Raw genomic sequence first — 57,671 nt, forward strand, 5'->3', positions numbered from 1 at the left:
CGCGATCTTCGCGAGCGAGCCGCCGAACTTGCCTACCGCCGTACGCGCGGCCGATACGATCACTACGTCAGTCATTTCAGTTTCCTTTTGGCATCGAATGTTAATGCGGTTCAAACCGGCGCCATGCGCTCTCGCGCACGCTCACAGGCGCCGCTCAGAAGTCGCGTTCCAATACGTAACGGCCGGGTGCGGCCTCGATGACCGGGTGAGCCTTCGATCCCTGCGCGGCGCCCGCCTTGACCCGCTCGCCCGCGCTTTCGGCGAGCCACCTCGACCAGGTTGGCCACCAGCTTCCGGGATGCTCGGCCGCGGCCTCGAACCACGCATCGGGGTCCTCCGGCAGATGCTCGTCGTCGCTGTCGATCATCCAGAAGCTGCGCTTGTTCTTCGACGGCGGATTGATCACGCCCGCGATATGACCGGACGCGCCGAGCACGAACGTCTGCGGGCCGCGAAGAATCGGCGCGGATGCATAAGCCGATTTCCACGGCACGATATGGTCTTCCCGCGAACCGTAGATGAAGGTCGGCAGCGTGAGGCGCGACAGGTCGATCGGCTCGCCGCACACCGTCAGCGCGTTCGGCGTCCTCAGCTTGTTCTCGAGATACGTGTTGCGCAGATACCAGACGCACATCGGGCCCGGCAGGTTCGTCGAATCGCTGTTCCAGAAGAGCAGATCGAACGCTTGTGGCGTGCGGCCCTTGAGGTAGTTATCGACGACGTAATTCCAGACCAGGTCGTTCGGGCGCAGATACGAGAACGTGTTGGCGAACTCGATACCGCGCATGAGACCGGCAGGCGCGCCGCCCTTGCCGCCGATTGACTGCTCGCGCATCTGCACGTGCGCCTCGTCGACGAAGACGTCGAGCACGCCCGTATCGGAGAAATCGAGCATCGATGTGAGCAGCGTCATCGATGCGGCCGGCTCCTCGCCGCGGGCTGCCGCCACCGCGAGCGCGGTCGCGAGAATCGTCCCGCCGATGCAGAAACCGAGCGTATTGATCTTGTCCTCGCCGGTGATCTCCTGCACGACGCGGATCGTCTCGAGCGCGCCCTGTTCGACGTAGTCGTCCCACGTCTTGTGTGCGATCGACTGATCCGCATTGCGCCACGACAGGATGAACACCTGATGCCCTTCTTCGAGCGCGTAGCGCACGAGCGAGCTCTCCGGCGACAAGTCGAGGATGTAGAACTTGTTGATGCACGGCGGCACGATCAGGAGCGGCCGCGCATACACGGTCGGCGCGAGCGGCTTGTACTGGATCAGCTGCACGAGCTCGTTCTCGTAGACGACCGAGCCTTCCGTAGACGCGATGTTCTTGCCGACGAGAAAACGTGATTCGTCCGACTGCGAAATCTTGCCGCGCTGCATGTCGTTCAGCAGATTCAGCATGCCCTGGCGCAGGCTTTCGCCCTTGCTCTCGATGAGCGTCTTCTGCGCATCGGGATTGAACGCGAGGAAGTTGCTCGGCGCGGCCGCGGCTGCCCATTGCTGCACGGTAAAGCGGATGCGCTCGCGCGTCTTCGGATCGCTTTGCACCGCATCTGCGAGTTCCTGCAGATAGCGTGCATTCAGCAGATACCACGCCGCGGTGAACGCGTAGGCGGGCGTGGTTTGCCATGAGGTATCCGTGAAGCGCCGGTCCTTCAGCGCGGTCGGATCGATGCTCTGCGCGCCCGCCTGCTTGAGCAGTTCGGCGGCATCGCGCGAATAGCTGCTCTGTAACTGATGGAGGCGCTCGGGCGAAATCGCGGCGGTCGGAATCTTCGGCAGCGTGGGCAACCCTTGCATCGCGGAGCCGAAGCCCGGCATGCTGCTCGCGAGCTTCGCGAACTCCACCATGCCGTTCATTTTCGTGAAGTCGGGCATCTGCGGCATGGCGCCCGGCGACGGAAACGCCGCTGGAAATGCCCCGGACGGAAATCCGTTCGGCAACCCGTTGGCGAACGCGGCGAATGCAGCGAACGGCGATGCGGCCGCGTCAGTAGCGGTATTCGTCTGTTGAGTGAATTTCGACCATTGCGCGGGGTCGGCAATGCTGCGCCACGCGTTCAGCCATTGATCGAACGCCTGCTGTACGCCAGTCGTATCGGCAGATGATGCCTCGGCCGAGGTGCTGTCGGTACGGGAGCGGGAAGATGAGGAAGTAGTTTTGGAAGCCATACCCGCTATTGACCTGTGAGTCTCGCAAGACTTGGATTGCTAACGCAGGCATCGCCGGGCTTTCCTCGACCAGCGCGCAAGTTTTGGTGCGCCTTATGCGCGTGGCAAGTTTGAGCCTTGCTACGCCGTGCCCGGATTGAATGAATTCCAGGAACATTCTTGCTCCAGGATGTCAGGCATGTCAATGCTTCGTCCCGATTTTGCCGCAGTGCGATATTTTTTTAATTATCGTTTTCCCCCATCCGAAATATTGCATTTCGGCTGAAATATCGTCATGGCTGAAACGGGTCTCGGGTGCGTTCAAATACGAGCGCCAACCGTCAGTCGGATAGCCAGATCATCGCGGCCATTCGGCCGGTCACGCGATCCCGACGGTACGAATAAAAGCGCTCTTTTTCGGTGACGGTGCAATGCGTGCCGCCGTGGATTCGCGCGGCATCCATGCCGAGGTCGGCGAGACGCAGGCGCGCGAGCGCATAAATATCCGCGAAGTATTTGGCAGGCGTGCCGCCTGCGGGCCTGAATGCAGCTTTCGTCGCGTCACGGCGATGTGCCTGCGCCGCCGCGACGAAAGCATCGAGCACGTCCTCGCCCACTTCGAACGCTTCGGGCCCGATGGCCGGCCCGAGAAACACATTGAGCCTCGATGCGCAGACACCCGCCAGCGTCGCGACGCGCTCACCCGTTTTCTCGACGATGCCGCCGGCGAGACCGCGCCAGCCCGCGTGCGCTGCGCCGACGGCGCGACCGTCGTCGTCGCAAAAGAGGACCGGGAGGCAATCGGCCGTCATCACGACGCACACGACGCCCGCGCGATCCGTCACGCTCGCATCGGCGCGCGTGCGCTCGCCACACGCCAGGCGTTCGATGACCGCGTGCGCATCCTCGACCTGCGTGCCGTGGATCTGTTCGAGCCAGGCGGCGTTGCGCAAGCCCGTCGATGCGAGCGCGCGACGGCGGTTTTCCTTCACCGCCTCGGGCGCGTCGCCCGATGAGAAGCCGAGATTGAGACCGCCCGCGCCGGACGTGCCGCCATCGTAGGGCGCCTCGCTCACGCCGCCTGCGCGCGTCGTGACGAAGGCGCGCACGCGCGGCGATACGCGCCATTGCGGCAACACGCAGTCTTTCGTTTGCAGTTCGGCGGCGTCATTGGTCATGCTTCGTCGTCCTCGCTCTCTTCGTCGTCCCAGTCGTCTTCGTCGCCCTCACCCATCTCGTAGACTTCGACGAACTCCTCGTCCTCATCGAACTCGATTTCCTCGTCCTGTCCGAAGCCGAGCTCTGCCGCGAGCGCGGCGATATCCTCGGGTACGTCCGCGCGCCAATGCACCTCTTTGCCCGTCGCCGGATGAATCAGGCCGAGCCGCCACGCGTGCAATGCCTGACGCGCGAAATCGTGAGGCAGCGGTCTCACGGAACGCTTGCCGCGCGCGTGTCCGTACACCGGGTCGCCGAGCAGCGGATGCTGGACATGCGCGCAATGCACCCGAATCTGGTGCGTGCGACCCGTTTCCAGATCGCAGTGGATCGCGCTGACGGGCTGACCGTGCCACGTCGTCCGGTCGATGGTGCGGAAATGTGTACGTGCGGGCTTGCCAGAGGCAGTCTTCACGACCGCCATGCGCGTGCGCTCGCGCGGATCGCGGCCGATCGGCGCGTCGATCGTGCCTTCGTCGGGCATGTTGCCCCACACGAACGCAACATAGCGGCGCTTGACCGTGCGCGCCTGCAACTGGCGCACCAGGTCGGTCTGCGCCTCGAGCGTGCGGGCGACGACCATCAACCCGGACGTTTCCTTGTCCAGCCGATGCACGATGCCCGCGCGCGGCAGGCCGGCGGCGGCATCGCCGTAACGATGCAGCAGGCCATTGAGCAGCGTGCCGCTCCAGTTGCCCGCGGCCGGATGAACCACCATGCCCGCGGGCTTGTTGATGACGACGAGTGTTTCGTCCTCGTACACGATATGCAGCGGCACCGGCTCCGGCGCGAATGCGAGCTGCTCCGGCAAGAGGTCGGGCACAAGCGTGATCGTCGCGCCGAGCGGCACCGGCTGACGCACCTTCGCGCCCGCGCCGTCGATGCGCACGCGCCCGTCCTCGATCCAGCCCTGCATCCGGCTGCGCGAGAACTCGGGAAAAATTTTCGCGAGCACCTTGTCGAGCCGTTCGCCCGCAAGTTCATCGGGCACACGCGCCTCACGCGGCGCTTCGCGGGCCGCGCCGCCCATCGAATCGGCCGAGGCCGAGTCGTCGCCAGTGGCGCATGGGCTATAATCTTTGAGTTGGTCTTTGGTACGACGAGTACTTGAGCGGGTCATTTGAACGAGATTCGGCGGCGTGAATCGGAAGCCGCGCCGGAAACACAGCTAGTACAGCGAGAATCAGCCAGGAACAGCAAGCACTGATGCGAGCCTTCAACACCATTCATCACTCGATGCTTCAATCGATCAAGTATCTGGCCCTGGCCGCGAGCGTCGCCATCGTAACGGCCTGTCACGGCCTGCCCGAGAAGACCGACGAAACGGCAACGTGGAACAACAACAAATTATATACGGAGGCTCAGGACGCGCTATCCGGCAGCGACTGGGGCAAGTGCGCGAAGTATTTCGAAGCGCTCGAAGGCCGTGATCCGTTCGGCCATTTCGCGCAGCAGGCGCAGATCAACGTCGCGTACTGCAACTGGAAGGATAGTGAGACCGCCAACGCCGATCAGGCCATCGACCGTTTCATCAAGCTGCACCCGGATCATCCCGAGATCGCGTACGCGTACTATCTCAAGGGCATGATCCACTTCAACGACGACCTCGGTCTCTTCGGCCGCTTCTCCGGTCAGGACATGAGCGAGCGCGATCCGAAGTCGCTGCGCGAGTCCTATGACGCATTCAAGGTCGTCGTCGACAAGTATCCGCAAAGCAAGTACGCGCCCGACGCCGCGCAGCGCATGCGCTATATCGTGAACGCGCTCGCATCGCACGAAGTGCACGCCGCCGATTATTACTATCGCCGTGGCGCGTATGTGGCCGCGATCAACCGTGCGCAACTCGCGATTCGCGAATACAGGAATGCGCCGGCGACGGAAGACGCGCTGCACATCATGATGCTGTCGTACCAGAAGCTCGATCAGCCGCAACTCGCCGACGACACCAAGCGCGTGCTCGCCGCGACGTTCCCGGACAGCCCGTATGTGACAGGCAAACGCCGCGCGGGCACCGACAAGCCCTGGTACCAGATCTGGTAAGGCAGGCAACAAAAACACGGCCGGTTGATAACCGGCCGTTTTTTTACGTCGATGGAAAATGAGGATTCCGACAGTTACTCCGCCAGCTCCGTTTTCCACTTCGCCGCATCGCTGAAGAATTCCCGCACCACGTCGAGTTCGCGCGTGCGCTTGAACGGCGGCAGGCTTTGCCAGATGCGTCGGCCATAAGGCTTGTCGACGAGGCGCGTATCGCAGATCATCAGCACGCCGCGATCCGTCTCCGCGCGAATCAGGCGCCCCGCGCCCTGCTTCAACGTGATGACTGCCTGCGGCAACTGATGCACGGCGAACGGGCTCAGGCCTTTCTTCGTCAGCGCGTCGAGACGCGCGGCGAGCACCGGATCGTCGGGCGGCGCGAACGGCAGCTTGTCGATGACGACGAGCGACAGCGCATCGCCACGCACATCGACGCCTTCCCAGAAACTCTGACTGCCCACGAGAATCGCGTTGCCGTAGGCGCGGAACCGGTCGAGCAGTTCCGTGCGGCTCGCGTCGCCCTGAACAAGCAGCGGATTCTCCCAGCCACGCCGTTCGATGATGTCGCGCAGGCGCGTCGCAATGCGATCCACCGCGCGTAGCGTCGTGCACAGTACGAAGACGCCGCCGCCCGCCGCCTCGATCACGGGCAGCGCCGCCTCGAAGACGGCATCGGTGAATTGCGGCGACGAAGGCTGCGGCAAATTGCGCGGCACGTACAACAAACCTTGCGACGGGTAATCGAACGGGCTCGGCAAGGTCATCGAGCGGCGCGCGTTCAGGCCCATCTGCGCCGCGTAATGCGTGAAGTCGCCGCGCACCGACAGCGTCGCGGACGTGAAAATCCACGCGCGCGGCACGCCCGCACGCTGCTTCGCGAAGATCGGCGCGACCGACAGCGGCGTCTCGTGCAATTGCACCGTGTGCGAGAACACTTCGATCCAGCGCACCATCTCGTTCGGCTCTTCCCTCGCCGCCGTTTTAGCCGTGTCCTCGTCCGCGACGACTGCGCGTTCGAGCGATGTCGGCGGCGTCGTCCAGCCCGCGAGCAGATCCTGCAACTCGCGCGCGCGGCGCACCAGCGCCTGCAGCGATTCTGCCCGCTCGGCATGCGACGACAACATCGCGGCGAGCGCCGAAAGATGCGTTTCCAGGGTGTCGAGCGCTTCGAAGATCGGATGGCCGTCAGGCAACTGGCCGAGCGACAGGCGCACCGAATCCTCCTTGAACGCAAGCCGCACATCGCGCGCCGCACGCTCGAGCGCCGCGCCGAGCTTGGTCCAGTCGGCCGCATCGCGCGCGTGCGAGAGCCCTTCGGCGACGCTATCGCGTGCGAGTTCGAGCAACTGCGTCGTCGAGAGCGTTTCGCCGAAAAAGAGGGTCGCCGTCTCGGGCAACTGATGCGCCTCGTCGAAGATGATGGTGTTCGCCGTCGGCAGCAGCTCGGCCATGCCGGTGTCGCGCAGCATCACATCGGCGAAGAACAGATGGTGATTCACCACGACGATGTCCGCCTGCTGCGCTTCCTTGCGCGCCTGCATCACGAAGCATTCCTTGTAATGCGGGCACTCCTGGCCGAGGCAGTTGTCGCGCGTGGAGGTGACCATCGGCCAGACGGGCGAATTCTCCGGCACGCTTGCAAGCTCGGCCTTGTCGCCGGTGCGCGTGATCTTCGCGAAACGAATGATTTCCTGCAGATGCGAGGTGTCCTGGCGCGACGGCAGGCGGCCGTTGTCGGCGGTGCGCTCGAGGTAGTAATGGCACAGGTAGTTCGCGCGGCCCTTCAACATCGCGACGGACACCGGTACCGCGAGCGCGTCGCGCACGGTCGGGATGTCGCGCTGGAAGAGCTGATCCTGCAGATGCTTCGTACCCGTCGACACGATGACCTTGCCGCCCCACAGCATGGCCGGAACGAGGTACGCATAGGTCTTGCCGGTGCCCGTGCCCGCCTCGACGATGAGCGTGTTCTCGCCGCCGTCGATCGCCGTTTTCGCCGTCGCAATGCCGATGTCGTCGGCCGGATGCTCGTTGGGCGCGTAAGGTTTGTCGGAGGGTCCGAGCTTGCGCGCAGGGCGGCGCTGCGCCTCGAACATCGCGGGTTCGGGCATGGCGCGGCCAGATGCTTCCATCGCAGCCGCGACCGAGCGCGCCATTTCGATCTGCGACGCGCGCGGCCGATAACCGTCGATCGCGCGCGCGAGCAGGCCCTGCGCGGAAAAGATGGCGTCGAGCTCGACGCCGCGCTTGTCGGTCAACGCGAGCGGCGCGCCGGCGTCGTCACTGGATTGTGCGGGTGAGTTCAAGGCGTGCTAAATCCTGCGGGTTTCGGCGCGGCCGCGCACGCGAGGCGCCGACGCCAGCACGAGCCCGCGGCCGGCGCGTTGAGTTCAGTGCGCGTCCGAGTCCAGCTGCAATTGCAGCAGGAGAATGGTGTCCTTCACCTTGAGCTTGCGCTTTTTCAGGCGCCTCAACTCCAGGTCGTCGGTGCCGGACATCTTGTCGATCAGCGTGTCCAGGCTGTGATGCTCTTCCTGCAATTGCGCGATGCGATCGCGCAGCACAGCGGCATCCATGGCGGGTTGTCGGGGTGCGCGCGTGGATTCACTCAAACGCTGCTGCATGCTCACCTCCTTTCATCCTCTTTGCGCGGGCCCGCACGGCGAGCCCGACTGCCCTATTTACCTTGCTGCTGTTGTTGCTGCTGCAGTTTCAGTTGTTCCTGGCGCTCCTGCTCCTGCTGCTGCGCCTTTTCCTGCGCCTTCCTGGCGGCTTCCTTCTGACGCGCTTCGACTTCCGCGCGATGCTGCGCGGCTTCCTGCTGCTTCTGCTCGTAGCGCTGCGCCTTCTGCTCGCGCTCCTGCGCGTCCTGCACGCCGCGAGCGCGCGCGTCCTCGAGCTGCTTCTGGTAATCCGCCTGCTTGCGATCGTACGCCGCCTGGTTGGCCGCGCGCTGCGGCGCCTCGGCGTTGCGCTGCGCGGCGGCCAGCGCGTTTTGACGCTGCTTGTCCTCGTAGGCCTGCTGGCTCGCCTTCTCGTTCGCCGCGCGCTGCGGCGCTTCCGCCTCGTATTGCGCCCGCTTGATGGCCGTCTGCTGGTCGCGTTGCTTCGCCCGCTCGGCGCGCTGCTCGTCGTCGAGCGCGAGTTGTTCCTGGCGGATCTGCTGACGCGTTTCGCGCATTTCGTTGCGCGCGTTGTCGATGCAGTGATTCACGAAGAACTTGCTGTAGCAGTCGTGCTGCTTGACGCCGTAGCGGTAGTTGTTTTCTTCGGTGCGATGGTCGAGCACCTTCTGGCGCTGTGCGAACTCGGCTCTCAGCGCGTCGTCGGCAGTTTGTGCAGCCGGCGCGCCCGACGGCGCAGCATCGAGCACGCGCGCGCTCACGGACGTGCCGGAATCGATCGGCTTCGCGGCCTGGGCAAGCGCATGCTGCGACGCGAATGCGCCTGCCGCGCAAAGCAGCGATACCGCCGCGGCGGCCGGCACGTTGGAAAGGCGGAAGTTGGGCAAATGGATGAACGGCAACGTGATAAAGAATCAGGCGCGAAACGGCTTGTGCGATGCCCAAATTCTATCACCGCGGGCCGGAGCGCTCCGCCATTTATGGCAAAATGCCCCGCTCCAGCAACCCGGTCCGAACCTGGCTCGTTGCACGGTCGCCCGCCCGCGGCGCCTCGCTCACGCGAGCCTGGCGACGCGGCGCGGAGTTCGCCGGCGAGCCGCAGACAGCGCAGAAACATGACGGAAACCGTAGCACTCAAGATCGTACAGCGCATTGCCTCCGAACTCACCGTGCAGCCGCGCCAGGTCGCCGCCGCCGTGGAGCTTCTCGACGAAGGCTCGACTGTCCCGTTCATCGCCCGGTATCGCAAGGAAGTCACCGGCAATCTCGACGACACACAGTTGCGCACGCTCGAAGAGCGCCTGCTGTATCTGCGCGAACTCGAAGACCGCCGCGCGACGATCCTGCAAAGCATCGACGAGCAAGGCAAGCTCACCGCCGAGTTGCGCGGGGCGATCGAGGGCGCGGACAGCAAGCAGGTGCTCGAAGACCTCTACCTGCCCTACAAGCCCAAGCGCCGCACGCGTGCGCAGATCGCCCGCGAAGCCGGTCTCGAGCCGCTCGCGCAGGCGCTCTTCGCCGATCCCACGCTCGATCCTCAAGCCGAAGCAGCAAAGTTCGTCGATGCGGACAAAGGCGTCGCCGACACCAAAGCCGCCCTCGACGGCGCGCGCGACATTCTCTCCGAGCAGTTCGGGGAAACCGCCGAAATCCTCGGCAAGCTGCGTGACCATCTGTTCAACCAGGGGCTCGTCACGTCGAGCGTGGTGGACGGCAAGCAAGGCGAGGAAGGCGAAAAATTCCGTGACTACTACGACTACAGCGAGACGATCCGCACCGTACCGTCGCACCGCGCGCTCGCGCTGTTCCGTGGACGCAATGCGGGCGTTCTGAGCGTCAAGCTCGGTCTGGGCGAAGAACTCGACGCGCAGATTCCGCATCCGTGCGAAGCGATGATCGCGCAGCACTTCGGCATCGCCAATCGTGGCCGTGCCGGCGACAAATGGCTCTCCGACGTGTGCCGCTGGTGCTGGCGCGTGAAGGTGCAGCCGCATATCGAAACCGAACTGCTCACGCAATTGCGAGAAGAAGCCGAGCATGAAGCCATTCGCGTGTTCGCGCGCAATCTGAAGGACCTGCTGCTCGCGGCGCCCGCTGGCCCGAAGGCCGTGATCGGTCTCGATCCGGGCTTGCGGACCGGCGTGAAGGTCGCGGTCGTGGATCGCACCGGCAAGCTCCTTGCAACCGACACCATCTATCCGCACGAACCGCGCCGCGACTGGGACGGCTCCATTGCGAAGCTCGCCCGCATCGCGCACGCGACGCAGGCCGAACTCGTGTCTATCGGCAACGGCACCGCATCGCGCGAAACCGACAAGCTCGCGAGCGAGCTCATTGCGAAGCATCCGGATCTGAAGCTCCAGAAGATCGTCGTGTCCGAGGCGGGCGCGTCGGTGTACTCGGCATCGGAGCTCGCCGCGAAGGAGTTTCCGGAGCTCGACGTGTCGCTGCGCGGCGCGGTGTCGATCGCGCGGCGGCTGCAAGACCCGCTCGCCGAGCTCGTGAAGATCGAGCCGAAGGCGATCGGCGTCGGCCAGTATCAGCACGACGTCAATCAGCGCGAACTCGCGCGCTCGCTCGATGCGGTCGTCGAGGATTGCGTGAACGCCGTCGGTGTCGATGCCAATACGGCGTCGGTCGCGCTGCTCGCGCGCGTGTCGGGGCTGAACGCGACGCTCGCGCGCAACATCGTCGACTATCGCGATGCCAACGGGCCGTTCCCGTCGCGCGCGCATCTGAAGAAGGTGCCGCGCCTCGGCGACAAGACTTTCGAGCAGGCGGCCGGCTTCCTGCGCATCAACAACGGCGAGAATCCGCTCGATCGCTCGTCGGTGCACCCGGAGGCGTATCCGGTCGTCGAACGCATTCTCGCGAAGATCAAGAAGCATATCGGCGATGTGCTCGGCAAGCGCGAAGCGTTGACGGGCCTCTCGCCCACTGAATTCGTCGACGATCGTTTCGGCCTTCCGACCGTGCGCGACATTCTCGCCGAGCTCGAAAAACCGGGCCGCGATCCACGCCCCGAGTTCAAGACGGCGACGTTCCGGGAAGGCATCGAGAAAATCTCGGATCTCGTGCCGGGCATGATCCTCGAAGGCGTCGTGACGAACGTCGCGGCGTTCGGCGCGTTCGTCGATATCGGCGTGCATCAGGACGGTCTCGTGCACGTTTCGGCCATGTCCACGAAGTTCATCAAGGATCCGCACGAAGTCGTGAAGGCCGGTCAGGTCGTCAAGGTGAAGGTGATCGAGACCGATGTGAAGCGCCAGCGCATTTCGCTCACGATGCGTCTGGACGACGACTCCGCCGCCTCTTCCGCGAGTGGCAGCGCGGCCGGGGCGCAATCGCGTGGTTCGCAGGATCGTCGTTCGGCCCAGCGTCCGCAGCAGCGCCGCGAACCGGAACCGGCCGGCGCGATGGCCGCGGCGTTCGCAAAACTGAAACGCTGACGCTTCACGCTGCCAACAAAAAACCCCACGTTCTGCGACGTGGGGTTTTCTTTTTGCGCTTCCGAAAAACGAAGCGTCAGATTTCGATCTTAGTTCCCAGCTCGACGACGCGATTTGCGGGAATGCTGAAGAAATCGGTCGGTTTCGCCGCGTTCTGATGCATCCACGCGAACACGCGCTCGCGCCACACGGACATGCCCGGCAACTCCGTCGGCACGACCGTCTCGCGCGCCATGAAGAACGACGTGTCCATCAGCTCGAAGGTCATCGCGTGCGTGCGCGTGATCTGTTCGAGCACGGCCTTCACGTCCGGTGTCTCGTTGAAGCCGTATGCCGCCTTCACGAGGAACAGACCGCCGCCGATGTCCTTCACTTCGAGACGATGCGCATCGTCGACATAAGGAATGTCGCGCGTCTTGAAGTTCATGAAGATGGTGCGCTCGTGCAGCACCTTGTTGTGCTTCAGGTTGTGCAGAAGGCTCACGGGCACGAGCGAATCGCTGCCGGTGAGATAGATCGCCGTACCCGACACGCGATGCGGCGGATGCGCAAGCAAGCCCTGGAGGAACGGCATCAACGGGATACCGTCCGCGGCCGTGCGATCCTTCACGATCATGCGGCCTTTGTACCAGGTCATCAAAAGGAAGAAGAGCGCCCCGCCGATGCACAGCGGCAGCCAGCCGCCCTGCTCGATCTTGAGCAGGCTCGCGCCGAAGAAACCGATGTCGATCATCAGGAACACGGCGATCATGCCGCCGACGAGAAAGCGGTTCCAGCCCCACAGATTCACCATCACGACCGACACGAGGATAGTGGTCGTGAGCATGGTCGCGGTGACGGCGAGACCGTAAGCGGCGGCGAGATTTTCGGAACTCTTGAAGCCGATGACGATGCACAAAATGATGAAAAGCAGCATCCAGTTGACGAGCGGAATATAAATCTGGCCGATAGCCAGCTCGGACGTATGCATGATCTTCATGCGCGGCACGTAGCCGAGCTGGATCGCCTGGCTCGTCAGCGAATACGCGCCCGAAATGACCGCCTGCGACGCGATCACGGTCGCGACCGTCGACAGAATCACGAGCGGCAGCAAGGCCCAGTCGGGCGCAAGCAGGAAGAATGGGTTCTCGATGGCCTGCGGCGAGTGCATCAGCAACGCGCCCTGACCAAAATAGTTCAGCAACAGCGAGGGCATCACGAAGCCGTACCAGCCGTAGCGAATCGGCTTCACGCCGAAGTGACCCATGTCCGCGTACAGCGCTTCCGCCCCGGTCAGCACGAGCACGACCGAGCCCAGCACGATATACGCCTGCAGGACGTGCTGCGCCATGAAAGAAAAGGCGTAATAGGGATTGAGCGCGACGATGATGCGCGGCTCCATGACGATATGCGCGGCGCCGAGCACCGCGAGCGTGGCGAACCACACGACCATGATCGGGCCGAAGAGCTTGCCGACCACCGCCGTGCCGTGGCGCTGAATCCAGAACAGCGCGATCAGAATGACGATCGTGATCGGCAGCACGTACGGAGTTAGCTTGGGCGCGGCGATCTCGAGACCTTCGACCGCCGAGAGCACCGACATCGCCGGCGTGATGACCGCATCGCCGTAGAACATGCACGCGCCGAAGATGCCGAGCATCATCAGCACGCCCGAAACCTTGCCGGACTCCTTCACGCTGCGCAGCGCGAGCGTCGTCATGGCGAACACGCCGCCCTCGCCGTTGTTGTCGGCGCGCATGACGAAGAGCACGTATTTGACGGCGACCACCATGACGATCGCCCAGAAGAGCAAGGAGATGACGCCGAGAATCGACGCCTCTGACAAGCCGATGCCATGCGACGGGCTAAAGGCTTCCTTCAACGAGTAAAGTGGACTCGTGCCGATGTCGCCGAAAACGACGCCAATGGCGGCGAGCGCAAGCGAGTGCAATGGCTGTTTATGCTCGTGCGCGTGAGTCGTGTTAGTCATAAAAGCGATATATCCGTCCAGAGCGGAAAAAAACGAACGCCATTCTATCTAACGTTGCACGCGAAGACGCCTTCTCGCGTGTTGCTCGAGCGCCACGAGAGACGCGTGTGAGAGTGTAGCATCGCGCCCCGCGTGCGTCGGCGGGCGCGCTCGTCGCGATTTCATGCAGGTCAGTCCGCCTTCTCGCAAAAACAAAAAACGCCGTTGCGCCCGGCTTCGTGCCAGGCGAACGGCGTATGTCGCGCGAAACGATCAGGCGTCGATCAAGCGCCCCGTCCGTTTTGCGTGCCGCGCTTGATCCACGCGCCCAGGTTGTGCGGTCGCACCGTGTCCCACTCCTCGAAAGGCTGATGAATCCACGGATTCGTTTCAAGATGCTGAACGTGATAGTCGGGCTTGACCTTGGAGCACGCCTTGTACCAGAGCACCGCCGAGCGCACCGATGTGATCCCCGGATAACGCTCCTTCAGATGCTCCTGCACGCGCGCGAGCGTGACGCCCGAATCGACCAGATCATCGACGAGCAGCACGTTGCCGGACAGATCGCCGCGCGTCATCGTGATGTACTGCGCGATGTCGAGATCGCCCTGCTCCGTGCCCGCTGCTTCGCGGTATGAGCTCGTCGCGAGAATGGCGAGCGGCAGGTCATAAATGCGCGACAGCTGATCGCCCACGCGCAGGCCGCCGCGCGCGAGGCACAGGATCTTGTCGAACTTCCAGCCCGACTCGTGCACCTTCAGTGCGAGGAGTTCGATCAGCCGGTGATATTCATCCCAGCCGACCCAGAGATTCTTGTCGTCGTTGCGCGGGTCCGTCATCGCGATCATGGTGAGGCTCTTTCAAATGCTTAGGTTATATACGAAATGTGGCCGCAGGAGGCGGCCACATTCTTTACAGCGTCCGGTTCTGGTCGAGGCTCTTTAAGCGCTCAGACCTTGAACGGATGGCGAAGCAGGATGGTTTCGTCACGGTCCGGACCGGTCGACACCATGTCGATCGGCACGCCCGCCACTTCCTGCACGCGCGTCAAATACTTGCGCGCGTTTTCCGGCAGCCCGTCCCATTGCGTAATGCCGATGGTGCTTTCCTTCCAGCCGCCGAAGGTTTCATACACAGGCTCGCAGCGCGCCACTTCCGATGCGCCGCGCGGCAGGATGTCAACGAGCTTGCCGTCGAGCGTGTAGCCCGTGCAGAGCTTCACTTCGTCGAGACCGTCGAGCACGTCGAGCTTGGTCATGCACAGGCCCGAGATACCGTTGATCTGGATCGAACGGCGCAGCGCGGCGGCGTCGAGCCATCCAGTGCGGCGCGGCCGGCCGGTGACCGAGCCGAATTCCTTGCCGACAGTCGCGAGGTTCAGGCCCACCTGATCCTGACGCTGGGCGTTATCCGCGTCATACAGCTCGCTCGGGAACGGGCCCGAACCGACGCGCGTGCAATACGCCTTGGTGATGCCGAGAATATAGTTCAGACGCTGAGGCCCGATGCCGGCGCCGGAGGTCGCCGCGCCCGCGACGCAGTTGCTCGACGTGACATACGGATACGTGCCGTGGTCGATGTCGAGCAGCGTGCCTTGCGCGCCTTCGAACAGCAGATTGCGGCCGGCGTGATTTTCGTCGTAGAGACGGCGGGAGACGTCCGTGACCATCGGCGCGAGACGGTCGGCGTAGCCGAGCATCGTGTCGAGCGTTTCCTGGAAGTCGACAGCCTTCGCGCCGAGGTACTGAGTCAGGACGAAGTTATGGAAGTCGAGCGCCTCGCGCAGACGTTCCTCGAACACTGCACGATCGAACAGATCCTGCACGCGCAGGCCGCGACGGGCCACCTTGTCCTCGTACGCCGGGCCGATGCCGCGGCCGGTCGTGCCGATCTTGCCGGCGCCGCGCTTGGCTTCGCGCGCCTGGTCGATGGCGACGTGATACGGCAGAACGAGCGTGGCGGCTTCAGAAATGAACAGGCGCTTGCGGACATCGACGCCAGCCGCTTCCAGTTCGTCGATTTCCTTGAACAGCGCTTCCGGCGACAACACGACGCCATTGCCGATGTAGCAGGCTGTGCCCGCGCGCATGATGCCCGAGGGAATGAGGCGCAGAATGGTCTTCTTGCCGCCGATGATGAGCGTATGGCCGGCGTTATGACCGCCCTGGAAGCGCACGACGCCCTGGGCGTGGTCCGTCAGCCAGTCGACGATCTTGCCTTTGCCCTCATCACCCCACTGGGTGCCCACCACGACGACGTTGCGCCCCGGGTTCACATTCACTGCACTGGCAGACATGTTGATTCGTTAGCTGGTTAAAAACGTATTTTACCTATGTTCGCGAAAGGTTCCGAGTTTTTCGGGACGTGTTTCGCGATTTCGTCACGGTCGCGTGATTGGAATGGGCTAAGCAAATTCCCTTATCGATCAAGCGACTGTATTCATCGTCCCGCTTCAGGCGCGCGTTTCGACCGTCCATTTGCCGTCACGCTCGACGAGCACACGGTCGAACGCGAATTCGTCCAGATCGTGGTCGTGGCCGGGCAGCGCCTGGATGACCACTTCGCCCGCGTCGCGCAGTGCGAGAATCGCCGCGCGCAGCGGCTCATCGTGTTTCCACGGCGCGAGGATCGCGCTGCCGCGTGCGTCGACGGGCGAGATGCGCGCCACTTCGCGCAGATCGAGAGAAAAGCCCGTCGCGGGTCGCGCACGGCCGTAGGCAAGACCGACATCGTCATAGCGGCCGCCGCGCGCGACCGCGTTCGGCACGCCATCGACATAGGCTGAGAACATCACGCCGCTGTGATACGCATAGCCGCGCAAGTCCGCGAGGTCGATCATCAGTTCCGCGCCTTCGACCTGGCCCGCGAGGAACGCGAGATCGTCGAGCGCGCGCGCGATCACGGGCAGATTCGGCAAACGGCCACGGGCGATCTGCAGCACCGAAGCGTCGCCATAGAGCGACGGCAATGCCCGCAGCGCCTCGCGCGGCACCTGCCCGAGGTGCGCGGTCAATTCATGCAGGCGCGGCACGTCTTTGCTCGCAAGCGCGTCGTAAAGCGCTTCGCCGAGCGATGCCGCCGCCGGCTCGAGTTCCAGCAGCGCGGCAAGCACGCCCGCGTGACACAGATCGAGACGCACTTTCGTCAGACCTGCGAGATGCAGCGAGTCGAGCATCAGTTGCTGGATCTCAAGATCCGCTTCGAGCCCCGCGTGCCCATAAATTTCCGCGCCGATCTGAATCTGCTCGCGTGTCGCATGCAACCCGCGCGGGCGCGTGTGCAGCACGACGCCCGCGTAGCACAGCCGCGTCACGCCCTGCCGGTTCAGCAGATGCGCGTCGATACGTGAAACCTGCGGCGTGATGTCCGCGCGCAGGCCGAGCGTGCGTCCGGACAATTGATCGACGAGCTTGAACGTGCGCAAGTTCAGGTCGCTTCCGCCGCTCGTCAGAAGCGATTCGAGATACTCGAGCATCGGCGGCATCACGAGTTCGTAGCCGTACGAACGGAAACGGTCGAGCAGGCGTCGGCGCAGCTCTTCGATCTTGCGGGCTTCCGACGGCAACACGTCGGCGATATTCTCGGGAAGTAACCAGGTGGACATCGATACGTTTCCTACGGGACGAGAAGGCTTGGCGCTGGTCGCGCGGCGCTCACGGACTTGAACGGTCAGGGACGAATGAATAAGGACAAGATAGGCGAAATGGCGGCGGCCTGCCGGACGAGGTTCACGTCGCGATCAGCAGCAGAATCAGGCCGAGCACCATGGCGATCAGTCCGCCGATGCGGATATGGTGCAAGGGCCGCTCCGCGATGCGGCGAAAGGTATCGCGCCACGCGGTCGGAAAAACGAAGGGAAACATGCCTTCGATAATCAGCATCAACGCAAGAGCCAGCAGGAACGTCTCGGCCATGTCCAAGGTTTTTTTGATGCCGCGCGACCGGCAAGACGCGGTGCGCGGCGCGGACGGGAATCAGCGCTTCGCCGTCGCCGGGGCCGACGTGTCCGCCGCGCCGCCGGTCGGGCTCTTCATGAAGCGGAAGAAATCGCTGCTCGGGTCGACGACGATCACGTCGCCTGGCTTGAACGTCTTCTTGTACGCTTCGAGGCTCTGATAGAACTGGTAGAACTGCGGATCGCGTCCGTACGCATCGGCCGCTATGGCCGCCGCCTTGCTGTCTCCTTCGCCCTTGATCGACTGCGCCTGGCTATAGGCGTCCGCGACGATGGCCTGCTGCGTGCGCTCCGCATCGGCCTTGATCTTGTCCGCGTCCGCCGTGCCCTTCGCGCGCTCGTTCGCCGCGGCTTGCTGTCGCGCCGCGATCATGCGCTTGTAGACCGAATCGGCGACCGCCGACGGAAAGTCGATGCGCGTCATCTGCAAGTCGACGAGCTGCACGCCAAATGCCGCGGCCGCGCCTTCCACGCTCTTTTGCGCGTCGGCTTCGATTGCCTGCTGATTGCCTAGCGCGTCAGTGAGCGGGCGCTTCGCAAAACTGCTCGCAAGCGCCGCGCGCGCGAGCGCGGTGATGCGCTCCTCGGCCGTCTGCGTGTTCTTCTCGTTGCTTTCGAAGAGTTTCAGGGGATCGGCGACACGATACTTGATCACCGCGTTGACCAGCACTTCGTTCTTGTCCGCGGTCGAGAAACGGTCGGCGCCCGATTCGTCGATGGTGAGCGTGCGTGTGTCGATGAGCGTGAGTGTCTGGAACGGCGGCGGCAGCTTGAAGTGCAGACCGGGGCCTTCGAGACGCGGATTGCCTTCGCCATGCGCGGCGACGACGGCGGCATGTCTTTCGTCGACTGTGAAGATCATCGACGAACCGATGAACAACACGATGACGACGGCGACGACGAGCGCAAAGATTCGATTCATGTTCGCGCTCCTTATTGCAGGTCTTCCGACCGGCTGCGGGAGCGGAACGCATCGCGCGAGCGCAGCGGATCGCCGCCGGCATTCGCGCTTGCGCCGCTGGCGGAGCTTGCCGCGCTGGCGGGTGCGACCGCAGCCGGCGCCGATGCGCTCGCCGTGCCCTGCGCGCGCGCCTGAGGCCCGTCAGTCGCGGCGGCCGCGCCCGACGCAGCTGCGCCGCTCGCGCCTTCGGCCGCGTCCTTCGCCTGCTGCCTGTTGGCTTCGACGAGCTTGTCGAGCGGCAGATAGACGACGTTATTGCCGCCCTTGCTATCGACGAAAACCTTCGTGGTGCGCGAGTAGATCTGCTGCATCGTGTCCAGGTACATGCGTTGACGAATGACCGCGGGCGCCTTCGAGTATTCCGCGTAGACCTCCTTGAAGCGCTCCGCATCTCCCTGCGAGCGCGTGACCTCGCGGTTGCTATAGGCGCGGGCCTCGTCGATCAACTTCGCCGCGTCGGCTTTCGCGCGCGGCAGCAACTGATCCGCATAGGCTTGCGCGGAATCGCGGGCGCGCTCGTTGTCCTGACGCACGCGCGCCGCTTCCTCGAACGCCGACTGCACCTGTTGCGGCACCTGCACGCTTTGCACCGCCACGCCCGTCACCTGAAGACCGGTGCGATAAGTGTCGAGCGAACGCTGAATCGTCTCGATCAGGCGCGCGCGCAGCGCTTCGCGATCCTTGTAGAGCATGTCGTCCGTCGTGAGGCCGCCAGCAATTTCGCGGATCGCCGACTGCGCGGCCTGCGTCACGCTGTCGTCCGCATTGACGCTGCGAAACAGGAAATCGGTCGGCGACTTGATCTGATACTGCACGGCAAAGCGCACGTCGACGATATCCGCGTCGTTCGTCAGAAGCGACGCGTCGCGCACGTTGCCTTGCGACAGCGCGGTGCCGCGCCCGACTTCGACGGAACGAATCTGCGACGTATCGACGATCTCGCTCGACTGGAACGGATACGGCAAACGCCAGTGAATGCCTTGCGAGACCGTCTGACGATACTTGCCGAACTGGGAGACGACGCCGACATGCCCGTCCTGCACGACGAACACGCCGCTGCCCAGATAGATGGCGATCAACACGCCGATGACGATGCCGAGGCCGATCTTCGTGCCACGGCCGTTCTCGCGCGGCGCGCCGTTGCCAGGTTTGCGGCCGAACACCCCGGCGAGGCGGCGATTGAACTCACGCCACATCTCGTCGAGATCGGGCGGGCCTTCGTCCTTGCCGTTGGGGCGCTTGCCGTCTTGCGGGCGCTTGGAGTCGTTTTTCACGCCATTGCCGTCGCCCCGCCCCCAGCGCGGATCGTTGATCGAAAAGACGGCATGCTCAACTTGCCGGATAGTCCGCTCTTTGTAGTCGTTCACTCGGTGATTCACCATTAGACAGCCGGGGTCGATGCCGGGTCGATGCAATTCCGAAGCAACTTAATGTCCGTGCTCGGGGACCTTGTGATCGTCACGTTCGACGGCCTGCCGGTGGTCGTCCGGCTGCGCGTTCGTGTCGTGTATGGCGTTTGACTCGGACTGCGTGGATTGCGTTGCTTCGGACGCCTCGTGCGGCTCCGGAAATTCGGCGAGCACGCTGGGTAGGCCCGCATCGATTTCACCGGTTTCCGCCGTGGCGATTTCGGCGATGGCAGCGCGCAGCGCATCGAGCCCCTGACCCGTGCGTGCACTCAAGAAAACGCGCGAAATATTACCATACTCGTCCCTTTCAACCGCCTCGTCGCGGGCCGCGAGCTCGGGCACCGCATCGATCTTGTTGAAGACGAGAATCTGGCGAATGTTGTCCGCGCCGATGCCGCGCAACACCTCGTTCACCTGATCGATCTGATCGAGGCGCACCGCACTCGACGCATCGACGACATGCAGCAGCACGTCCGCGTGAATGGTTTCTTCGAGCGTGGCGCGAAATGCGGCGACGAGCTGGTGCGGCAATTCGCGGATGAACCCGACCGTGTCCGACACGACAACATGCCCCGCTTCCTCGCCGAGGAACACCCGGCGCGAAGTGGTATCGAGCGTGGCAAAGAGTTGGTCGGCCGCGTACGCCTGCGCCTTGGTGAGCGCGTTGAACAGCGTGGACTTGCCCGCGTTCGTATAGCCGACGAGCGACACCGACATCGTGCGATTGCGCACGCGCTGACGCCGTTGCGTGCCGTGCTGACGGCGCAGTCGTTCGAGCCGCGACTTGAGGGCCTTGATGCGCTCGCCGATCAATCGGCGGTCGGTTTCAAGCTGCGTTTCGCCCGGGCCGCGCAAGCCGATGCCGCCCTTCTGGCGTTCGAGGTGAGTCCACGCGCGAATCAGGCGCGTCGACAGATATTGCAGTTGCGCGAGTTCGACCTGCAGCTTGCCTTCGTGGCTGCGGGCGCGCTGCGCGAAGATATCGAGAATGAGGCTCGTGCGATCGACCACTCGGCGATTCAGCGCGACCTCGAGATTGCGCTGCTGCGCGGGCGCGAGCGCGTGATTGAAAATGACGAGTTCGACGTCATTCGCTTCGCACTGCAGGCGCAGTTCTTCGACCTTGCCGCTGCCGATGAACATTTTGGCATCGGGGCTCGAGCGGCGGCCGGTGAGCGTGACGGCGGGATGAGCGCCCGCACTTTGTGCGAGCAGACTAAGTTCTTCCAGACTGGCTTCGAAATCGATCTTGCCGAAGTCGATGCCGACGAGCGCTGCGTTAATCAAATTGATGTGTTCACGTTTTTGAAGCGACCGGCGAGTTGCTTAATGTTCGCTTTAGAATGGGCAGTTTCGCGCCGGCCGCGACGAGGTTTAGGACGATTCAGCGTCCGGGTGGAAATTCACCGGGCGGGCAGGCACGACCGTGGAAATGGCGTGCTTATAGACCATCTGGGTGACCGTATTTCGGAGCAACACGACGTACTGGTCGAAAGATTCGATGTTTCCTTGAAGCTTGATGCCGTTGACCAAATAGATCGAGACGGGCACGTGCTCTTTACGCAGTGCGTTCAAAAACGGGTCTTGTAACAATTGCCCTTTGTTGCTCATAGCAAACTCCGTGTTTTTTTGCAGGTTGGATATATTGTGGACGAAGAAAAAGAGATCCGCCGACAATCGCTACACTATAGCCGATTTTCGCTGTTTTACGTTTTCCGCACCCCTCGGCCAAATGGCTGACGGCGCCGAAACGTAAGGCTTCACGCGGCTCTCACTCCTTGTCCGCGTAAGGGTTTCGGCTCGACCGAAACTCTATGCGAAGTGGAGTGCCGGCGAGTCCAAAAGTTTCGCGAAAACGCCCTTCCAGATAACGCTTGTATGTCTCCGTCACCGCGTCGAGCGCGTTGCCGTGCACCACGATGATCGGCGGATTTTGCCCGCCCTGATGCGCGTAACGCAGTTTCGGCCGCACCGGACCGCGGCGACGCGGCTGCTGAAATTCCACGGCATCGATCAGCGCGCGCGTGAGCTTCGGCGTCGGCAGCTTGGCCATCGCGGCGGCGTAGGCATCGTCGACCGATTTCATCAACGCGCCGATGCCCGTTTTCTCGAGGGCGGAAACGTAGTGGAATTTAGCAAAGTCCAGAAACTTGAGCTTGCGCGTCAGGTCCGCCTTCGTGCGCTCACGCACATGCGAGTCCAGACCGTCCCACTTGTTCACGCCGACGACGAGCGCGCGGCCCTGCTCGACCACGAAGCCCGCGATGTGCGCGTCCTGCTCAGAGATATCCTGCTGTGCATCGAGCAGAAGGATCACGACGTTGGCATCCGCGATCGACTGCAGCGTCTTCACGACCGAAAACTTCTCGATCGCTTCGAACACCTTGCCGCGGCGGCGCAGGCCGGCCGTGTCGATCAGAGTGTACTTGCGGCCTTGTCGCTCGAAATCAACATAAATCGAGTCGCGCGTGGTTCCCGGCATGTCGAACGCGATCACGCGCTCCTCGCCAATCAGCGTGTTCACAAGCGTCGACTTGCCGACGTTCGGACGCCCGACGATCGCGATCTTGATGCCGTGCTGCGCCTTCTCCTCTTCCGTTTCCTCCGGCTGATCCTTGTACGCGATGTCGAGTGCGTCGTTGATCATCTCGACGACGCCGTCGCCATGCGCGGCTGAGATCGCGCGCGGATCGCCGAGACCGAGCTCGTAAAAGTCCGATGCGACCGCCGAGTACTTCATGCCCTCGGCCTTGTTCACGACCAGGAAGAGCGGCCGGCCGGTCTTGCGCAGATAGTCGGCGATCGACTTGTCCTGCGGCGCAAGTCCGTTGCGGCCATCGACGATGAACACGACGATATCGGCCTCTTCGACCGCCTGACGCGTCTGCCGCGCCATTTCGTGCAGGATGCCGTCCTTCGCCACGGGCTCGAACCCGCCCGTGTCCACGACGAGATACGGGCGTTCACCGCCCACGCGACCTTCGCCGTAGTGACGGTCACGAGTGAGGCCCGGCAAGTCGGCGACGAGCGCGTCGCGCGAGCGCGTCAGCCGGTTGAAAAGCGTCGATTTCCCAACATTGGGGCGCCCGACGAGCGCGATCACGGGTTTCATCTGATTTTGTTCAAGGTTGAACGCAAGGCGAACGCGGAACGGGCGGTGGAAACGTCTCGTTGCGTTCCGCTACGCCGCGCAATGGCTGCGCTTGTCGAAAATTAGCATGGATTCGGCTTGCCGCACGCGAGGCGTGTCGATCGGCCGGATCGTCGGCGGTCGTGCGCCGGTCTTGCCTCGTTGGAGGCTCATCTTGCGCGGCACCTTCGCGCGCCGCGCTCATTCTTCTACCCTGCTTTTGCAGGCGGGTTTTATCGCGATGCGCGCGTGGCGCAACGCTTCTTTCTCGTGCGGTTCGTCGTGGGTGGCGAACCTGCCGCACCGCCGGACCTCGACGGCGCGCTTGCTGCTGACGGCCGCAAGAGCATGTCACGCGCTCCGCGGCCTGCATTCACTCAGTTGCCCGGTCGGAAACCATAAAGGTCGCCGTCATGCGTCTGAACGACGAGCGTGCTGCCCGCCAGCACAGGCGCCGCGGTGATCGCGCTGCCGTCGGTCGGTGCGCGGCCGACGAGCTGGCCGTTTTCGGTGTTCAGGAAATGCACGAAGCCCTGATAATCGCCCACGACGACCGTACGGCCCAGAATGTACGGCACGCTGACACTCCGGTTCTTCAACGCATCCGTCTTCCAGACCTGCGAGCCGTCCGCCGCGCGGAACGCGTTGACGACCGACCAGTCGTCGCCCGCCGCGACGATCTGCTCGTCTTGTGCGAGGCCGCTGTCGCTCGAGAAGCTCTTTTCCCACACCGGCTGGCCCGAGTTGGCATCGAAGCAACCGATGCGGCCCTGGAACGTCACCGCGCAGGTCTGCGCACCGACGAGCCCCGGCGCGCCGGTCACGTCGTTGATGCGCTCGACTTCGGTCACACCCTTCGGATACGACACCGGCGCCTGCCAGTAGGCGTCGCCCGTCTGCAGGTTGATCGCCGCGAACGTCCCGCCGGGGAAGCCCGCGAGCACCGCCTGATTGCCGGCGAACGTCATGCCGGCCGCGACCCGCAGGTTCAGCGGCACCGCGCGCAACTGGAAGATCCACTTCTGCTCGCCCGTCTGCGCGCTGAACGCGATGACCTTGCCGTCGATGGTACGCACGATCACGAGATCGTTGCCGACGAGCGGCGGCGAGACGATCTCGCCGGGCGCCGTGGCCGTCCACAACAGCTTGCCGTCGGCACCGAGCACGTCGACCTGGCCCTTCAGGCCGCCCACTGCCGTGAGATTGCCATCGCTGCCGACACCCGCGGACAAATCGTCCTTGAGCTTGGTGCGCCAGACGTCCTGACCGGTCTTCGCGTCGATCTTGGCGACGGTGCCGTTCGTGCCCGCGGCGAAGACGTAATCGCCGACCGCGACCGGCGAGAACAGATAGCGGCCCGCCTTGCCGACGCTCGCCTTCCACGTCTGATTGACGTTCAACACCGGCTTGAAGTCCGCGAGCGGTGTCGGCACGCGGCGTTCATCCTTGGTCGACGAGCAAGCGGCCAACAAGACGGTCGTCGCGCAGGCGAGCGGCACGGCGTAGCGTTTCAAAAAAGTCATCGGTGGACGCAACATGAATTGGTGAATTGGGTTGATCGGCGCCGACCGACGCGCCGCTGCATGGCGACGCTGTGGCGGGCGGCTTGATGGACTGATGTGCTAAATCGATCGAAACCGATTGGAACGATGCGGATCAGCCGCCGAGCGCATCGAGCTTGAACTGAACCAGTTGACGCGCGGACGTGTCGTTCTCGGGCAGCGTCTCGAGGGCAACCTTGTAGGCTGCGCGCGCATCGTCGCGTTTGCCTTGTGCCGCGAGCAGGTCCCCGCGACGATCCGCGATCACGCCCTTGAACGCATCGAGCGGTTGATCCGCGAGCAGCTTCAGGCCCGCGTCGTAGTTCTTCTCGTCGAGCAGGACGAGCGCGAGACGCAGCTTCGCGATCTGCTTGTACTCGTCATCCTTCGCGTGATCGATGGCCCATTGCAGTTGCGCCTTCGCACCTGCCGTGTTGCCCGCCATGTAAAGCGACTTTGCGGCCGCGAGCGCGGTCATCTGCGCGTAGCCCGTGCCGCCGAACTTGTCTTCCATGTCCGTCGCCACGCGCGTGACCAGCGCCTGATCGTTGGCGTTTACCGCCTGCTGAAGATGGTCGTAGAGCACCGACGCTTCGGCCGCCTGACGGCGCTGCCAGAAATTCCATCCGTTGTACCCGGCCCCAATGATGAGCGCCACGAGCACAATCCACGTCGTGGTGTTACCCCATTTGGCCCACCAGGCCTTTACGCTTTCAAGTGATTCTTGTTCGTCGTGATAGCTCATCGTCCAGCTATTCCTTCCTGCGTTTCAGTTCCCTCAACGAGCGCCGCGCGCGATCCCGGATCAGTTCGATCCGGCACGCGACGCACGGCAATGTGCCTGTACTCAGGCACCCTCGTCATCGGCGGTTGCAACCATCGCATTGATTAGGTATTCGGTCAAGTCTTCCGCCGGAACGTTCACTTGCTCGTTCTTTTGGCCGTCGGATGTTTCGTCGCCCGAACGACGCAGCGGTTTGACGCCGATCATGCCTTGTGCGAGCTCGTCCTCGCCCAGCACGACCGCGAAGGCCGCGCCGCTCGCGTCGGCCTTTTTCATCTGCGACTTGAAGCTCGCGGACGCGCCGTCCGGGCTGCAATGCAGGATGACGTCTAGACCCGTATCGCGCAGACGCTCGGCGACGATGAACGCGTGCTCCGCCGCTTTTTCGCCCTGATGCACGACATACACATCCGTGCCTTCGGCTTCGGGCACGAGTTGTTCCTCCTTCAGCAACTCGAGGATGCGCTCGACGCCCATCGCCCAGCCGCACGCGGCCGTCGGCTTGCCGCCGAGCTGCTCGATGAGGGGATCGTAGCGACCGCCGCCCGCGACCGTGCCCTGCGCGCCGAGCTTGTCGGTGACCCACTCGAACACGGTGAGGTTGTAATAGTCGAGACCGCGCACGAGGCGAGGATTGATCGTGAACGGAATGTTGTTCGCTTTGAGCAGACGCTGCACGCCTTCGAAGTGCTTGCGCGACGCGTCGCCGAGAAAATCGACGAGCTTCGGCGCATTCTGCGCGATCTCCTGCAGCGCGGGATTCTTCGTGTCGAGCACGCGAAGCGGGTTCGTATAGAGACGGCGTTTCGCTTCTTCATCGAGCGAATCGACATGCTTCTCCAGATACGCGATCAGTTCCTTGCGATGCGCCGCCCGCTCCTCCGCCTGACCGAGCGAATTGAGTTCGAGGCGGATGCCGGTGAGGCCGAGGTCGTCCCAGAGACGCTGGCACATCATGATGATCTCGGCGTCCGTATCCGGGCCCGCGAAGCCGAGCGCTTCCACGCCGACCTGATGGAACTGGCGATAACGCCCGCGCTGCGGACGTTCGTGACGGAACATCGGGCCGACGTACCAGAGGCGCTTCGGGCCGTCGTAAAGCAGGTTGTGCTCGATGACCGCGCGCACGACCGCCGCGGTGTTCTCCGGCCGCATCGTCAGATGCTCGCCGTTGAGCGCATCCGTGAAGCTGTACATCTCTTTCTCGACGATATCGGTCACTTCGCCGATACCGCGTGTGAACAACTGCGTATGCTCGACGATCGGCGTGCGGATGTTCTGATAGCCGTATGCGCGCAGCATCGACTTGACGGTGGTTTCGAAGAAATCCCACAACGCGGCATCCTGCGGGAGGATGTCGTTCATGCCCTTCACACCGCTCAGTTTCTCGAGCCGTTTCTTCTGTTCAGTCATCTGTCTTCAAAGGGTTGCGGTGGACGTCTCTTCACGCTTGCCTGCTTCTTGCCCGTAGGTGCGCTCGACATAATCGCTGACGATTTGCTGGAACTCCTCGGCGATGCGTTCGCCGCGCAGCGTCTTCACCTTCACGCCGTCGATGAACACCGGTGCCGCCGGATTTTCGCCCGAACCCGGCAAGCTGATGCCGATGTTCGCGTGCTTGGACTCGCCCGGTCCGTTGACGATGCAGCCCATCACCGCGACGTGCATCTTTTCCACGCCCGGGTACTGGTCGCGCCAGGTCGGCATCGAGCTGCGCAGGTAAGTCTGAATCTGCGAGGCGAGCTCCTGGAACAGCGTGCTCGTCGTGCGGCCGCAGCCGGGGCACGCGATGACCATCGGCGTGAAGGAACGCAGGCCCATCGTCTGCAGGATTTCCTGGCCGACGACGACTTCGCCGGTGCGCGCGCCGCCCGGTTCGGGCGTGAGCGAGATGCGGATGGTGTCGCCGATGCCCTCCTGCAGCAGCACCGAAAGCGCCGCCGTCGACGCGACGATACCCTTCGAGCCCATGCCCGCTTCGGTCAGGCCGAGGTGCAACGCGAAGCTGCAGCGCTTTGCGAGTTCGCGGTACACGGCGATCAGATCCTGCACGCCGCTGACCTTGCACGACAGGATGATCTTGTCGCGGCCGAGACCGAGTTCGACGGCGCGTTCCGCGGAGCCGATCGCCGATTGAATCAGCGCCTCGTACATGACGCTCTGCAGTTCCCACGGCGTCGAACGCGCCGCGTTCTCGTCCATCATGCGCGCGAGCAAATCCTGATCGAGACTGCCCCAGTTCACGCCGATGCGCACCGGCTTGTCATATTTGATCGCGGCTTCGATCATTTGCGCGAACTGCGTGTCGCGCTTCGCGCCCTGGCCGACGTTGCCCGGATTGATGCGGTACTTCGACAGCGCTTCGGCGCACGCGGGATAGTCGCGCAGCAACAGATGGCCGTTGTAATGAAAGTCGCCGACGAGCGGCACGGTCACGCCCATGCGATCGAGCTGCTCACGGATATGCGGCACAGCGGCGGCCGCTTCGGGCGTGTTCACCGTGATGCGCACGAGCTCGGAGCCGGCTTGCGCCAGTTCCTTGATCTGGATGGCGGTGCCGATCGCGTCGGCGGTGTCGGTGTTGGTCATCGACTGGACGCGCACAGGCGCGTCGCCGCCGATCGTCACGAGCTGTCCGCCCCAGCGCACATCGACCGCGTGCGATGCGCGGCGCGTCAATGGACCGCCGAAGACCGGCTCGGTCGAACAAATCTTGCTGCTGATCAGGGATTGAGCTTCGGATTGCATCGAAAGACCCTTTGGCAACCTTGGCGCCGATGCGGCGCCGGGTGGCGTGGATGAAACCTCAAACGGGCGTCACGGCTTGCACCGTGACGCCCCTGACTTGTCCGGCGCGCACTGAACCGATCGACCTCGCCGACTCAAGGCAGCGAGAGGCGCGCGACGTTTCCGCGTGCGGATGAATAGCGCTTGGCATCGACGGGTTCGTCGTCGACCGACAACGATTCGACGCCCTTCACGTTGCCCACGGTCACCTTGAACGGCGCCTCGCCCTGCACGCGCTGTGTGCTGCCCGCGTGAACGAGACCGGAAAAGAGTTCCTTGCCGTCCTTGCCGCGCACGCTGAACCAGCTATCTTCCTTCACTTTCAATTCGATTGCGCTCGAGCCGCCGCCCGAGACGGCCGGCGCGGACGCCACCGCTACCGCCGGCGCGGTTTTCGCTGCCGATGCGGCCGGCGCGCTCGCGCCCTGCACCGCGGACAGCGTCGACGACGAAGCCGGCAGCGCGTTCGTGCCGAGCGGACGCGGCATCGGCTGCTCGCCGGGCGCCGCCGCCACTTCGGGCAGCGACGCTTCGCCCGTGTTCGCTGCGGCTGCCTCGTCCGGGGTCGGCGCAGACGGTGCGCCCGCAGAGTCGTTCGATGTCGCCGGCGACGTCGACGACAAGCCCATGCCCGTCGTCGCTTTCAGGCGTGCAAGCCAGTTGCTCGATTCACCGCCGGTATGCCACATGACGAGCGCCACCAGGACGGCGATGATGGCCAGTACGCCCCACATCCACGAGCGCTTGCGACCCGACGAATTACCGAGCGGCACCGACACGCGCCCGCGCGGCAGACCCGTGCCTGCCGACGCCGGCACTTTCAGATTGTGCTCGATGTCACCGCTATCGCGCCGGAACGCCTGCGTGAAGAGCGCCGGATCGGCACCCAGAATTTTCGCGTAACTGCGCACGATGCCCGCGGCAAACGTGCGGTCAGGCAACTGACTGATATCGCCCGCTTCGAGCGCGAGCAATTTCGGCGGCGACACCTTGAGGCGCGCGGAGACGTCGTCGATCGACCATGCTTTCGCCTGGCGAAGCTGCGCGAGACGCGCGCCAACCGCCGGTATCGAGTCCAGAGGCCCAGCCTGGCTCGCATTCGACGCCGCCCCTTCCGCGCCAGCCTGACCGTCGTACTGACCGCCGGACCGGTTGCCGGAATGACTGCCGAAAGGCGTCGGGTGCTGCGGCTCACTCATGCCAAATTCCTCGCATCGTTTCTTTCATATAGCGCTGTTGCGTTCTTCGGTTCAAAAACCACGTGAACGATACAACTCCAGCGCCATTGCAGACCGCTTTATAACAAAATGTTCGGCTTTTAGTACCGCATCCAGGCGCTCATTTCGCCTTTTCGCTGCGGCTTGTTCAGTTTTGACACACCGTCAGATCGCCCGCACCTCGATCGTTTTGCTGCCCGCACGGCTCATGCGTTCGGCAAGACGCGTGCGGTCCTGCACCGCACCCGCGAGCTGCCCGCAGGCGGCGTCGATATCGTCCCCGCGCGTCTTGCGCACGGTGGTGACGACACCCGCATCGATCAGAACCTGCGCGAATCGCTTGATCTGCTCGTTCTTGGAGCGCGTCAGGCCCGATTCCGGGAACGGATTGAACGGAATGAGGTTGAACTTGCACGGCACGTCGCGCGTCACGGCGAGCAGTTCGCGCGCGTGCGCTTCGGTGTCGTTGACGCCGTCGAGCATGCAATATTCGAACGTGATGAAGTCGCGCGGCGCGACCTTCAGATAACGCTGACACGCGGCCATCAATTCGCGCAACGGGTACTTCTTGTTCAGCGGCACGAGCATGTCGCGCAGCGGATCATTCGGCGCATGCAGCGACACCGCGAGCGCCACGGGCAAATCGGCGGCGAGACGGTCCATCATCGGCACGACGCCGGAGGTGGACAGCGTCACGCGGCGGCGCGACAGGCCGTAGGCGTTGTCGTCGAGCATCAGGCGCATGGCCGGCACGACGGCGTCGTAGTTGAGCATCGGCTCGCCCATGCCCATCATCACCACGTTCGTGACGACGCGCTCGCCCTTGCCCGGACCGCCGACCTCGCGCCCGAGCGACTTGCGCAACGCGAACTCCGCCATGCGCAACTGGCCGATGATTTCGCCCGTCGTCAGATTGCGGGAGAAGCCCTGCTTGCCGGTGGAACAGAAACGGCAGTTCACCGCGCAACCCGCCTGCGACGAAACGCACAGCGTCCCGCGCGTTTCTTCGGGGATGAACACGGTTTCGACCGCGTTGCCATTGCCGACGTCGATCAGCCACTTGCGTGTACCGTCGGTGGAAACATGGTCGCTGATGATATCGGGCATCGCCATATTGGCGCGGCCCTTGAGTTTCTCGCGCAGCGATTTCGCGAGATCCGTCATGCCGTCGAAGTCGTCGGCACCGTATTGATGGATCCAGCGCTGCAATTGCTTGGCGCGAAACGGCTTTTCGCCCAGGCTCGCGCAGTACGCGGTGAGCCCGGCGGCGTCCAGATCGAGAAGATTGACGGTGGTGCTGCTCGTCATGTCGAGTTCTGCCATTTCAGATTGCGAAGCCCGGCCTGTGTCGCCCGGGACCGTTCGCGCCAATTTCTGCTGCTTTCTTACTGCTATTTTTGCGTCGAGGCGCGATGCGCGCGACGGCCAACAGACCGGCGCGCGGTACAACGCGAAAATTAACGCGAGTAGACGTTCACTTCCGGGAAGAAGAACGAGACTTCCTGGCGCGCCGTTTCCGGAGCGTCCGAACCGTGCACGGCGTTAGCGTCGATGCTGTCGGCGAAGTCGGCGCGGATCGTGCCCTTGTCCGCCTTCTTCGGGTCGGTCGCGCCCATCAGGTCGCGATGCTTGGCAATCGCGTTTTCGCCTTCCAGCACCTGAATCACGACCGGGCCGGAAATCATGAACTCCACGAGGTCCTTGAAGAACGGACGCGCAGCGTGCACGGCATAAAACTTTTCCGCGTCGGCGCGCGACAGATGAACCATGCGCGACGCAATGATCTTCAAACCTGCGTTCTCGAAACGGCTGTAGATCTGGCCGATAACGTTCTTTGCTACCGCGTCCGGCTTAATAATCGACAGGGTGCGCTCGATCGCCATGAAAAACTCCAAATAATGAACGGTTTACGGATTAAAACGAATCGACAATTGTAGCACGAAGCAAGGTATGATTGCGATTGAAACCTTACGACGCCGTAAGGATCAAATCCAGCGAGGACTTAACCGTTCGAACGGCCGAATCAGCCTTTGGAACTATTGAATTCGGCGCGTGCCGGGGCCATATTGGAGCCGAACGTTGCGTTGCGACGGGAACCCCGCCTTCCGGCGTACGCACCAAAGTGATCCTCATACTGGCTTAAGTCCGCGCACCTTATCATTCGTGTGTGACGAATGTCGCGGGAAGACCGAACGACAGACAATTGGAGCAAGGAGAAACCATGAACGAATCACCCTACAGCTTTGGCCGTAATGGCAGCGTCACCTCGGTCGAGGTGCGCAACCGCGTGCTGCGCAACACCTACTGGCTGCTCGCGCTCTCGATGGTGCCGACGGTGCTCGGCGCATGGGTCGGCGTCGCGACGGGCTTCTCGCTGTTCGCGGCCACCAGCCCGGCGATGAGCTTCATCGCATTCCTCGCGATCGCATTCGGCTTCATGTTCGCGATCGAGAAAACGAAGGACAGCGGCATGGGCGTGGTCGTCCTGCTCGGCTTTACGTTCTTCATGGGCTTGATGCTCTCGCGCCTTCTGAGCTTCATTCTCGGCTTTTCGAACGGGCCACAGCTCATCATGATGGCTTTCGGCGGCACCGGCGTGATCTTCGCCGCAATGGCGACCATCGCCACCGTCAGCAAGCGTGATTTCTCGGGCCTCGGCAAGTTCCTGTTCATGGGCGTGATCGTCATTCTGCTCGCCGCGTTCGCGAACATCTTCCTGCAGTTGCCGGCCCTGATGATGACGATCTCCGTACTGGCCATCGTGATCTTCTCGGCATACATGCTGTTCGACGTTCAGCGCGTGGTGAACGGCGGCGAGACGAACTACATCAGCGCGACGCTCGCTATCTACCTCGACCTGTACAACGTGTTCACGAACCTGTTGGCGCTGCTCGGCATCTTCGGCGGCAACCGCAACTGATCGGCGGTTTCGAACCGTAGCAACGAAAAACCGGCCTGCGGGCCGGTTTTTTTGTGTCTGAAGCCTCAGCGGCCCGCTCAGTCGCGCTCGAATAACGCGATTGACTCGACGTGCGACGTGTGCGGAAACATGTTCACCACGCCGGCGCCCTTCATCCGGTAACCCGCTTCGTGAACGAGCAGGCCGGCGTCGCGAGCGAGTGTGGCCGGGTTGCACGACACATAGACGATGCGTTCCGGCAACGGGCCGTCGCCGGACTGAGCGATGTCCGCGAGCGCCTTCGAAACGGCGAGCGCGCCTTCGCGCGGCGGATCGATGAGGAATTTGTCGAAGCGGCCGAGCGCGCGCAGATCGTCCGCGGTGACTTCGAACAGATTGCGGCACGCGAACGACGTGTGCCCGTCGACGCCGTTCGCCTTCGCGTTTTCCAGCGCGCGCGCTGTCAGCGCCTCGCTGCCTTCGATTCCGACGACTTCGCGCGACACGCGTGCGAGCGGCAGCGTGAAGTTGCCGATGCCACAGAACAGATCCAGCACGCGATCCGACTTTCTCGCCGCGAGCAGGCTGAGCGCCCGGCTCACCAGCACGCGATTGATCTGGTGATTGACCTGCGTGAAATCGGTCGGCTTGAACGGCATGCGGATATTGAATTCCGGCAGCGTGTAAGCCAGTTCGCGATCGAGCGGATAGAACGGATAGACGGTGTCCGGCCCCTTCGGCTGGAGCCACCATTGAACGTCGTGTTCGTCGGCGAAGACGCGCAACAGCGCTTCGTCGGCTTCGGTCAGCGGCTCCAGGATGCGCAGCACGAGCGCCGTCACGTCCGAGCCGACCGCGAGTTCGATCTGCGGCATGCGGTCACGGATCGACAAGCCCGCCACCAGATGACGCAGCGGCACGAGCATCGCGGAAACGTGCGGCGGCAGCACTTCGCAACTCGTCATATCGGCGACATAGCTGCTCTTGCGCTCGTGAAAGCCGACCAGCACGCCGCCCTTCTTCTCGACGTGCCGCACGGTCAGGCGCGCGCGATAACGATAGCCCCACGACGGCCCGTGAATTGGGCGGAACATGGTTTCCGCACGCAGTTTCGACAGATGTTGAAGGTTGTCTTCGAGCACACGCTGCTTCACGGCGATCTGCGCGCGCACGTCGAGATGCTGCATCGAGCAGCCGCCGCAGGTGCCGAAAAACTGGCACTTCGGCGTCGCGCGGATCACGCTCTCGCGCAGCACGCTCACTACCTGCGCCTGCTCGAAGCTCGGCTTCCTGCGATAGCTCGAATAGCTCACTCGTTCGCCGGGCAGCGCACCTTCGACGAAGATGACCTTGCCCGGCTCGCCGTTCTCGTTGACCGTGCGGCCGACGCCGCGCGCTTCCATGTCGAGCGACTCGATTTCGAGTTCGGGCGCGACGAAGTCGGGATCGGGGGTAACGAACTTCGCCGGCGCGGCGCGGCGGCGATTCTGGGATTTTCGAGCGGCTTCAGACACCTGCGTACTTCCTGGCTAACGAATGGGCAAAGGCGAGATTGTAGACGAACGTCACCACGCCGCCGTGGCTACTTCCCGAATGCCGCGAGATATTCGCCCCAATGCGGCGACGATTCCTGCGCGAGCGCGTTCTTCACGAAGTTGATTTCATCGGTGTATTCGTCGGGCGTGAAGCCGCCGCGCATCATCTGAAAACGACAGTACATCAGATACGTGTTGACGACATCGGTCTCGCAATAGTTGCGGATTTCGTCGATCTGGCCGTCGCAATACGCGTCCCAGACCTTGCCGCCGTCCATGCCGAGCTTGCCGGGAAAGCCGCACAGCTTTGCGAGCGCATCGAGCGGCGCGTTGGCGCGCGCCTGATACATCGCGAGCACGTCCATCAGGTCGATGTGCCGCATGTGATAGCGGCTGATGTAGTTGTTGAACTTGAATTCGCGGTCGTCCTGACCGAGATCCCAGTAGCGCGGCGCCGCAATGCCGTGCACCAGCGCGCGGTAGTGGAGCACGGGCAGATCGAAGCCGCCGCCGTTCCATGACACGAGTTGCGGCGTGTACTTCTCGATCACGCGATAGAACGACTGGATCAGCGCGGCCTCGCCGTCGGCGGTGGTGCCGAGCGAGCGCACGCGAAAGCCGCTGTTGTCGCGAAACACGCAGGAAATCGCCGCGACGCGCTGCAGATGATGCGGCAGAAAGTCGTTGCCGACGCGCTCGCGCCGCGCTTCGAACGCATGTTCGGCCACCTCGCGGTCGGAAAGATCGTCTGGCAAATCTTCGAGACGGCGAATGCCGTCGACATCGGGGATCGTTTCGATGTCGAAAACGAGAATCGGAGTCATTGAATCCTGGAGCGCGACGCCCTGCCGGGCGTCGCCAAAGCGTTAAAGCACGGCGTCCTTGCGAACACCGTTGGATGCAAAAAAGCGCTTGAGCCGCACGAGCGCCTCTTGCTGGATCTGGCGCACACGCTCGCGCGTGAGGCCCATTTCGTCGGCGAGCTCTTCGAGCGTCGCAGGCTCGATGTGGTTCAAGCCGAAGCGCCGCTCGATCACATGCCGATGTTTGTCGGACAGGCGCGACAGCCACAGGCGCGTCAGCGATTCGAGCTCGCGATGCTGCACTTCCGCGTCCGGCGACTGGCTCTGGTCGTCGGAGAGAAGGTCGAGCAGGCTGCTGCCCGGGTCGAGGTCGAGCGGCGCGTCGAGCGAAGCCGTGTGCTCGTTGAGCGCGAGGATATCGGTGACTTCCTCCGGCGTCTTGCCAGTGAGATACGCGATATCGTCGATGCTCGCGTCGCGCCGTTCGGGCGCAACGCTGTCGTTCGAATTGGCGGAATTTTTTTCCAGATGGCGCTTCGCGCGCAGCACCTGATTGAGTTCGCGGATCACGTGCACTGGCAGCCGCACCGTGCGCGCCTGATTCATGATCGCGCGCTCGATGCTCTGCCGGATCCACCAGGTGGCGTAGGTCGAAAACCGGAAGCCGCGCGTCGGATCGAATTTCTCGATGGCGTGCATGAGGCCCAGGTTGCCTTCCTCGATCAGATCGAGCAACGGCACGCCGCGGTTGAGATAACCCTTCGCGATGCTGACGACGAGCCGCAGATTACGCTCGATCATCACCTGCCGCGCCTCGAATTCTCCCGCCTTCGCCAGCCGTGAGTAACGCTGCTCTTCCTCGACGGTGAGCAGCGGCTTCACGCTGATTCGATTCAGGTAGTGCTGAATAGTGTCGGCCGTGAGTTCGGCCTGCAGAAGCGAGCGGAAATCGTCGGCGTCCGGTGCGGAATCGTTTGCGCCTTCACCCGGCTCGTCGCTGCTCTTCCCGCGACTGCCGCCTTCTTCCTCGGAGTCGACATCGACATCGACGTTATCGATGTCGTCATCATGAGTCGAAGCACCGTCCTCCACCGACACTTGCAAAGGTCGGCTGATCGTCTCAGTCTCGGCTTGCGGCAGGCGGCGCTTCGTTTTTGGCATGATGGTTTCGCTTTATTGCGGCGGCAAATACTTCAGTGGGTCAACAGGTTTTCCCTGCCGGCGAACTTCGAAATGCAACATCACGCGGTCCGAATCGCTGTTCCCCATCTCAGCGATCTTCTGCCCTTTAGTTACCGCGTCCCCTTCTTTTACCATCAAAGCGCGATTATGTGCGTACGCGGTGAGAAAAGTCGCGTCATGTTTGATGATAATGAGATTGCCATAGCCGCGCAGCCCATTTCCGGAGTAAACCACTCGGCCGTCCGCCGATGCGTTGACCGTATCTCCCACCGCACCGCCAATATTCAAACCCTTGTTCTTCGCGTCATCGAACGTGCCGAGAATCGGTCCTCGCGCAGGCCAGATAAACGCCGGCTGGCCCGTGGGCGCCGTCGCGTTCGCATCCGCGCCGGGCACGCCGGGCGCCGCTGCCGCGCCCGTCGCCGCACCGGGAGCGCCAGGCGTGGCGCCCATGCCCGAATTCGCACCGTAGTACGGCGGCTGCGCGGTCGCGCCCGGCTGCGGCGTCGCGTACCCGTTCGCGCCGTTGAGCGGCTGCGTCTGCACGCCGCCGCCTACGATCGGCGCGGTGGCCACGCCGGGCGTCGCCGCCGCGACATTCGCACCCGGAGGCGCCACGCGCATCAGCTGGCCGACTTCAATCTGATTCGGGTTGGTCAGGTTATTCCACGTCGCGATGTCGTGATAATTCTGACCGTTTTCCAGTGCGATCCGATATAGGGTGTCGCCCGGTTTCACACGGTAATAGCCCGGCGGCGGCGGACCGTTGTCCGGGGTCTGGGCCGCCGTCGTGCTGATGGGCGCGCCCGTTCTGTCGACGACCGGCGCCATGTCCATGCGCGTAGAACACGCCGCCAACGCGGACAACGCCAGCACACACACGCCGCGCTGCGCCGCGCTCAGGCGTTGGCCTGCACTTCCCTCTTGCAAAGCACGCAGGATACTCATCGGGTCAAATCACTCCGGATTTTAAGGGTACAAAAAAGACGCGATCGAGCTGCGCTTCCCGCCATTGCGTCGCCGACACGCGCGTGACGAGCGTCAGCACCTGCGATTGCGCGGCCTGCGATCCGACCGGCGCGACAAGCTTGCCGCCCACGGCCAGTTGATCGAGCAGAGCCTGCGGCACGTCGAGGCCCGCGCAGGCGATCACGATGGCGTCGAAGGGCGCGGCGGCGGGCAAGCCCAGGCGGCCGTCGCCGTAATGCAGCCTGATGTTCGGCACGCGCAGCGGCCGAAGGTTGAGCTTCGCGCGCTCCGACAACGGTCGCACGCGCTCGATCGAATAAACCTCATCGGCTACCTGCGACAGCACCGCCGCCTGATAGCCGCAACCGGTGCCGATCTCCAGCACCTTGTTCAATGCGCGCCCCGTCGCGACCAGCTCGATCATGCGCGCCACGACGGACGGCTTCGAGATGGTCTGGTGATGGCCGATCGGCAGCGCGGCATCTTCGTAAGCCTGCGCCGCAAGCCCCGGATCGACGAACATGTGGCGCGGCACCACCGACATGGCGTTGAGCACGCGCGGATCGGTCACGCCGTTCGATCGCAGCCGTTCGACCATGCGCTCGCGCACCCGTTCCGATGTGAGCGTCTGCGTGCTCGCCAGCGCGACATTGGGCGCGCCCTTTTTCGGCGCGGTCGCGGCGGCGCTCAGGTCACGCTCGGCGGGACGCGCCGCCGGACGCAATGCGTTCGCGCGCGGTGCGTGAGATACATGATGCGTCGTCGCGCCCTTGCTTGCGGACGGAACCGGTTTCGCTGCGCCAATTGCGGGCTTCGCGGCAGAGCGCACCGGAAAAACGGAGGTGGCCGGTTTCGCGGACGCAGCTGCGGTCGCGGGATTCTTCATCGGCGCGTTCGCCGCGCGCGTTGCCCCCGGCTTCGCCGGTTGCGCGGGCGCCGGCTTCGGTGCCGAAGCGGCGGCTTGCCTGGCGCGAGAATCCTGCGGACGGTTCGCGGGCTTGCGCGGCTCGCGAACCAGATCCGCAAGCGCCAGCGGAAAGCGCTTGGCGCGCTCGTCGCTCATGTGCGACCGCTCCCGGCTCGCGCCCATTCGCGCGTTTCGGTCATGAGCTTCGTATGCGTCAGATCGAGTTGCAGCGGCGTGATCGAGACCAGGCCGTTCGCGACGGCGTGGAAATCTGTGCCTTCGCTCGCGTCGAGTGCGTCGCCCGATGGGCCGATCCAGTAGATCGGGTTGCCGCGCGGATCGCTCTGGCGAATCACCGGCTGCGACGGATGACGCTTGCCGAGACGCGTCACGGTCCACGGGCCGAGCTGATCGTACGGCAGGCTCGGGATATTCACGTTCAGCAACGGATGGCCCGGCATCGGATGCTCGAGAAAATGCGCGACGATCTCGGCAGCAACGCGCGCCGCGTCTTCGAGATGAAGCCAGTCGCGGCCGACGAGCGAAAACGCGATCGCCGGAATGCCGAACATAAAGCCTTCGGTCGCGGCCGCGACCGTGCCCGAGTACAGCGTGTCCTCGCCGACGTTCTGCCCGTTGTTGATGCCCGACACCACGAGATCAGGCCGATGTTCGAGCATGCCGGTGAGCGCAATGTGCACGGAATCGGTCGGCGTCCCGTTCACGAAGTTGAAACCGTTCGGCGCCTGATGCACGCTCAGGGGCCGCGACAGCGTAAGTGAGTTGGACGAGCCGCTGCAGTTTTGCTCGGGCGCCATCACCGTCACTTCGCCGAGCGGCTGCAGGACCTCGTGCAGCACATTGATGCCGCGCGCCAGATAACCGTCGTCGTTGCTGAGTAGGATTCGCATCCGACGATTGTAACCGAGGAAAGTGGCGCGACGACGACTCACAGGCTCGCTCCCGACGTCGTCCCTGCCCTACACTGAGCCGGTTTCAACGCTTTGCACGAGACCCCGCCAAGGAGACGATATGCGCGCCGTACGATGCAACGAACACGGATTACCCGACACCCTTTCGATCGAGACGCTACCCGACCTGCATCCGGAAGCAGGCGAAGTCGTCATCGACGTGAAAGCGGCGAGTGTGAACTTCCCCGACGTGCTCATCATCCAGAACAAATATCAGTTCAAGCCGCCTCTGCCGTTCACGCCCGGTGCGGAGTTCGCGGGCATTGTGCGCGAAGTGGGCGCCGGCGTCACGCGCCTGTCGCCCGGCATGCGCGTGGCCGCCTACACCGCGCAGGGCGCGTTCGCCGAACAGGCGCGCGCGAAGGAAGCGGATTGCATCGCCTTGCCCGCTGATGTCGATCTCGCCGACGCCGCCGCTTTCACGCTCGCTTACGGCACCTCGTATCACGCGCTCGTCGATCGCGGCCAGCTCAAGGCCGGCGACACGCTGCTCGTACTGGGAGCGGCGGGCGGCGTCGGCATTGCGGCGATTCAGATCGGCAAGATTATCGGCGCGCGCGTGATCGCTGCGGCGTCGAGCGCGGAGAAGCTCGCGTTCTGCCGCGAGCAGGGCGCGGACGACGTCGTCGATTACGCGAAAGAGGATCTGCGCGAGCGCATCAAGGCGCTCTCCGGCGGCAACGGGCCGGATGTCATCTTCGATCCTGTGGGCGGCGTGTATGCGGAGCCCGCGTTTCGAAGCATCGGCTGGCGCGGGCGGTATCTGGTTGTCGGCTTCGCGAATGGCGAGATTCCGAAGTTGCCGCTCAACCTCGCGCTGCTGAAAGGCGCGAGTATCGTGGGCGTGTTCTGGGGCGGTCACATGCAGCGCGAGCACGCGCTCGCCGATCAGGAATTCGCGACGATGGTCGATTGGATCAAGACAGGCAAGCTACGCCCGGTCGTCACGAAGCGCTACTCACTCGACGACACGCCACGCGCCCTCGACGACATGATGAACCGGCGCGTGACGGGCAAGATCGTGATCGAGCCGTAACGCGCCTAGACGCGGCGCGATCGCGCGCCGGGCAGCAGGCCGACGCGGGTCGCCGGGGGTTTCTGGGCATCGCTGAAATCGGCCGCCGAATAGTGGTGCATCGCGCGCGCATGCTTGCCGTGCAGTCTCAGGAACGCGGACATCACACGCCGCACGGTAAGCAGGCGTTGCCACAACCGCTCGCGAAGGCCGCCGAAGGGCAGAAAGGAAGGCGCCAGCACGACCGCGCCCGGCCCCCAGCCGGGACGCCACGAGCGCGCGAGCCCCTGGCGCATGAAAAGCGAAAGCGTGGGCACGCCGATGCACGACGCGAGATGGCCAAGACCCGAATCATTGCCGATGAACCACGACGACTCGGCGATCCATGCCGCAACCTCGCTCAACTGCGGCAGCGCGTTGACTTCGCATCCTTCGTCGGCGATTTCGCCCCGGGCATCCATCTCCGACGGTGCGACGAGAAAGCTCGGCTGGAATTTGCGGCGCACGAGCACACGCGACAGCGCAATGAACTTCTCGCGGCGCCACATCTTTTCGGGATGGCTACCGGTCGGGTGGATGACGACACGATTGGAGAAGCGCCCTCGCATGACGCCAGCCGGCACGACGAGGCCATTCGAGCGCGTCACATCGGCGAGTCCCAGCACGTTCGTCGCGATATCGACGATGCGGTCCAACATGTGCTTCGAGCCGCCGTATTCCGGCAGCGTGGCGAGACAGATCGTCTTGCCCGAACGGCTCAGCGCCGATGCATAGTCGGTCGGCCGAAGCTCGATCACCGTGTCGAACACGCCCTGCCAGGCGTCGCGCCGCCCGACGGTCACTTGCGGAAACCATTCTGCGAGCTGCTCCGCGACCCAGCCGAACACGACGGGCCGATATCCGTTGCGGATGAGATTATCGACGAGGACGAGCCCGATGAGGCTGTCACCGATCGGCGATGGCAATACCACCGCAATCGAACTGTCAGTTCGCAGTTTCATTCTTGTTCTCGCGGGATCGCGCGGATGAGCGCCGCGCTGATACCGCGCAACGGCGCCCGACTACGGAGTGTCGCCCGGCTTGCGTTACGACTTGATGTGCGCTGGCGCTTATTCACCCGGAATCATGGCGAATCTCTTGCGACCCGCCGTACGACGCCTGGTCAGCGGAGCATCATAGCGAGATCGGCAGTGTCCTGCCATAACGGAACGCCTGAACACGGTCCGCCGCGTGTTACCGCGTATTCACGATCGAACGCGTCACGGCGCTTCAGAGCTTCTCGGTCTCGCCGCTCTTCGGCTGCCACTTCATGAGCCGTCGCTCGACGAGCGCGACGAGGCCGTCGAGCACGAGCGCGAACGCGGTCAGCACGAGTATTCCGGCGAACACCGTGTTGATGTCGAACGTGCCTTCGGCCTGAAGGATCAGATAGCCGACGCCGCGCGCCGAGCCGAGATACTCACCCACGACCGAGCCGACGAAGGCGAGCCCCACCGACGTATGCAGGCTCGAAAACACCCAGCTAGTCGCACTCGGCAAATAGACATACCGCAACAGTTGCTTGCGATTCGCGCCGAGCATGCGCGCATTGGCGAGCACGACCGGGCTGACTTCCTTCACGCCCTGATAGACGTTGAAGAACACGATGAAAAACACGAGCGTCACGCCGAGCGCGACCTTCGACCAGATGCCCAGTCCGAACCACACCGCGAAGATCGGCGCGAGAATCACGCGCGGCATCGAGTTGGCGGCCTTGATGTAGGGATCGAGAAGCGCGCTCGTCGTGGGCGCGAGCGCGAGCCACAGACCCACGCCCAGCCCGAATACGGTGCCGATCACGAACGCAAGCACCGTCTCGATCAGCGTCACCCACAAGTGGATGTAGATTTCGCCGCCCGTGAACCATTCCCATATGCGCACGAGCACCTTCTGCGGCTCGCCGAAGAAGAATGCGGCCTTGTTGGCGTCGTCGAAATAGAAAGGCGGCAGGAGCGTCGGGCTCGTCAGCGCGTACCACAGCACGAAGCACGCGAGCAGCAACAGCCATTGCCACACGATGAGATTTGCTCGATTCGGGCGCAGCTTGTTCCACATGATCGTATTGTCTTATTCGGCGGCCGGCTTCAGCTGCTGCTGATAGCCCTTCAACACTTCCTCGCGCAGCACGCCCCAGATTTGCGCATGCAGTTCGACGAAGCGAGGATGCGAGCGGATCTCGGCGACATCGCGCGGGCGCGGCAGGTCGATCGCGAATTCGCCGATCGGATGCGTGCCCGGCCCTGCCGCCAGCACGACGACGCGGTCGGACATCGAAATCGCCTCGTCGAGATCGTGCGTGATGAAGAGCACGGCCTTGCGCTTTGCGGCCCACAGGTCGAGCAGTTCGTTTTCCATCAACTGACGTGTTTGAATGTCCAGTGCGGAGAACGGCTCGTCCATCAGGATGATGTCGGGATCGAGGATGAGCGTCTGCGCCATCGCGACGCGCTTTCTCATGCCGCCCGAAAGCTGGTGCGGATAGCGATCGCCGAAGCCGCCAAGACCCACACGCTTGAGCCACGCCTCGCCGCGCGCGTCGGCCTCGGCTTTCGTCACGCCCCGGAACACGAGGCCGGCTGTCACGTTGTCGAGCGCCGAGCGCCAGGGCATCAGGGCATCGGCCTGAAACATATAGCCCGCGCGCCGGTTGATGCCCGCAAGCGTCTCGCCGAACACGCTCACCGTGCCCGACGAAGGCTCGAGCAGCCCCGCCGACACGTTGAGCAGCGTGGACTTGCCGCAGCCGGTCGGCCCGACGACGGACACGAACTCACCCGGCGCGATCGCAAGACTCGTATTGCGGACGGCCGTATAGCGATCCTTGCGATTCTCGCGCGACGAGAACGTGCAGGTGACATCCTCCAGCGCGAGCGCGTGTTTAGAAGTCGACGACATCGGTCAGACCTTGACGGCGGCGAGCGCCTTCTTGACGAAGTCGTTGGTCCAGGTCTTCGACAAGTCGATCGGCTTGCCCTTCACCGTTTCGTCGAAGGCTTGCAGCGTCTTGAGCGATGTCGCGGGACCGTCCGCGGGCATCAGGCCGTCCGGGGACAGCGCCTCCTTCACGTGTTGCCACGCGTCGAGATAGAGCGCGCGATCGCCGAGCAGATAGCTTTCCGGCACGGTCGAAATCAGATCCTTGCCCGATGCCGTTTGCAGCCATTTCAGCGCGCGCACCATCGCGTTCGTGAGCGCCTGCGTCGTGTTCGGATTCTTTGTGATGAAACTCTGCGATGCATACAGGCATCCGGCCGGCATGTTGCCGCCGAACACTTTCACGGTATCGGCGAGCGTGCGCGTGTCGGAGACGATGCGGATATCGCCCGCGCGATCGAGCTTGGTCATCACCGGATCGAGGTTGGCGATGGCATCGATCTGCCCGGACTGCAGCGCGGCGATCGCGCCCGCCCCCGCGCCCACGCCGATGAACGACACATCGGTCGCCTTCAGTCCGGCCTGCGCGAGCACGAAGCTCGCCATGATCGACGTCGACGAGCCTGGCGCCGTCACGCCGATCTTCTTGCCCTTCAGATCCGCGACCGATTTGTAGTTCGGCATCGCCTTCTTCGACACCGCAAGCACGATCTGTGGCGCGCGTCCCTGCAACACGAACTCACGGAAGTACTGATTCTTCGCCTGCAGCAAGAGCGTGTGCTCGAACGCGCCGGACACCACGTCCGCGCTGCCGCCGACCGCCGCCTGCAGCGCCTTCGCACCGCCCGCGAAATCGGCGATTTCGACGTCGAGCCCTTCGTCCTTGAAGTAGTTGCGGCGCTCCGCGATCGTGAGCGGCAGATAGTAGAAGAGATTCTTGCCGCCGACCGCGACCGATACCTTGGCCTGCTCCGGCTTTGCCTGGGCAAACGCGAGCGGCATGGCCGTCCACGCCCCACCCGCGAGCGCGGCGCCGCTCGCGATGAACGTTCTGCGTTTCATCGTTTTTTGTCTCCTGGTTTTATCGTTGTCAGCGCTGTTACGGCCGTTGTCTTCTGATCGAAGCTCAGATCACCTTGGCCGCCCGCAGCCGCGCAATATCGTCGGCATCATACCCGAGCGTTTGAAGTACTTCATCCGTGTGTTCACCGAGTTGCGGACCGAGCCAGCGCGTTTCACCCGGTGTCTCCGAGAGCTTCGGCGTCACGTTCGGCAGCGTGATGTCCTTGCCGTCCTGCCACGGAAAGCGTTGCAGCATCTGGCGCGCGATGTATTGCGGATCGGTGAACATGTCGGCGACGCTGTAGATGCGCCCGGCCGGCACGTCGGCGGCGTTGAGCACGGCGAGCGCCTCGTCGATGCTGCGCGTCGCGAGCCACGCGCCGATGGCGTCGTCGATTTCCTGCGTGCGCGGCACGCGGCCGTCGTTCGATGCGAGCGCGGGATCGTCCGCGAGGTCCGCGCGATCGATCGCGTTCATGAGGCGCTTGAAGATCGGATCGCTATTGCCACCAATCACGATGCTGCCGTCGCGGCACGGATAGGTGTTCGACGGCACGATGCCGGGCAGCGACGCGCCGGTGCGCTCGCGCACCAGTCCGTACACGCCGTACTCGGGGACCACGCTCTCCATCATGTTGAAGACGGCTTCGTACAGCGCGACATCGACGACCTGCCCCTTGCCGCCGTTCACCTGCCGATGATGCAGCGCCATCAGCGCGCCGATCACGCCATGGAGCGCTGCGATCGAATCGCCGATGGAAATGCCGATGCGCGGCGGCGGCAGCTCCGGATAGCCAGTGATATGCCGCAATCCGCCCATCGATTCGGCGATCGCGCCGAAGCCCGGCCGGTCGCGGTACGGGCCGGTCTGGCCATATCCGGAAAGTCGCACCATCACGAGACCCGGATTCTCGGCGGACAGCACGTCATAGCCGAGCCCGAGCTTTTCGAGCAAACCGGGCCGGAAGTTTTCGACGACGATATCGGCTTCCTTCGCGAGCCGCCGCACGATCTCCTTGCCTTCCTCGGCCTTGAGATTGACCGTCACCGATTTCTTGTTGCGAGCCTGCACCGCCCACCAGAGCGAGGTCCCGCCCACCTCGGGATAGAGCTTGCGCCACTTGCGCAGCGGGTCGCCGCCGTTCGGGTCTTCAATCTTGATGACGTCGGCGCCGAATTCGCCCATGAAGCGCGCGGCGAACGGACCGGCGATGAGCGTACCCAGTTCCAGCACCTTGACGCCCGCGAGTGGTCCCGTCGTTGCGCTCATGGTTGCGTCTCCTTTTTTTGCTAGTTCTTTTACAGCGGAATGTCGAGCGGTTTGAAACGTGGCGTGCCGTCGGCGAGCGTCTCGTTGAACATCTGCGCCGGACGCACCCACAAGCCGCGTTCGTGCGGCCACAGATGTTCGTAGACGATCATGGCTTCCTCGGTCTCCGAGTGCCGCGCGACGCCGATCACGCGATAAAGACCGCCCTTGTAGTGACGGTGGGTCGCAAGCGCGAGAGCTTCGGTTTCTGTCATCGGTAGTGTCCTGCTGATGGTCGTGTTCAGACCGAGCGGCGATCGAGCATCGCGCGCGCGATCGTCCCTGCATCGACATATTCGAGCTCGCCGCCGACGGGCACGCCGCGCGCGAGCCGCGTCACCTTCAGCCCTTTCGACTTGAGCGTCTGCGCGAGATAGTGCGCGGTCGCCTCGCCTTCGTTCGTGAAGTTGGTGGCGAGCACCACTTCCTGCACCACGCCGTCGAGCGCGCGATTGATCAGGCGCTCGAAATGGATTTCCTTCGGCCCGATGCCGTCGAGCGGACTGAGCCGCCCCATCAGCACGAAATAGAGCCCGCGATACGTGAGCGTCTGCTCGAGCATGATCTGATCAGCGGGCGTTTCGACGACGCACAGCAAGGCCGGGTCGCGTTCCTCGTCGCCGCAGACTTCGCAGATTTCAGCTTCGGTGAAGGTGTTGCACTTCTCACAGTGCCTGAGATGCTCGGTCGCGAACAGGAGCGAAGCGCCGAGCTTCTCGGCGCCCGCGCGGTCGTGCTGCATCAGGTGATACGCCATGCGCTGCGCCGACTTCGGTCCGACGCCGGGTAGCGCGCGCAGCGCCTCGACGAGCGCCGACAGGGCGGAAGGTTGTTTCATGTGTCCTCATGACGCGCCGAATTCGCTTCGGCGCGCGCGGTTAGAACGGCAGCTTGAAACCCGGCGGCATCGGCATGCCGGCCGTCATGCCGCTCATTTTCTCCTGCGTGGTGGCCTCGGCCTTGCGCACGGCGTCGTTGAACGCGGCGGCGACGAGGTCTTCCAGCATGTCCTTGTCGTCGGCGAGCAGGCTCGGGTCGATCTGCACGCGACGCACGTCGTTCTTGCAGGTCATCGTCACTTTCACGAGACCGGCGCCGGACTGGCCCTCGACCTCGATCTGCGCGAGCTGGTCCTGCATCTTCTTCATGTTTTCCTGCATCTGCTGAGCCTGTTTCATCAGCCCGGCGAGTTGGTTCTTCATCATGGTTCGGCTCCTTACTGGAAAACGTGTGGCGAAAGCGCGCGCGATACGCGCTCGAAATTCAGTGCTTGCGCGCAGCGTCGAAAAAAACGCCGCGCGCTTCGATTCATGACGGATTCGCGCCCGATGCGGAGATCGGCTTGATCGAACCCTGCACGATGCTCGCGCCGAAATCGCGGATCAGCGATTGCACGAACGGGTCCTGCTTGATCTCCTGCTCGGCTTCCCGCTGGCGTCGCGCCCGGTCGGCGGCATCGAGCGCGGCGGCGGTGCGGCGCACGGGCGCGACATTGACGCTGACTTCGATTGCGCGGCCGAGCTTTTCGGCAAGGGCGGTCTTGAGCTTCGAGACGTGCGAGGCGTCGGTGTACATCTGCACGGCGACCGCAAGCGTGACGGAATTCGCGTCGCACGCGGTCAGTTCGCTGTTGAACGCGAGTTGATAGGCGACGCCTTTAAGCGGCAGGCTGACGGCGAGCGCGGCCCATTCGATCGACACGCCGAGTGCATCGAGCGGAACTGCGGGCGGCAGCGGCGTCGTATCGATGACGGGCGCAGGCTTCGCGGCCGGCTCGGCGCCGAAGCGCATGTCGTCCGGACCGCTCTCGAACGCGGGCACGAAGCCGTCGTCCGGCGGCATGAAGTATTCGTCTTCCGATCCCGCCGGCGGATAGTCGTCGGGCGGCATGTCCTCCCACGGCGGGACGACGCCGGGCTTGCCGGCCGCAGGTTTGGACTCAGGCGCGGCGGGCGCTGGCGGTGCGCGACGGGGCGCGGGCACCTGAACTTGCGCAGCGGGTTTCGCGACAGCTTTGGGCGCTGCCGGAGCCGCCGCTTGCGCAGCCGGTGCGCCGCGTGCACCCCGATCGGAGGAAAGACGCATGCCGGCGCTGCGCAGCACTTCGAGCGCCGCACTCGCACCGCCCGCCGCGCGCGACGCCGCGACATCGCGCTCGGATGCGGGCACGGTTGCAGGCGCGGCTTCCTCGACGGCCTGCCGTGCGGCGCTGGGCACCGGTGCAGGTTTCGCCGTGACCGGCTCAGTTGACTCGATAACCGGCGCAGGTTTCGCGCTTTCGACCGGCTGCGTCTCTTTCGCCTTTACGATGACGGTTTCGGCCGGAGGCGTCGGCGCCTTCGCTACGGGCGCGGGTGCGATCGCCCGCTCGGCCATCGCGCCCGCGAGCGCCGCGCTGCGCGCGGGCTTCGCGCCCGAGGGCGCGCTCACGGCGACGCCGCCGCCCGGTCCGCCCGCCGGCTCGAAGGCGAGCATGCGCAGCAGCGTCATCGTGAAGCCGGCGTATTCGTCGGGCGCGAGACCCAACTCGCCGCGTCCGACCGTTGCAATCTGATAGAAAAGCTGAATCTGCTCAGCGGAAAGAATCTCGGCGAAGCGGCGAATATCCGCGGCTTCCGGCCATTCATCCAGCACCGACGACGGCGCGAACTGCGCCCACGCGATGCGATGCAAGAGACTCGCGAGATCCTGCAGCGCGGTCGAGAAAGACAGGCTGCGCAGCGCCATTTCGTCGGCGATCGCGAGCACGCCGGCGCCATCGCCAGCGGCGAGCGCGTCGATGAGCCGGATCAGATAGCTTTGATCGAGCGCGCCGAGCATGCCGCGCACGGCTTCCTCGGTGACCTGGTTGGCCGAATAGGCGATGGCCTGATCGGTGAGCGACAGCGCATCGCGCATGCTGCCGTCCGCCGCGCGCGACAGCAGACGCAGCGCCTGCGATTCGAACGCGATGCTCTCCTGCTGAAGAATGTTCTCCAGATGCGACACGATATGACCCGCCGGCATCTGCTTCAGATTGAACTGCAGGCAGCGCGAGAGCACGGTGACCGGAATCTTCTGCGGATCGGTCGTCGCGAGGATGAACTTCACATGCGGCGGCGGCTCCTCCAGCGTCTTCAACATCGCGTTGAAGGCGTGGTTCGTGAGCATGTGCACTTCGTCGATCATATAGACCTTGAAGCGCGCGTCGACGGGTGCGTACACCGCGCGTTCGAGCAGCGCGGCCATTTCGTCGACACCGCGATTGCTCGCCGCATCCATTTCGACGTAATCGACGAAGCGGCCTTCATCGATTTCCCGGCACGCGCGACACACGCCGCACGGCTTCGAGGTCACGCCGGTTTCACAGTTGAGCGCCTTCGCGAAGATGCGCGAGAGCGTCGTCTTGCCGACGCCGCGCGTGCCCGTGAAGAGATAGGCGTGATGCAGGCGGCCGCCGTCGAGCGCGTGCGTGAGCGCACGGACGACGTGCTCCTGGCCGACGAGCGACTCGAACGATTTCGGCCGCCATTTGCGTGCGAGAACTTGATAGGTCATGCGCGAAATTGTATCAGCAACGACCTTGCGCAAACGCCGCTCCAAAAGGCTGCCGAGGCGCGCGGAGGAAGGTGCGTACCCGCGAAAATACAACTCGCGACGACGCGCGACACAAAGAACGAATCAGGGAAAACGAGAGAGGAACGACAGAAGAAAGCGGAAGGTGACGAGCCCGACCCTCGGCACTGGTGGAAAGCGGCTGTGGCTGCTTCGTTCCCGACCTGACCAGGTTGACCGCGCCACCATGCGAGGAGGCCCGTCACGTCGAATCATAACACGGGGCCGGGCGCGCCCGGAAGCCACGCGTGAAATGCGCGGACCTTTGTGACGCCCTCTTGCGCTTCGTGTCGTCGCCCTCAGATGCGGCCTATCGGCTCCCGGCAACGGATAGCAAAGTAGGCTAAGATGACATTTGAATAACCCGGATGTGGTGCATTTTGCCCTTCGACGGATCATTCGCCGCCGTTCGCGAGCCGTTCTGGCGCACGGCGTGCGGGCCGAATACTGCCCGTTGGCGACGAAAATTTTTTTCAGTTTTGGTGTATCGTGGCGAGCATTCAAACGCGGGCCTCGAAACAATAGAGGTATTCAGACAATGAGCGAATCAATCAAGCACATCAGCGACGCTTCTTTCGAACAGGATGTCGTCAAGTCGGATAAACCGGTCCTGCTCGACTTTTGGGCGGAATGGTGCGGTCCGTGCAAAATGATTGCCCCGATCCTCGATGAAGTCGCGAAGGATTATGGCGATCGCCTGCAAATCGCGAAGATCAACGTGGACGAGCATCAGTCGACGCCGGTGAAGTTCGGCGTTCGCGGCATCCCCACGCTGATCCTTTTCAAAAACGGCGCGGTCGCCGCGCAGAAAGTCGGCGCATTGTCCAAGTCGCAATTGACCGCGTTCCTCGACAGCAACCTGTAACGGCATCATCGGCGGGCGTCGGCATCCCAGACGCCTGCCTCTGGCATTCGTATCGCCGCATCGACACAACCGAGCAGCGCGACCGGAATGCAGCCGATGTTGTCACGCGACAACATCGGCCGACAAGCCCCGCCCAAAGCCCACCCGAGGCCTGCGTGGCGTATGCTATGCTAGAATCACAAGAGTTCAAGAAGTATTAAGTCTCGAGCGGTTCCGCTCACCTCTTCTCCCAAATCTTTCTGTCGCACCTCTCTCCCCGGCGGGAAATCCGTATGCATTTATCCGAGCTCAAGTCTCAGCACGTGTCTGCACTGATCGAGATGGCCAATGGCCTCGAGATCGAAAATGCGAACCGCCTGCGCAAGCAGGAACTCATGTTCGCGATTCTTAAAAAGCGCGCCAAGGCCGGCGACACGATATTCGGCGACGGCACGCTCGAAGTGCTGCCCGATGGCTTCGGCTTTCTGCGCTCGCCCGAGACCTCGTATCTCGCGAGCACGGACGACATCTATATCAGCCCGTCGCAAATCCGCCGCTTCAATCTGCACACCGGCGACACGATCGAAGGCGAAGTACGCACGCCGAAAGACGGCGAGCGTTATTTCGCGCTCGTGAAGGTGGACAAAGTCAACGGGCAGCCGCCCGAGGCCTCGAAACACAAGATCATGTTCGAGAACCTCACGCCGCTGCATCCGAACAAGCCGCTGCCGCTCGAGCGCGAAATGCGCGGCGAGGAAAACGTCACGGGCCGGATCATCGACATGATTTCGCCGATCGGCAAGGGCCAGCGTGGCCTGCTCGTCGCGTCGCCGAAGTCGGGTAAAACCGTGATGCTCCAGCACATCGCGCATGCGGTGAAAGCCAATCATCCAGACGTCATTCTGTTCGTGCTGCTCATCGACGAGCGCCCGGAAGAAGTGACGGAAATGCAGCGTTCCGTGCGAGGCGAAGTCATCGCCTCGACCTTCGACGAACCCGCCGCGCGTCACGTGCAGGTGGCCGAAATGGTCATCGAAAAGGCGAAGCGTCTCGTCGAAATGAAACATGACGTCGTGATTCTTCTCGACTCCATCACGCGTCTCGCGCGCGCCTATAACACCGTCGTGCCCGCATCGGGCAAGGTGCTGACGGGTGGTGTCGACGCCAACGCGCTGCAGCGTCCGAAGCGCTTCTTCGGCGCGGCTCGTAACATCGAGGAAGGCGGCTCGCTCACGATTATCGGCACGGCGCTCATCGAAACGGGCAGCCGCATGGACGACGTGATCTACGAAGAGTTCAAGGGCACGGGCAATATGGAAGTGCACCTCGAGCGCCGTCTCGCGGAAAAGCGCGTGTATCCGTCGATCAACCTGAACAAGTCGGGCACGCGCCGCGAGGAACTGCTCATCAAGCCGGACCTGCTGCAGAAGGTCTGGGTGCTGCGCAAGTTCATCCACGACATGGATGAAGTCGAAGCAATGGAATTCCTGCTCGACAAGATCCGTCAGACGAAGAACAACGCCGAGTTCTTCGACATGATGCGTCGCGGCGGAGGCTGATCCGGCTTCGCAACTTCAGCACAGAAAGCCGCCTGTTTCGTCAGGCGGTTTTTTTGCGCCTTGCGACGGCGCCGCTCCGTACAATCCGGTCTATCGAAGCGATCTGAACGACCGATGGCCAACCTCTTCTCCCGCTGGTTCGGCGCGCAACGCCGCGAGCGCGCGCTGCGCAAGTACGCGATCGACGACGACCTCTGGCAGCGCACACTGGACGCATATCCGTGCTTCGGCCATTTGAACGGGGACGACCTCGGACGCTTGCGCGAAACCGCGAGCCTTTTCATCGCGCAAAAGCAATTCTCGACCGCGCACGATCTCGAACTGACCGATCAGATGATCGTCTCGATCGCCGCGCAAGCCTGCCTGCCGGTGCTCAACCTCGACCTTGACCTGTATCGCGGCTGGGTCGGCGTGATCGTCTATCCGGGCGAGTTCATCATCAGAAAGACGGTCGAAGACGAAGACGGCGTCGTGCACGAGATCGAGCACGACGCGAGTGGTGAGGCGTGGGAAGGCGGTCCTGTCGTGCTCTCATGGGAGGACGCGCAGATGGTGGACGGTTCGGACGCCTACAACGTCGTGATCCACGAGTTCGCGCACAAGATCGACATGGTGACGGGCGTAGCCGACGGACATCCCCCGCTCTTTCGCCGCTGGCACGCACCGCTCGACACCACCGTCTGGTCGGATATCTTCGACAACGCCTTCGACCAGTTCTGCGCGCGCGTGGACGCGGTGCCGCCGCGGCGCTGGAGCCGTTTCGAGCGCGAATCGCTGATCGATCCTTACGCTGCGGACCATCCGTCCGAGTTTTTCGCGGTGTGCAGCGAGGCGCTTTTCGTGACGCCCCAGGCGTTCGAAGCCGAGTATCCCGAGCTTTATCGGCTGCTCGCGCGCTACTACCGGCAGGACCCGGCGAGCGTCGGCGCGCTCGACGCGTGACTTCCGCCGGAACGCCCGAAAAAGATGTCAACCGACTGACTTTCTGGCATAATCGCCGTTTTTCGACCCTAGGCAAGTGACTCGCGCGGCACTGCAAGCAAGTGCAACGGGTTGGCTACCGCCAGATATCAGGAAAGACCATGAAACAAGGCATTCACCCGGATTACCGCGAAGTCCTGTTCGTCGACATGTCGAACGACTTCAAGTTCGTGACCCGTTCGACCATCCAGACGCGCGAGACCGCCGAATTCAACGGCAAGACCTACCCGCTCGCGAAGATCGAAGTGTCGTCGGAATCGCACCCGTTCTACACCGGTCAGCAAAAGATCATGGACACGGCGGGCCGCGTCGAGAAGTTCAACAACAAGTTCGCGCGCTTCTCCACCAAGAAGTAAGTCGGGCTTCGGGTTCAGCAAAAAAGGGCAGCTTTGGCTGCCCTTTTTTGTCGCTGACGGTTTCGCGTCATCCTTTCGTCGTCCATGCGGCGCCCATCGGCACCGCCTTTGCTGCATTTGGTAAGCGTTGTTGCGCGCGGTGACGGGAGCATCGACGAACCGCCCTTAACGCCGCCACGCGACTACAATGCCGGTTGCTCCAGCCCCAGGCTCGCCTTGCGCGAGATCAGCGGACCGTTTTCCATCAAGCCATCTCGCATGCGATCTGTCGTTCGTCTGACCGCCTCCGCCACCAGCGCCCTGCCGCGCTGGCTGTTGCTCGCCATCTGCATCACCTACGCGTCGTTCGGTCTCTTCGGCCGCGACCCGTGGAAGAACGAGGATGCGGCCGGCTTCGGCGTCATGTGGACGATGGCCAACGGCGACGCACGCGACTGGCTGTTGCCGAACCTCCTCGGCAAGGCGCCCACCGCCGACGGTCCGCTGATGTACTGGCTCGGCGCATCGGCCATTCGTCTGTTGAGCCCCTGGGTCGATGCGAGCAACGCCTCCCGCGTCGTGACGGGTCTGCTCTTCTGTCTGGCCTGTGCGTTCGTATGGTATTCGGCCTATCTGCTCGGCCGGCGCGACGAAGCCCAGCCCTTCAAATACGCGTTCGGCGGCGAACCGGAGCCCCGCGACTACGGCCGCACGCTCGCCGACGGCGCACTGCTCATCCTGCTCGCTTGCTTCGGCCTCGCCGAGCGCGGTCACGAAACCACGCCGCAGCTCGCGCAGTTCGCCGGCACCGCGATGCTCCTCTACGCGCTCGTGCGCAGCCTCGACAAGCCGATCCACGGCGGCCTCGTGTGGGGCCTGGCGATCGGCGTGGTCGGACTGTCCAGTTCGCCGGTGCTCGTGTTCGCGCTCCTCCTCTGCACGCTCGCGATGACGATCATCGTGAAGCAGGTGCGGGCCGCGCCACTTCTGATTTACGGACTGCCGGTCGCCATCGTGCTGATCGCCGCGTGGGTGCTGCCAACGCTGCACTACTTCCCTGACGACGGCGAATGGTGGCTGCGTCAATGGTGGCGCAACAGCTTTTCGTACTTCTCGGGCACGCCCGGATCGATCTTCGGGTACGCGATCAAGAACCTGCCGCTCTTCACGTGGCCCGCGTGGCCGCTCGCGCTCTGGGCGTTCGTCAGTTGGGGCGGGCTGCGCCGCTCGCCGCACGTCGGGGTGCCTTTGTCGATCATCGGGCCGCTGCTCGTGCTGGTCGTCCTGCAGGCGCACGAGACCAACCGGCTCTTCATGCTGCTCCTGCCGCCGCTTTCGGTGCTCGCGACCTTCGCGTTGCCCACGTTGAAGCGCGGCGCGATCAACGCGATCGACTGGTTCGCGATGCTGAGCTTCACCATCATCGGCTCCTTGGTGTGGCTCGTGTGGACTGCCGGCATGTTCGGTTTTCCCGCGTCGATGGCGCGCAATCTCGCGCGTCTCGCGCCGGGCTTTCATCCCGAGTTCAAGCTGATTTCGTTCGCGTGCGCGGTGGCCGTGACGGTCTGCTGGTTTCTGCTCGCGCGCTGGCGGCTCGCGCGTCATCCGAAGGTGCTCTGGCGCAGCGTGGTGCTGTCGAGCGCGGGCACGACGCTCATGTGGGTGCTGCTCATGACGCTGTGGCTGCCGGTGGTGAACTACAGCCGGACGTACCGCGACGTGGCCGAGCAGATCGCCGATCACCTTCCGCCCGACTACACCTGCATCTCGCCCGTGCGCCTGGGCGACGCACAGATCGCCACCTTCGCCTATTTCGGCGGCATGCACTTCGCGTTCGACGAGGACTGCGACGTGATCCTGCGTCAAGATCCGGCGGACTACGGAGAGCCGTCGTCGATGTCCGCGTTCCAGTGGAAGCTCGTGTGGGAAGGCCGGCGCGTCGCCGACCGCGACGAGCGCTTCCGCCTGTACGTGCGCATCGAGCGCCCCACGCCGCCGGCGAAAAAACCGCTGCGTCCGAAGAGCCTGCGCCGGACGCAGTAACGCGATGCGCGCGATCCCCACATACCGCGGCACGACCGGCATGTTGAGCGACGTGCGCAAGATCGCCGCGCTCGCGTGGCCGGTGCTGATCGGCCAGCTCGCGGTGATCGCGTTCGGCGTGATCGACACCGCGATGGTCGGCCGCTTCTCCGCGACGGATCTGGCCGCGCTCGGCCTCGGCGGCTCGGTCTATATCTCGGTGTATATCGGCCTGACGGGGATTCTCGTCGCCTTGCAGCCGATCGCCGGGCAACTCTTCGGCGCCGGCCGCGAAAGCGAGATCGGCGAGGAAACGCGTCAGGCGCTGTGGCTCGCCGCTGCGCTCACCGTGATCGGCTTCGTGCTGCTGTACTTCCCCGAACCGCTGCTCTCGCTCGCGAAAAGTCCGCCCGCGCTGCACGACCGCACGGTCGACTATCTGCGCATCCTCTCGTTCGGGCTGCCCGCGAGCCTCGCGTTTCGGGTCTACAGCTCGCTCACCAATGCCGTCGGCAAGCCGCGGCTCGTGATGTTCCTGCAGGTCGGCGGACTATTGCTCAAGGTTCCGCTCAACACGTGGTTCATCTTCGGCGGCGCAGGCGTGCCCGCGCTCGGCGGCCCGGGCTGCGCGCTCGCGAGCACGCTCATCAACTGGGTGCTCGCGATCGTCGGCATGACGGTGCTCTTCAGGTTCGAATTCTTCCGCCCGTTCGGCATCTTCTCGCACTTCTGCTGGCCGGTCTGGCGGCGTCAGCTCGCGCTCCTGCGTCTTGGCATTCCGATGGGTCTCTCGTATCTGATCGAAGTCACGTCGTACACGTTCATGGCGCTCTTCATTTCGCGCTTCGGTACCACGACGCTCGCCGGCCATCAGATCGCGGGCAATCTCGGCGCGGTGCTGTACATGACGCCGCTGTCGATCGGCATTGCGTCGTCGACGCTCGTCTCGCAGGCGCTCGGCGCCGGACGCTACGACGATGCCCGCTCGGTGTCGCGGCACGGCATCGGCATGGCGTGCGTGCTCGCGCTCGCGTACGGCGTGATCCTGATCGCGGCGCGTCCGCATGTGATCGCGGCCTATACGCCGGATGCGAACGTCATCGCGGCCGCGATGCCGCTCGTGCTCATCATCTTCTTCTATCACTTGTGCGACGCACTGCAGATCACCACCGCGTTCGTCCTGCGCGCGTACAAGGTGACGCTCGTGCCGACTGTCATCTACGCCATCGCGCTGTGGGGCATCGGGCTAGGCGGCGGCTATCTGCTCGGCTTCGACGTGGGCGGCGGCGTGCCCGAATGGCTGCAAGGCGCGCGCGGCTTCTGGATCGCGAATTCGGCGAGTCTGGGCGTCGCGGGCGTCGGCCTGTTTCTCTACTGGCGGCGCGTGAGCTCGCGGCACTTGAACAATGTCGACGCGACCTGAGCCGCTCGGCTCGCATCCAATGCGCTGATTTGTGTAGAAAAACATAAGCGCTTCGCTTCATCGGAAAGATTGACGTAAGGCTCCAGTAGAATTTCGCGTCGAGGAATGCCCGGAGCGAGCGGATGAGCCGCATTACAACGTCACAAAAAAAATGGATTCTCGCCGCGACCACGCTGATCGCCGCGCTGGGACTGGGCGCCGCGTTTCATCGCGCCGATGCCGCGCGCATCGCGAGCGTGTCGCCGCAAGGCAAGGTCGCGCAAGTGCGGCAGGTCGTCGCCAAATTCGACGAACCGATGGTCGCGTTCGGCAATACAGCAGCGCCAGCGCCCGGCAAGCTCACCTGTAGCGGCGCAAGCGCGTCGGCCACGGCGGGCTCGCAGCGCTGGATCGACGCCAAGACCTGGGCCTTCGACTTCGAGCACGATCTTCCGCCCGGCGTGCATTGCGCCCTCGATCTCGCGGACGGCCTCAAGTCGGTGGCCGGCAACGCGCTTTCCGGCCCGCGCCGCTTCGCGTTCCAGACGGGCGGACCGTTCGTCACGCGCGTCATGCCGAGCTACGGCGACATCGAAGAAAATCAGGCTTTCGTGCTGCGCCTGAACGGACCCGCGACGCAGGCATCCGTGCTCGAGCATGTCTGGTGCGAATCGAACGCGCTCGGCAACCGGATTCCGGTGCGCCCGGTCGATGACGCCACCCGCGCCGCCCTGCTCGAACATTTCCGGCTGGATAAGGAAAGAGATCGCGTGCTCACGCTCGCGTGCCAGCAAACGTTGCCGTCGGCGACCAAGATGCAGCTCGTGTACGGTGCGGGCGTGGCGGGTCCGGGCGGTATCGCCAACGACGTCGAAAAGCGCTTCGACTTCACCGTGCGCGAACCCTTCACGGCGAGCTTCTCGTGCGAGCGCGAGAACGCACAAGCGCCGTGCACACCGCTTCGCCCGCTGCGGCTGAATTTCAGCGCGCCGATCAGCCGCGCCGACGCACAGAAGTTCGTGCTGCACGGGCCCAAGGGCAACGCCTCGCCCAGGTTCGATGCGACCGACAAGGACGCGGAATTGAGCGCCGTCGAGTTCGCCGCGCCGCTGCCCGAACGCGCCGATCTCACCATCGAGGTCCCCGCGAATCTGAAGGACGTGAGCGGCCGCACGCTCGCGAACGCCGATCTCTTTCCGCTCAAGACCACGACCGCCGCGATGCCGCCGCTCGCGAAGTTCTCGTCGGGCACGTTCGGCATCATCGAGCGATTTGCCGAACCGGGCATGCCCGCGATGCTTCCGGTCACGTTGCGCCACGTCGAAGCGGACTTGCATGTGCAAGGGCTCAATTCGGGCACGCCGCACATCACGAAGCTCAAACTCGACGCCGACACCGACATCCGCCGATGGATGCGCGCCGTCGACCTGTTCGACGGCATGTCGATATCACGCTCGACGATCGAGGAGCGCATGCCGGCGATGCTGAACAACGGCATCGAGCCGGTCATCATCCCAAATAGCGACGGCTCGTCGTCCAGAGATCCGCAAATCGATATCCGTTCGCTGTCGATGCTGGCGAAACAACGCGGCGTCGAAACCCTCACGCTGCCCGCTGCCGATCCGAAAGCGCCGCGGCCGTTCGAAGTCGTCGGCATTCCGCTCACGAAACCCGGTTTCTATGTCGTCGAAATGGGCTCGCCCGCGCTCGGCGCCTCGCTGCTCGGCAAGAATCAGGCGATGTACGTGCGCACGTCGGTGCTCGTCACCAATCTCGGCGTGCATTTCAAGCAGGGACGCGAGAACAGCCTCGTGTGGGTGACGACGCTCGACAAAGGCAAGCCCGTCGCCAACGCCGATATTCGCGTGACCGACTGCAACGGTGACGAAATCGCCACCGCAAAGACCGATGCACAGGGCCTCGCGAAGATCGGCAAGCCGCTTGCCGCCACACGGGAATGCAACGAGCACAGCCTCGCATGGGGCGGCTTTTTCGTGTCGGCGCGCGTGAACGATCCCGTCACCGGTCCGGACATGGCCTTCGTAACGTCGGACTGGAATCGCGGCATCGAATCGTGGCGCTTCAACGTGCCGACGGACATGAGCGCGACGCGCACGACCCGCGCGCATACCGTGTTCGACCGGACGCTCCTGCGCGCGGGCGAAA

At 63.7% G+C, this 57,671-nt stretch carries 49 protein-coding genes and 1 other RNA gene (1 of these 50 running past the window's edge); 11 read left to right on the forward strand and 39 right to left on the reverse strand.

Annotated features, from left to right (window positions below; translation table 11 throughout):
- Positions 1 to 154 precede the first annotated feature (154 nt).
- The 3 genes from phaC to NCS58_RS08250 form a co-directional block, all read right to left on the reverse strand.
- On the reverse strand, positions 155 to 2,164 hold the full coding sequence (gene phaC, locus NCS58_RS08240; RefSeq protein ID WP_250538217.1) for a class I poly(R)-hydroxyalkanoic acid synthase: 2,010 nt from the start codon (positions 2,162 to 2,164) through the stop codon (positions 155 to 157).
- A gap of 320 nt (positions 2,165 to 2,484) precedes the next feature.
- Positions 2,485 to 3,321 (reverse strand): peptidoglycan editing factor PgeF, encoded by an 837-nt coding sequence (pgeF, locus tag NCS58_RS08245; RefSeq protein WP_250476700.1) that lies wholly within the window; start codon positions 3,319 to 3,321, stop codon positions 2,485 to 2,487.
- Positions 3,318 to 4,481, reverse strand: a complete 1,164-nt coding sequence (locus NCS58_RS08250) for an RluA family pseudouridine synthase (RefSeq protein WP_409219267.1) — start codon at positions 4,479 to 4,481, stop codon at positions 3,318 to 3,320. The genes pgeF and NCS58_RS08250 overlap by 4 nt, the downstream gene beginning before the upstream one ends.
- Before the next feature lie 86 nt (positions 4,482 to 4,567).
- Between NCS58_RS08250 and NCS58_RS08255 the strand changes: the two genes are divergently transcribed.
- Positions 4,568 to 5,401, forward strand: coding sequence for an outer membrane protein assembly factor BamD (locus NCS58_RS08255; protein ID WP_061120336.1), 834 nt, complete (start codon positions 4,568 to 4,570; stop codon positions 5,399 to 5,401).
- 74 nt (positions 5,402 to 5,475) lie between these two features.
- Here the strand turns inward: NCS58_RS08255 and NCS58_RS08260 are convergent, their stop codons facing one another.
- The 3 genes from NCS58_RS08260 to NCS58_RS08270 all read right to left on the reverse strand — a co-directional run bounded on the left by NCS58_RS08260 (position 5,476) and on the right by NCS58_RS08270 (position 8,924).
- Positions 5,476 to 7,704, reverse strand: coding sequence for an ATP-dependent DNA helicase (locus NCS58_RS08260; protein ID WP_250476702.1), 2,229 nt, complete (start codon positions 7,702 to 7,704; stop codon positions 5,476 to 5,478).
- An 84-nt stretch (positions 7,705 to 7,788) separates the two neighbouring features.
- Positions 7,789 to 7,974 carry a DUF465 domain-containing protein gene (locus NCS58_RS08265; RefSeq protein WP_061120338.1) on the reverse strand — a complete coding sequence of 62 codons (186 nt, stop codon included), beginning with the start codon at positions 7,972 to 7,974 and terminating at the stop codon, positions 7,789 to 7,791.
- A gap of 101 nt (positions 7,975 to 8,075) precedes the next feature.
- Positions 8,076 to 8,924: a colicin transporter gene (locus NCS58_RS08270; RefSeq protein WP_250538218.1), complete on the reverse strand. Its 849-nt coding sequence runs from the start codon at positions 8,922 to 8,924 to the stop codon at positions 8,076 to 8,078.
- A gap of 213 nt (positions 8,925 to 9,137) precedes the next feature.
- On the opposite strand from NCS58_RS08270, the gene NCS58_RS08275 reads away from it, so the two are divergent.
- Positions 9,138 to 11,471, forward strand: coding sequence for a Tex family protein (locus NCS58_RS08275; RefSeq protein WP_250476704.1), 2,334 nt, complete (start codon positions 9,138 to 9,140; stop codon positions 11,469 to 11,471).
- 76 nt (positions 11,472 to 11,547) lie between these two features.
- Here NCS58_RS08275 and NCS58_RS08280 read toward each other — a convergent pair whose 3' ends face one another.
- The 17 genes from NCS58_RS08280 to ndk all read right to left on the reverse strand — a co-directional run bounded on the left by NCS58_RS08280 (position 11,548) and on the right by ndk (position 31,086).
- Positions 11,548 to 13,440 (reverse strand): potassium transporter Kup, encoded by a 1,893-nt coding sequence (locus tag NCS58_RS08280; RefSeq protein WP_061120340.1) that lies wholly within the window; start codon positions 13,438 to 13,440, stop codon positions 11,548 to 11,550.
- Between the two features lie 263 nt (positions 13,441 to 13,703).
- A complete protein-coding gene (locus NCS58_RS08285) occupies positions 13,704 to 14,267 on the reverse strand; it encodes a phosphoribosyltransferase (RefSeq protein WP_061120341.1) in 564 nt (187 codons plus the stop codon).
- A gap of 101 nt (positions 14,268 to 14,368) precedes the next feature.
- Positions 14,369 to 15,715, reverse strand: coding sequence for an adenylosuccinate synthase (locus NCS58_RS08290; protein WP_061120342.1), 1,347 nt, complete (start codon positions 15,713 to 15,715; stop codon positions 14,369 to 14,371).
- A 156-nt stretch (positions 15,716 to 15,871) separates the two neighbouring features.
- A complete protein-coding gene (locus NCS58_RS08295) occupies positions 15,872 to 17,023 on the reverse strand; it encodes an ATP phosphoribosyltransferase regulatory subunit (protein ID WP_061120343.1) in 1,152 nt (383 codons plus the stop codon).
- 124 nt (positions 17,024 to 17,147) lie between these two features.
- The gene (locus NCS58_RS08300; protein ID WP_409219268.1) at positions 17,148 to 17,333 is read right to left on the reverse strand and encodes a DUF2065 domain-containing protein; all 186 of its coding nucleotides are present in this window, start codon (positions 17,331 to 17,333) and stop codon (positions 17,148 to 17,150) included.
- A gap of 60 nt (positions 17,334 to 17,393) precedes the next feature.
- Positions 17,394 to 18,296 (reverse strand): protease modulator HflC, encoded by a 903-nt coding sequence (gene hflC / locus NCS58_RS08305; protein ID WP_250476705.1) that lies wholly within the window; start codon positions 18,294 to 18,296, stop codon positions 17,394 to 17,396.
- Positions 18,297 to 18,307: 11 nt separating this feature from the next.
- Positions 18,308 to 19,702, reverse strand: coding sequence for an FtsH protease activity modulator HflK (gene hflK / locus NCS58_RS08310; RefSeq protein WP_061120398.1), 1,395 nt, complete (start codon positions 19,700 to 19,702; stop codon positions 18,308 to 18,310).
- Between the two features lie 60 nt (positions 19,703 to 19,762).
- Positions 19,763 to 21,031, reverse strand: coding sequence for a GTPase HflX (gene hflX / locus NCS58_RS08315; protein ID WP_061120346.1), 1,269 nt, complete (start codon positions 21,029 to 21,031; stop codon positions 19,763 to 19,765).
- Between the two features lie 87 nt (positions 21,032 to 21,118).
- Positions 21,119 to 21,355, reverse strand: coding sequence for an RNA chaperone Hfq (hfq, locus tag NCS58_RS08320; RefSeq protein ID WP_006999489.1), 237 nt, complete (start codon positions 21,353 to 21,355; stop codon positions 21,119 to 21,121).
- A 160-nt stretch (positions 21,356 to 21,515) separates the two neighbouring features.
- Positions 21,516 to 22,856 carry a ribosome biogenesis GTPase Der gene (gene der, locus NCS58_RS08325; protein WP_061120347.1) on the reverse strand — a complete coding sequence of 447 codons (1,341 nt, stop codon included), beginning with the start codon at positions 22,854 to 22,856 and terminating at the stop codon, positions 21,516 to 21,518.
- A 395-nt stretch (positions 22,857 to 23,251) separates the two neighbouring features.
- Positions 23,252 to 24,397, reverse strand: a complete 1,146-nt coding sequence (gene bamB / locus NCS58_RS08330; RefSeq protein WP_250538219.1) for an outer membrane protein assembly factor BamB — start codon at positions 24,395 to 24,397, stop codon at positions 23,252 to 23,254.
- 133 nt (positions 24,398 to 24,530) lie between these two features.
- Positions 24,531 to 25,160 (reverse strand): tetratricopeptide repeat protein, encoded by a 630-nt coding sequence (locus NCS58_RS08335; protein ID WP_061120349.1) that lies wholly within the window; start codon positions 25,158 to 25,160, stop codon positions 24,531 to 24,533.
- A gap of 102 nt (positions 25,161 to 25,262) precedes the next feature.
- A complete protein-coding gene (gene hisS, locus NCS58_RS08340; protein WP_061120350.1) occupies positions 25,263 to 26,612 on the reverse strand; it encodes a histidine--tRNA ligase in 1,350 nt (449 codons plus the stop codon).
- 6 nt (positions 26,613 to 26,618) lie between these two features.
- Positions 26,619 to 27,947: a flavodoxin-dependent (E)-4-hydroxy-3-methylbut-2-enyl-diphosphate synthase gene (ispG, locus tag NCS58_RS08345; RefSeq protein WP_250476706.1), complete on the reverse strand. Its 1,329-nt coding sequence runs from the start codon at positions 27,945 to 27,947 to the stop codon at positions 26,619 to 26,621.
- A gap of 134 nt (positions 27,948 to 28,081) precedes the next feature.
- Positions 28,082 to 29,185 (reverse strand): RodZ domain-containing protein, encoded by a 1,104-nt coding sequence (locus NCS58_RS08350; RefSeq protein WP_250476707.1) that lies wholly within the window; start codon positions 29,183 to 29,185, stop codon positions 28,082 to 28,084.
- A gap of 183 nt (positions 29,186 to 29,368) precedes the next feature.
- Positions 29,369 to 30,511, reverse strand: coding sequence for a 23S rRNA (adenine(2503)-C(2))-methyltransferase RlmN (rlmN, locus tag NCS58_RS08355; RefSeq protein WP_250476772.1), 1,143 nt, complete (start codon positions 30,509 to 30,511; stop codon positions 29,369 to 29,371).
- Positions 30,512 to 30,660: 149 nt separating this feature from the next.
- Complete coding sequence (ndk, locus tag NCS58_RS08360; RefSeq protein ID WP_061120353.1) at positions 30,661 to 31,086, reverse strand: nucleoside-diphosphate kinase; 426 nt, start codon at positions 31,084 to 31,086, stop codon at positions 30,661 to 30,663.
- A gap of 338 nt (positions 31,087 to 31,424) precedes the next feature.
- Here ndk and NCS58_RS08365 point away from each other — a divergent pair, with 338 nt between their 5' ends.
- Positions 31,425 to 32,123 (forward strand): Bax inhibitor-1/YccA family protein, encoded by a 699-nt coding sequence (locus tag NCS58_RS08365; protein WP_061120354.1) that lies wholly within the window; start codon positions 31,425 to 31,427, stop codon positions 32,121 to 32,123.
- A gap of 77 nt (positions 32,124 to 32,200) precedes the next feature.
- Here the strand turns inward: NCS58_RS08365 and rlmD are convergent, their stop codons facing one another.
- From rlmD to surE, 6 genes are all read right to left on the reverse strand, one after another.
- Positions 32,201 to 33,616, reverse strand: a complete 1,416-nt coding sequence (rlmD, locus tag NCS58_RS08370; RefSeq protein WP_409241815.1) for a 23S rRNA (uracil(1939)-C(5))-methyltransferase RlmD — start codon at positions 33,614 to 33,616, stop codon at positions 32,201 to 32,203.
- A gap of 68 nt (positions 33,617 to 33,684) precedes the next feature.
- Positions 33,685 to 34,461, reverse strand: a complete 777-nt coding sequence (locus NCS58_RS08375) for a 3'-5' exonuclease (RefSeq protein WP_061120356.1) — start codon at positions 34,459 to 34,461, stop codon at positions 33,685 to 33,687.
- Positions 34,462 to 34,503: 42 nt separating this feature from the next.
- A complete protein-coding gene (gene rpoS / locus NCS58_RS08380) occupies positions 34,504 to 35,601 on the reverse strand; it encodes an RNA polymerase sigma factor RpoS (RefSeq protein WP_061120357.1) in 1,098 nt (365 codons plus the stop codon).
- A gap of 12 nt (positions 35,602 to 35,613) precedes the next feature.
- On the reverse strand, positions 35,614 to 36,570 hold the full coding sequence (locus NCS58_RS08385; protein WP_061120358.1) for a peptidoglycan DD-metalloendopeptidase family protein: 957 nt from the start codon (positions 36,568 to 36,570) through the stop codon (positions 35,614 to 35,616).
- Positions 36,571 to 36,574: 4 nt separating this feature from the next.
- Positions 36,575 to 37,654, reverse strand: coding sequence for a protein-L-isoaspartate(D-aspartate) O-methyltransferase (locus tag NCS58_RS08390; RefSeq protein ID WP_250538220.1), 1,080 nt, complete (start codon positions 37,652 to 37,654; stop codon positions 36,575 to 36,577).
- Positions 37,651 to 38,409: a 5'/3'-nucleotidase SurE gene (surE, locus tag NCS58_RS08395; protein ID WP_061120359.1), complete on the reverse strand. Its 759-nt coding sequence runs from the start codon at positions 38,407 to 38,409 to the stop codon at positions 37,651 to 37,653. Before surE ends, NCS58_RS08390 begins: the two co-directional genes overlap by 4 nt.
- 121 nt (positions 38,410 to 38,530) lie before the next feature.
- Between surE and NCS58_RS08400 the strand changes: the two genes are divergently transcribed.
- Positions 38,531 to 39,505: an NADPH:quinone oxidoreductase family protein gene (locus NCS58_RS08400; RefSeq protein ID WP_250538221.1), complete on the forward strand. Its 975-nt coding sequence runs from the start codon at positions 38,531 to 38,533 to the stop codon at positions 39,503 to 39,505.
- Between the two features lie 5 nt (positions 39,506 to 39,510).
- Here the strand turns inward: NCS58_RS08400 and NCS58_RS08405 are convergent, their stop codons facing one another.
- From NCS58_RS08405 to ffs, 10 genes are all read right to left on the reverse strand, one after another.
- Complete coding sequence (locus tag NCS58_RS08405; protein WP_250476709.1) at positions 39,511 to 40,485, reverse strand: glycosyltransferase family 9 protein; 975 nt, start codon at positions 40,483 to 40,485, stop codon at positions 39,511 to 39,513.
- Between the two features lie 268 nt (positions 40,486 to 40,753).
- Positions 40,754 to 41,578, reverse strand: a complete 825-nt coding sequence (locus tag NCS58_RS08410) for an ABC transporter permease (protein ID WP_035501024.1) — start codon at positions 41,576 to 41,578, stop codon at positions 40,754 to 40,756.
- A gap of 12 nt (positions 41,579 to 41,590) precedes the next feature.
- Positions 41,591 to 42,418: an ABC transporter ATP-binding protein gene (locus NCS58_RS08415; RefSeq protein ID WP_250476710.1), complete on the reverse strand. Its 828-nt coding sequence runs from the start codon at positions 42,416 to 42,418 to the stop codon at positions 41,591 to 41,593.
- Positions 42,419 to 42,421: 3 nt separating this feature from the next.
- Positions 42,422 to 43,459: an ABC transporter substrate-binding protein gene (locus NCS58_RS08420; protein WP_250538222.1), complete on the reverse strand. Its 1,038-nt coding sequence runs from the start codon at positions 43,457 to 43,459 to the stop codon at positions 42,422 to 42,424.
- A 64-nt stretch (positions 43,460 to 43,523) separates the two neighbouring features.
- Complete coding sequence (locus NCS58_RS08425) at positions 43,524 to 44,729, reverse strand: CaiB/BaiF CoA-transferase family protein (RefSeq protein ID WP_061120365.1); 1,206 nt, start codon at positions 44,727 to 44,729, stop codon at positions 43,524 to 43,526.
- A 29-nt stretch (positions 44,730 to 44,758) separates the two neighbouring features.
- On the reverse strand, positions 44,759 to 44,983 hold the full coding sequence (locus NCS58_RS08430) for a DUF1653 domain-containing protein (protein ID WP_035501030.1): 225 nt from the start codon (positions 44,981 to 44,983) through the stop codon (positions 44,759 to 44,761).
- Between the two features lie 26 nt (positions 44,984 to 45,009).
- Positions 45,010 to 45,606 carry a recombination mediator RecR gene (gene recR, locus NCS58_RS08435; protein ID WP_250476712.1) on the reverse strand — a complete coding sequence of 199 codons (597 nt, stop codon included), beginning with the start codon at positions 45,604 to 45,606 and terminating at the stop codon, positions 45,010 to 45,012.
- 40 nt (positions 45,607 to 45,646) lie between these two features.
- A complete protein-coding gene (locus tag NCS58_RS08440) occupies positions 45,647 to 45,973 on the reverse strand; it encodes a YbaB/EbfC family nucleoid-associated protein (RefSeq protein ID WP_008349334.1) in 327 nt (108 codons plus the stop codon).
- Positions 45,974 to 46,076: 103 nt separating this feature from the next.
- Positions 46,077 to 48,305, reverse strand: a complete 2,229-nt coding sequence (locus NCS58_RS08445; RefSeq protein WP_250538223.1) for a DNA polymerase III subunit gamma/tau — start codon at positions 48,303 to 48,305, stop codon at positions 46,077 to 46,079.
- A gap of 162 nt (positions 48,306 to 48,467) precedes the next feature.
- An RNA gene (ffs, locus tag NCS58_RS08450) (signal recognition particle sRNA small type) lies at positions 48,468 to 48,566 on the reverse strand.
- Positions 48,567 to 48,900: 334 nt separating this feature from the next.
- Here ffs and trxA point away from each other — a divergent pair.
- The 7 genes from trxA to NCS58_RS08485 form a co-directional block, all read left to right on the forward strand.
- A complete protein-coding gene (trxA, locus tag NCS58_RS08455) occupies positions 48,901 to 49,227 on the forward strand; it encodes a thioredoxin TrxA (RefSeq protein WP_008349330.1) in 327 nt (108 codons plus the stop codon).
- Positions 49,228 to 49,499: 272 nt separating this feature from the next.
- Positions 49,500 to 50,765 carry a transcription termination factor Rho gene (gene rho / locus NCS58_RS08460; RefSeq protein ID WP_035501035.1) on the forward strand — a complete coding sequence of 422 codons (1,266 nt, stop codon included), beginning with the start codon at positions 49,500 to 49,502 and terminating at the stop codon, positions 50,763 to 50,765.
- A 114-nt stretch (positions 50,766 to 50,879) separates the two neighbouring features.
- Positions 50,880 to 51,707: a zinc-dependent peptidase gene (locus NCS58_RS08465; RefSeq protein ID WP_250538224.1), complete on the forward strand. Its 828-nt coding sequence runs from the start codon at positions 50,880 to 50,882 to the stop codon at positions 51,705 to 51,707.
- Between the two features lie 140 nt (positions 51,708 to 51,847).
- On the forward strand, positions 51,848 to 52,102 hold the full coding sequence (locus NCS58_RS08470; protein ID WP_050326712.1) for a type B 50S ribosomal protein L31: 255 nt from the start codon (positions 51,848 to 51,850) through the stop codon (positions 52,100 to 52,102).
- A gap of 258 nt (positions 52,103 to 52,360) precedes the next feature.
- Positions 52,361 to 54,124, forward strand: coding sequence for a glycosyltransferase family 39 protein (locus NCS58_RS08475; protein ID WP_061120369.1), 1,764 nt, complete (start codon positions 52,361 to 52,363; stop codon positions 54,122 to 54,124).
- Between the two features lie 40 nt (positions 54,125 to 54,164).
- A complete protein-coding gene (locus tag NCS58_RS08480) occupies positions 54,165 to 55,526 on the forward strand; it encodes an MATE family efflux transporter (protein WP_061120401.1) in 1,362 nt (453 codons plus the stop codon).
- A gap of 122 nt (positions 55,527 to 55,648) precedes the next feature.
- On the forward strand, positions 55,649 to 57,671 hold the beginning of the coding sequence (locus NCS58_RS08485) for an Ig-like domain-containing alpha-2-macroglobulin family protein (RefSeq protein WP_250538225.1). Its footprint extends 3,995 nt past the window's final position; the window shows 2,023 of its 6,018 coding nt (coding positions 1-2,023); its start codon is at positions 55,649 to 55,651; the stop codon falls past the right edge of the window.

Source organism: Caballeronia sp. INML3B, assembly GCF_023631305.1.
Lineage (GTDB): Bacteria > Pseudomonadota > Gammaproteobacteria > Burkholderiales > Burkholderiaceae > Caballeronia > Caballeronia turbans.

What these genes read in the sequence shown, in the direction of transcription:
- phaC (WP_250538217.1), bottom strand. Translation starts at nt 2,164, where the DNA reads ATGGCTTCCAAAACTACTTCCTCATCTTCCCGCTCCCGTACCGACAGC.
- pgeF (WP_250476700.1), bottom strand. Translation starts at nt 3,321, where the DNA reads ATGACCAATGACGCCGCCGAACTGCAAACGAAAGACTGCGTGTTGCCG.
- NCS58_RS08250 (WP_409219267.1), bottom strand. Translation starts at nt 4,481, where the DNA reads ATGACCCGCTCAAGTACTCGTCGTACCAAAGACCAACTCAAAGATTAT.
- NCS58_RS08255 (WP_061120336.1), top strand. Translation starts at nt 4,568, where the DNA reads ATGCGAGCCTTCAACACCATTCATCACTCGATGCTTCAATCGATCAAG.
- NCS58_RS08265 (WP_061120338.1), bottom strand. Translation starts at nt 7,974, where the DNA reads ATGGATGCCGCTGTGCTGCGCGATCGCATCGCGCAATTGCAGGAAGAG.
- NCS58_RS08275 (WP_250476704.1), top strand. Translation starts at nt 9,138, where the DNA reads ATGACGGAAACCGTAGCACTCAAGATCGTACAGCGCATTGCCTCCGAA.
- NCS58_RS08280 (WP_061120340.1), bottom strand. Translation starts at nt 13,440, where the DNA reads ATGACTAACACGACTCACGCGCACGAGCATAAACAGCCATTGCACTCG.
- NCS58_RS08285 (WP_061120341.1), bottom strand. Translation starts at nt 14,267, where the DNA reads ATGATCGCGATGACGGACCCGCGCAACGACGACAAGAATCTCTGGGTC.
- NCS58_RS08290 (WP_061120342.1), bottom strand. Translation starts at nt 15,715, where the DNA reads ATGTCTGCCAGTGCAGTGAATGTGAACCCGGGGCGCAACGTCGTCGTG.
- NCS58_RS08295 (WP_061120343.1), bottom strand. Translation starts at nt 17,023, where the DNA reads ATGTCCACCTGGTTACTTCCCGAGAATATCGCCGACGTGTTGCCGTCG.
- NCS58_RS08300 (WP_409219268.1), bottom strand. Translation starts at nt 17,333, where the DNA reads ATGGCCGAGACGTTCCTGCTGGCTCTTGCGTTGATGCTGATTATCGAA.
- hflC (WP_250476705.1), bottom strand. Translation starts at nt 18,296, where the DNA reads ATGAATCGAATCTTTGCGCTCGTCGTCGCCGTCGTCATCGTGTTGTTC.
- hfq (WP_006999489.1), bottom strand. Translation starts at nt 21,355, where the DNA reads ATGAGCAACAAAGGGCAATTGTTACAAGACCCGTTTTTGAACGCACTG.
- der (WP_061120347.1), bottom strand. Translation starts at nt 22,856, where the DNA reads ATGAAACCCGTGATCGCGCTCGTCGGGCGCCCCAATGTTGGGAAATCG.
- bamB (WP_250538219.1), bottom strand. Translation starts at nt 24,397, where the DNA reads ATGACTTTTTTGAAACGCTACGCCGTGCCGCTCGCCTGCGCGACGACC.
- NCS58_RS08335 (WP_061120349.1), bottom strand. Translation starts at nt 25,160, where the DNA reads ATGAGCTATCACGACGAACAAGAATCACTTGAAAGCGTAAAGGCCTGG.
- hisS (WP_061120350.1), bottom strand. Translation starts at nt 26,612, where the DNA reads ATGACTGAACAGAAGAAACGGCTCGAGAAACTGAGCGGTGTGAAGGGC.
- ispG (WP_250476706.1), bottom strand. Translation starts at nt 27,947, where the DNA reads ATGCAATCCGAAGCTCAATCCCTGATCAGCAGCAAGATTTGTTCGACC.
- NCS58_RS08350 (WP_250476707.1), bottom strand. Translation starts at nt 29,185, where the DNA reads ATGAGTGAGCCGCAGCACCCGACGCCTTTCGGCAGTCATTCCGGCAAC.
- rlmN (WP_250476772.1), bottom strand. Translation starts at nt 30,511, where the DNA reads ATGACGAGCAGCACCACCGTCAATCTTCTCGATCTGGACGCCGCCGGG.
- ndk (WP_061120353.1), bottom strand. Translation starts at nt 31,086, where the DNA reads ATGGCGATCGAGCGCACCCTGTCGATTATTAAGCCGGACGCGGTAGCA.
- NCS58_RS08365 (WP_061120354.1), top strand. Translation starts at nt 31,425, where the DNA reads ATGAACGAATCACCCTACAGCTTTGGCCGTAATGGCAGCGTCACCTCG.
- NCS58_RS08375 (WP_061120356.1), bottom strand. Translation starts at nt 34,461, where the DNA reads ATGACTCCGATTCTCGTTTTCGACATCGAAACGATCCCCGATGTCGAC.
- rpoS (WP_061120357.1), bottom strand. Translation starts at nt 35,601, where the DNA reads ATGCCAAAAACGAAGCGCCGCCTGCCGCAAGCCGAGACTGAGACGATC.
- NCS58_RS08385 (WP_061120358.1), bottom strand. Translation starts at nt 36,570, where the DNA reads ATGAGTATCCTGCGTGCTTTGCAAGAGGGAAGTGCAGGCCAACGCCTG.
- NCS58_RS08390 (WP_250538220.1), bottom strand. Translation starts at nt 37,654, where the DNA reads ATGAGCGACGAGCGCGCCAAGCGCTTTCCGCTGGCGCTTGCGGATCTG.
- surE (WP_061120359.1), bottom strand. Translation starts at nt 38,409, where the DNA reads ATGCGAATCCTACTCAGCAACGACGACGGTTATCTGGCGCGCGGCATC.
- NCS58_RS08400 (WP_250538221.1), top strand. Translation starts at nt 38,531, where the DNA reads ATGCGCGCCGTACGATGCAACGAACACGGATTACCCGACACCCTTTCG.
- NCS58_RS08405 (WP_250476709.1), bottom strand. Translation starts at nt 40,485, where the DNA reads ATGAAACTGCGAACTGACAGTTCGATTGCGGTGGTATTGCCATCGCCG.
- NCS58_RS08410 (WP_035501024.1), bottom strand. Translation starts at nt 41,578, where the DNA reads ATGTGGAACAAGCTGCGCCCGAATCGAGCAAATCTCATCGTGTGGCAA.
- NCS58_RS08415 (WP_250476710.1), bottom strand. Translation starts at nt 42,418, where the DNA reads ATGTCGTCGACTTCTAAACACGCGCTCGCGCTGGAGGATGTCACCTGC.
- NCS58_RS08420 (WP_250538222.1), bottom strand. Translation starts at nt 43,459, where the DNA reads ATGAAACGCAGAACGTTCATCGCGAGCGGCGCCGCGCTCGCGGGTGGG.
- NCS58_RS08425 (WP_061120365.1), bottom strand. Translation starts at nt 44,729, where the DNA reads ATGAGCGCAACGACGGGACCACTCGCGGGCGTCAAGGTGCTGGAACTG.
- NCS58_RS08430 (WP_035501030.1), bottom strand. Translation starts at nt 44,983, where the DNA reads ATGACAGAAACCGAAGCTCTCGCGCTTGCGACCCACCGTCACTACAAG.
- recR (WP_250476712.1), bottom strand. Translation starts at nt 45,606, where the DNA reads ATGAAACAACCTTCCGCCCTGTCGGCGCTCGTCGAGGCGCTGCGCGCG.
- NCS58_RS08440 (WP_008349334.1), bottom strand. Translation starts at nt 45,973, where the DNA reads ATGATGAAGAACCAACTCGCCGGGCTGATGAAACAGGCTCAGCAGATG.
- NCS58_RS08445 (WP_250538223.1), bottom strand. Translation starts at nt 48,305, where the DNA reads ATGACCTATCAAGTTCTCGCACGCAAATGGCGGCCGAAATCGTTCGAG.
- trxA (WP_008349330.1), top strand. Translation starts at nt 48,901, where the DNA reads ATGAGCGAATCAATCAAGCACATCAGCGACGCTTCTTTCGAACAGGAT.
- rho (WP_035501035.1), top strand. Translation starts at nt 49,500, where the DNA reads ATGCATTTATCCGAGCTCAAGTCTCAGCACGTGTCTGCACTGATCGAG.
- NCS58_RS08465 (WP_250538224.1), top strand. Translation starts at nt 50,880, where the DNA reads ATGGCCAACCTCTTCTCCCGCTGGTTCGGCGCGCAACGCCGCGAGCGC.
- NCS58_RS08470 (WP_050326712.1), top strand. Translation starts at nt 51,848, where the DNA reads ATGAAACAAGGCATTCACCCGGATTACCGCGAAGTCCTGTTCGTCGAC.
- NCS58_RS08475 (WP_061120369.1), top strand. Translation starts at nt 52,361, where the DNA reads ATGCGATCTGTCGTTCGTCTGACCGCCTCCGCCACCAGCGCCCTGCCG.
- NCS58_RS08480 (WP_061120401.1), top strand. Translation starts at nt 54,165, where the DNA reads ATGTTGAGCGACGTGCGCAAGATCGCCGCGCTCGCGTGGCCGGTGCTG.